We start from the raw sequence: 57,671 nt of genomic DNA, 5'->3' as shown, positions 1-57,671 counted from the left end.
GATTTTGAATGTTTAATTGGATTTCCAAAAACCGCATATTTGTCCATTTTAAAACAACCTCTTTGCAGCTAAGTGCTGCCTATAATCGATGATAAATAATATGATTAAACGACTTTTTTCTAAATCTAAGCCTAAGAAAGTAGATCAAACACCTACACCTGAAAAAACGCCTTACGAAATCATTGGCGGAGAGAAAGGTGCACGCGCTATTTCTGAACGATTCTACGACATTATGGCCTCAGATGAATACGCTAAACCGTTATATGATATGCATCCTCAACCATTAGATAGAATTCGCCAAGTCTTTTTCGAGTTTTTATCTGGTTGGTTAGGTGGGCCTTCACTATTTGAGCAAAATCATGGGCAGCCCATGTTACGTAAACGCCATATGCCATTTTTAATTGACCAGAACTTACGGGATCAATGGATGTATTGTATGAACAAAACTCTTGATATTGAAATTGACAACCCACTACTTCGAGAAGGGCTTAAAAATTCATTTGCTCAGCTAGCAAGCCACATGATTAACCAACATTAATCACAAACAATAAAAAGACGCGAAAGCGTCTTTTTTATTGTTTATATTTGCCACTCTCGGGCTATTAGCTCTTCAGGTTTACTTGAAAGCCAAGCTTGTGGTCGCAAGTAATACTGATATAAGTTTGCCTCAAGGCTGTTTTCAGCTGGTGTAAAGTTATACTCCCAGCGCGCTAGTGGTGGCATCGACATTAAAATAGACTCTGTTCGCCCGCCACTTTGCAATCCAAATAATGTGCCTCTATCCCACACTAAGTTAAACTCAACGTAACGACCACGGCGGTAGAGCTGAAAGTCACGTTGCTGTTCAGTGTACTCATCGTTTTTGCGACGTTCAATAATCGGAATATAGGCATCTAAAAAGCCATTGCCGACTGACTGCATAAATGCAAAGCTTTGCTCAAAGCCTGGTTCATTTAAATCATCGAAAAATAAACCACCCACCCCACGTGTTTCATCACGATGTTTAAGGTAAAAGTACTCATCGCACCATGTTTTGTATTTTGAATAAACATCACTACCAAACGGCACACATATATCGTGTGCAACTTGATGCCAATGCTGTACGTCTTCAAATACCGGGTAAAAAGGGGTTAAATCAAAACCTCCACCAAACCACCATATTGGCTCTTCGCCCTCTTTTTCGGCTATAAAAAAGCGTACGTTGGCATGACTTGTTGGTACGTGCGGGTTTTTGGGATGAATAACAAGTGAAACCCCACAAGCATGAAAACTACGCCCTGCAAGCTCTGGCCTATGGGCGGTTGCAGAACCTGGCATGGATGCGCCAAATACATGAGAGTAATTTACGCCCCCCTGCTCAATTACGTTACCATCAGTAGTTACTCGAGTACGGCCACCACCGCCTTCAGCTCTTTGCCAGCTATCTTCGACAAATTTAGCACTGCCATCTGCAGCTTCTAGCCCTTGGCAAATGGTATCTTGCAAAGCCATAAAGTAGGCTTTTACTTGTTCTAATAATTCGCTTTGCATATTACCCTCTAAATACTTTACCGGTCATGGCATCTTTTATTGTGCTGGGTTGTGTGTTTCCACCTAATGGCTCGTCAACATAAAAGCCAACTTGATCAGCAAATTGCTCCTTTGCTTGCTCAATGCTTATTACTGTTTCTTGGCCTGTTAAATTTGCACTGGTTGATACCAGTGGCTTTCCAAACTCTTGGCATAAGCGCTTGACTGTTGGGTGATTTGTTACCCTAACCGCAATAGTATCAAACTGCCCTGTTAACCATTTTGGTGTGCTTTTTGCCGCTGGCATAACCCACGTAATAGCAGCAGGCCAACTAGAAAATATGTCTGCACGTTTGTCCATAGGTACTTTAGCATCATCAACATACTTTAATAATTGCCCATAATTATCAGCAATTAAAATAAGGCCCTTTTCAACTGGTCGCTGCTTAATTGCCAATAATTTTTCAACAGCATGCTGATTATCGGGGTCACATCCTAAGCCGAACACAGCCTCTGTTGGATAAACAATAACTTCACCTTCATTTAAACATGTAAGTGCTGAAGGCGTATTTGAAAGTTCTGACAAGATAGTCTCCAAAAATGTTAAACGTTATTGAGTAAGCTTATGCATGCAACTTTTTTGCGGGCATTGCAGTAGTGTACCATTTGCCATGTGTCTTTCTATGACGATGGGCCAATCACATTTTGGGCATGGCTGCTCTACAGGTTTATTATTAAGCGTGTATTTACAGCTAGGGTAGCTGTCGCATGAATAAAATACTTTACCAAACTTATTACTGCGAGCAACTAAGTGGCCTTTTTTGCATTTTGGGCATGCTGGTAACGTAGCCTCTTGTTCCTTTTGCTCGTTGTCGTTTGCAATATAATGGCAATCAGGGTACCCCGTACAACCAATAAACATACCGTAACGGCCATTTTTAACCACCAGCGGTTTGCTGCATTGAGGGCAAGAGGAATCTTCAAGTACTTTTATTTCGTTACTTTCGTGTTGTACTAATGGCCTAATAAAGTCACATTGAGGGTAACTTGCACACCCCAAAAAAGGGCCTGACTTACTGTTGCGGATCACTAACTCTGAACCACACTGTGGGCATACTTCGTATTCTTTTTCTAAGGCGTGCTTATTCGCCGAGAAAAGCGAATGGTCGATTTTACTCATAGTGTTCCTAAGAGGTAAGTGAATTTTCGCCTAATATACCCAAACCACTTAAAGATACAAGCTATGCTATGCGCTTCATCTCTAGTAATTTGGGTTATATAAATAAATTCATAAGGTATTAATGCAATAACTCGGTGGGCTCATCAAAAATTAAGTCTTCCATTTGCTCATATGCTTCTTCAGAGCCGGGGACATTAAATAACACCATAAGCACTATCCACTTTAAATCATCTAAGCTAATCGCTGGCTTATCAAGTGCTGCAAGCTTATCCATAACCATTTCACGGGTAATACTGTTAATAACCCCAATTTGCTCAACAAACATTAAAAAACCACGGCACTCGACGTTTAACATATTGCATTCGCTTTCTGTAAATATACGAATAGCGCGCCCTGGGTTAGCGATTAAATAAGGAGATTCATCGCTGTGTTGTAAATCGGCTAACTGCTCTAGCCAATTTAAGGCTTTAAATATTTCTGGTTTATTAAAGCCTGCACGAACTAACTCGTCGGTTAATTCATTTTGCTCAGCAAAAATGTCAGCTTCGCTATGAATGTAATTTTCAAATAGATACATAAGAATATCGAACATGCTACCTTCCTACGCTAAGCCTAATATAACCATCTAAAATGCGTTCAATTTGATCGTCTAACTCTAAATCAAGCAACCTTGCCAGTACTTTATCTATTGGCCATTGAACACGGCGTACAATATCGTCAACAGTTGTTACCTCAAACCCAATACTGTTTAAAACTTCACAATCACTACTTTGCTGAAGCGTCTCTTCTTTACTATATAGACCGCTTTGATAAGAAAAGCTCACTTCATCTAAAATATCTGTCAAATTTTCAACAAGTTTAGCACCTTGCTTAATTAAAAAGTGGCTGGCTTGTGCAAGCGGGTTTTTAATAGAGCCTGGTACTGCAAACACCTCTTTATTTTGTTCAAGCGCATAACGCACAGTAATTAATGAGCCGCTTTTAATTTCAGCTTCAACAATTAATACACCTAAAGATAAGCCCGAAATAATCCTATTTCGACGAGGGAAATTATGTGCGTTAGCGGCGGTTCCGGGTAAAAACTCACTAATTAATAAACCACTATTGAGTACTTGTTCTGTTAATAGTTTATGGCGTTTAGGGTAGTAAATATCAACACCCGTGCCTAATACCGCGATAGTTTTACCACTCCCTGCTAAAGCACCTTTATGTGCTGCGCCATCTATTCCTCTAGCCATGCCCGATGTCACAGTAATACCAGCCTTTGTTAATTCGTAGGCAAACTCGGAGGCTATTTCAAGCCCTGTTGGGGTGGCGTTACGGCTACCAACAATGGCTATTTGTGAGCTAGAAAGTAAAGACACATCACCCTTACAAAATAGTAATAAAGGTGCGCTAGCTATGTGTTTTAGTGAATCTGGGTAACGTGTATCAAAAAAACAAATAACTTCAATATTATGCTCTGCAACAAGCCGCTCATAATGCTGTACTTTTTGCCAATCTGTATTGAGTAAATTACTGGCCTGATTAGCCGTTAACCCTAACTCGTGTAATTTAGCGTGGGGTAAGTCAAACAATGACTCAAGTGGGTGGTGTTTAGATAGGGCTAATAAGGTTTTTGTGCCTAATCCCTTACACATATAAAAGGCAAGCCAGTGAGCTAACTTGCCTGATGACTGATCCATGCTCTCTCCTAGAGCACCGACTCGCTACTTCTTAATGAATAACTGCAATATCTCCAACGCGAATTGGGTGCTGGTTTTTTGTTATTAATGCATAACTTACTTTGTCATACACTTTGAATACGATTAACTCGCCTACTTTTTCTTTAGGCATTTTCCATGTTGTATTATCTTCGTCAGCTTTATTACTAAACAACTGACTTGCATCAGATAACAGTTTTTCAAATTTACTTGAATCCTCTGGGTAACGAGGACCACGAGGGCCATCAATAACCGTAGGTGACTCACGCTCTAAATCTAAAACATGACCTGGTTCAATATTTTGCTCGCTGCCTAAGTTTAGCACTACAACATCCATCGTGCTGAATTCTCTTACTTGGCGAGGAGACGCTATAACTTGCCCTTCTACTGGCTCTAGTGGGCGGTGAATATCAAAATAGGCTGGCAGCAACTGCCCCTCCATTGCTGGCATTAAAAAATCACCTTGTTTAATTTCTCGTTTTACTGACTCAACACGTAATGACGACGGCACACCATTACTTTCATCGCCACTCCTAAACGCTCGCGCCATGCCAACGTACGATGCACGCGTTGCTAATACTTCGCTTGTGTTTAAATCTCTGTAGGGTTCACCCTCGTTGTAAATCGCATAAGCACCATGTACTTTTAAGTCACCTTTAACGTATAAAATATGGCCTAACGTTTGTGTTTTTGTGTTTTCGTTAGCACCTAACACATACGGCATATTTTTTATATCGTCGCTGTTAATCGCTTGCTCGTAACTTAAATAAGGTTTAATCATTTGCAAAGGTAAAGTGGTAATTGCATTCAACCCTTTTGGGGTAATACGTCCTTGAGGTGACAGCTTTCGGTACGCTTTATTAATAACTAAACGTGGATTTCCGTCAGCATCGTATATAAGTGCCAACGCATCACCCGGATAAATTAGGTGAGGGTTATCGATTTGCGGGTTCATTTGCCATAGTTCTGGCCACAACCATGGCTCATCTAAATAAATGCCAGATATATCCCACAACGTATCACCTTTTTTTACAACATACTGTTTTGGTGCATCTTTTTTTATTTTTAGCACATCAGCAATCGCCCCAAAAGAGGTGCTTAGTGCCAGTATGATTGCAACTAACGGAAATTTCATTGAGCTTCCTTGTATTGTTTTTTCATTATTATTGCCCAAAACCTGTTAAAGGTGAACGTGAATGGCTAAAATAAGAGCATACAATACCCTAAATTAAGCACAAGTGAAAAAGGTAACTAATGGCTAGGTTAGAAGTTTTAAGATTTCCAGATGAGCGTTTACGTACAATAGCAAAAGATGTTGCAGACGTTGACGACCAAGTTCGCCAAATTGTAAAAGACATGCTCGAAACCATGTACGACGAAAATGGCATTGGTTTAGCAGCAACACAAGTAAATATCCACCAGCGTATTGTGGTTATTGATGTCTCTGAAGAGCGTGACGAACCACTGGTATTAATTAACCCGCAAATCATTAAAAAAGATGGGTCAACGATTAGCGAAGAAGGCTGTTTGTCAGTGCCTAACTCGTACGCAAAAGTAGACCGAGCAGAAACAGTGACTGTGGCTGCACTAAACGAAAACGGTGAAGAATTTGTGTTAGACGCAGATGAGCTATTAGCTATTTGTATTCAACACGAACTAGACCACCTTCAAGGCAAGCTATTTATTGATTACTTATCTCCATTAAAGCGCCAACGTATTCGTAAAAAGCTTGAAAAAGAAGCTAAGTTTGCAGCACAGTAATCAGTACCTTAGGAAAACTCAGTGATCCAACCATTACGCATAATATTTGCCGGTACGCCGGATTTTGCCGCACGCCATTTACAAGCGCTAATAAATAGCGAACATGAAATTGTGGGCGTATATAGTCAACCAGATCGCCCAGCAGGTCGTGGTAAAAAATTAAAAGCGAGCGAAGTTAAAGCGCTAGCACTTGAAAATGACTTGCCTGTTTTTCAGCCTCAGTCATTAAAAAATGATGAGGCACTTGCAGAGCTCACCGCTTTAAACGCCGACATAATGATTGTGGTGGCCTATGGCTTAATTTTACCCAAAGCTATTTTAAATGCGCCACGCTTAGGCTGCTTAAACGTGCATGGTTCTATACTACCTCGCTGGCGTGGTGCTGCGCCTATTCAACGTGCAATTTGGGCGGGTGACGAGGAAACAGGCGTAACCATAATGCAAATGGATGAAGGCTTAGATACCGGCGACATGCTGCATATTAGCCGCTGCCCTATTAGTGACACAGAAACCAGTGCCAGTTTATATAACAAACTAGCAGAGTTAGGTCCTAGTGCATTAATCGACACCGTTAATAAGTTAGCTAATGACGACATTACCCCTGAGCCTCAAAATGATGAGCTAGCTAACTACGCTAAAAAACTCTCTAAAGAAGAAGCAAATATAGATTGGTCTATGAGCGCCGTGCAAATAGAACGTAATATTCGCTCTTTTAATCCTTGGCCAGTGTGTTTTACCCAAATGGGCGAACAAACCGTAAAAATATACCAAGCGAAAGTAGTTGATCAATCAGGTAAGCCAGGCGAAATTTTAACAAGTGATAAAAACGGTGTTGTGGTTGCCTGTGGTGAACACGCTTTAAGTATTACTCAGTTACAACCGCAGGGTAAAAAACCAATGGCAATTAGCGACTTTTTAAATGGTCGCAGTGACTGGGTTAGCCCTGGCACACTATTAGGCGAAAATAATGAATAAAGTACAAAACGTACGAGCGCTAGCCGCTGAGACTTTATATAACGTGGTTGATAAAGGCGCTTCGCTTAATCAAGAACTACCATTTGCAAGCCAAGGTTTACCACCAAAAGACAAAGCACTGTTACAGCAAATTTGTTATGGCGTATTACGCTACTTACCTAGCCTTGAAAACTACTGCCAACATTTAGTAGAAAGCCCACTAAAAGGTAAACGCAGAATTTTTCAGTTTTTACTCTACGTAGGTATTTATCAATTGCAGCACATGCGCGTTCCACCGCATGCAGCAATAAGCGAGACCGTAAATGCACTGGGTCAAATGCGTGCACTAGGGTTAAAAGGGTTAATAAATGCTATTTTACGTAGCTTTCAACGCCAGCAAGCAGAGCTTGAAGAAAAAGCAAAGCTTATTCCAGTGTGTTTATACAACCACCCCAATTGGTTTATTAAACAGGTAAAAGAAGCCTACCCAGAAAACTGGGAAGCCATACTTGAAGAAAACCAGCAACAAGCGCCAATGTGGTTACGTGTAAATCAATCACAATTTAGCACGCAAGAATACAGTGATATGCTAACGGCTAACGATATAGAACATACATTAAACCCAAACTTTATAGACGGGATTAAACTAGCCAAGCCGCGTGATGTTTTTTCACTTCCTGAGTTTGATACGGGTGCTTGTTCAGTGCAAGATGCAGCAGCGCAATTAGCTGCTCGCTTTTTAGAGCCAAAAGATGATGACGTTATTTTAGATGCCTGTGCAGCACCCGGCGGTAAAACATGCCATATATTAGAGCTTGCCGACGCCGACGTACTTGCACTTGATAGCGATGCCACTCGCCTTGAACGCGTAAAGCAAAACTTAACCCGTATAGGTTTAGGTGCCGACCTACAATGTGGTGATGCATCACAACCGCACACATGGTGGGACGATGAACAGTTCGACCGTATTTTATTAGACGTGCCTTGTTCAGCAACCGGCGTTATTCGTCGCCACCCTGATATAAAATGGCTACGCCGTGCATCCGACATTGAAGACTTAGCCGCACTACAAGGCGATATACTCAATAGCATTTGGCCTCTACTCAAGCCTGGTGGTACATTGGTATATGCAACATGTTCGGTTCTTCCAAAAGAAAACCAACAACAAGTTGCTAAATTTTTAGCTAATAACGATGACGTAGAGCATATTCCACTTCATGATAAAGACACCCTCACCACACCGGGTTTGCAGCTACTTCCGGGTGAAAGTGATGGTTTTTATTACGCTAAAATGGTTAAAAAAGCCTAGTTAAACAAGGCTTAATAACGCGTACAACAAGCCATTTTTAAATTTAAAAATGGCTTTTTATTACTACTTAATACACTGGTAAATAATGAAAATAATCATACTCGGTGCTGGACAGGTTGGCGCCACGCTAGCTGAAAACTTAGTAGGCGAACAAAACGAAATTACCGTAGTAGATATTGACGGTAACCGTATACGCGAACTGCAAGATAAATACGACCTTCAAGGTGTAATGGGCCACAGTGCTCACCCTGATGTTTTGCGCCGCGCCGGCGCAGACGATGCCGATATGATTATTGCGGTAACCAGCTCAGATGAAGTAAACATGGTGGCGTGCCAAGTGGCGTATAGTATTTTTAATACGCCCACTAAAATTGCCCGAATTCGCTCTGAGCAGTATTTAAAATACCGTGAAAAACTTTTCCAAAACGATGATTTACCAATCGACCATTACATCGCCCCAGAAGCGTTAGTTACTAAGTATATACGCCGCTTAATTGACTACCCTGGCGCATTGCAAGTATTGCAGTTTGCCGATGGTATGCTCTCGCTAGTTGCAGTAAAAGCCTATTACGGTGGTTTATTAGTAGGCTATGCCCTATCTGCATTAAAAGAGCATATACCCAATGTAGAAACTCGCGTTGCAGCTATTTACCGTCAAGGCAAAGCCATTAAACCGCTCGGTACAACCGTTATTGAAGCCGACGATGAAGTGTTCTTCATCGCAGCAACCAAACATATACGCGCCGTAATGAACGAACTGCAGAAGCTTGAGCGTTCATACAAAAAAATAATGATTGCCGGTGGCGGTAACATTGGTGCAGGCCTTGCTCGCTCTCTTGAAAAAAATCACACCGTTAAGCTAATAGAGCGCAGTAAAGAACGTGCTGAACAGCTTTCAGAAATGCTCGACAACACGGTAGTATTTTGTGGCGACGCCTCCGATCAAGAACTTCTTTCTGAAGAACATATCGAACAAGTGGATGTGTTTATTGCCGTTACCAACGACGATGAAGCCAATATTATGTCGGCCATGCTTGCCAAACGCATGGGCGCGCAAAAAACCATGGTGCTTATTCAACGTGGTGCGTATGTAGACCTAGTTCAAGGTGGCGAAATAGACATTGCCATATCGCCGCAACAGGCAACAATTTCTGCATTGTTAACCCATGTACGTCGAGGTGATATTGTTAACGTGTATTCATTGCGTAAAGGGGCTGCAGAGGCTATTGAAGCAGTTGCTCATGGCGATGAAAACACCTCCAAAGTAGTTGGCCGTGCAATTGCCGATATAAAACTACCCGCTGGAACAACTATTGGGGCCATTGTGCGTAACGACGATGTACTTATTGCCCATGACGACACCATTATTATGTCGGGCGATCACGTGATTATGTTTTTAATTGATAAAAAACATATCAACGTAGTAGAAAAGCTCTTCCAAGTAAGTGCTATATTTTTATAACGCATCAAACACAAAAAAGCCGCTGAACATGGCGGCTTTAGTGGAGTATGATTGGGTCTTATCAATGCTACTGTACTTTGGCAAATTCTTCTTTAGAAAGCTCACCATTTCCATCTGTGTCTAAATCTTTAAAAATTTTCACTAGTTGTGAGTTTACTTGAGCTTCTTCCATGCTTATAACACCGTCACTGTTGCTATCAAACGATGCAAAATCTACCGCTGCATAAGCTGCTGAAGAAGATGCTAAAACTAAAACCGCAAGTGTTGTATTTAATGTTTTCATAGTGATGTTCCTAGTAAAATGAGAAATCCTTTTCTAAGATCCCTGTCTGTGAAAAATAGCTAAACCAATACCGGTTAACTTTAAAATTTTGCAAACTCGTCTTTAGACAGCTCACCGTTACCATCTGTATCTAGCTCTGTAAACTCAGCCATTAAATCGGTGTCTATTGCCGCTTCACTTGGGCTAATTGCTCCACTGCTGTCGGTATCTAAACTGTCAAAATCTGATGCTGCAAACGCAGCTGAAGAAGACGCTAATGCAATAAGTGCTAGTGCTTTATTTAAATGTTTCATAACTTAATCCTTCATGCTTAATGTTCTATCAAAAAATGGGCTTATTACCTTTTAAAATGGTTTCACTTCCTTGTTATCCTTTTTCGTAAGCTCCTTTGCCTACTTAGGTTGTCTTTGGCAACTCAGGACTCCATTTACTGAATTTAGGCTTTTGAAAACTCTTCTTTTGATAACTCACCATTTTGGTCTGTATCGAGCTCTGAGAACATGCTCATTAATTTTGCATCAACTGATGCTTCGGCTTGGCTAATTGCACCATTACCGTCTACATCGAGTGTATTAAAGTCAGAGCCTGCAAAAGCGGCTGACGAAGAAGCGAGTGCGATAAGTGCTAATGTTTTATTAATGCGTTTCATAGTATGTATCCTTCAAGTTGTATGTGAGTGATTGGTACTTACTGTTAATCACGTTTTTCGATTAGTACAACCAGACTATTACAACTTAAATGCCAATATTTATTAGTTTATATTTTTCAGTGCCTTACGTGTTAAATACTGAACAAAGTGCAAATTTAAGCATTATTTTTGTAGCTATTTAGCAACGCTGGTTTAATTAAAAAATATAAGTTATTAAAAATCAGATATTTAGGTTTAATGTAAAAAACCACAAAGCGAAGTTATTTAAATGATCAAGGTGTAATTAGGTATTGAGCAGGAAGTTTTAAACTGAACAAGGTGTAAAAATAAAATAAAATATAAAAAATTTGAATGCTATATCTCTGTTTTTATTTAATAAAAAATAATAATTTAGAGGTTGGTAATTTATTTTCGTTCATAAAGTAAAAAGTCGCTATTTTGTTGCAAAATAGCGACATTAAAACCTAATCGGCATCGAGTTCTATCATAGCGGGGTCAATAAAGTGCTCTTTCATAAAAGCTTTCATCTCTTCTTTACTGGCTAATAACTTAATACCGCAACGCACGCCTGCATTATGATCTTTCACGCTGCACACTTCGCCTTCAAAGCCTTTGCTATTACTACCTAATACCACAGTGCATTGTGAGTCTTTGATGCTTTCTAGATCTGCGTCAGTTTTTACATCAAACATAGCCCCCGTTAGCGAAATATCTTTTATAACACCATCGAGTACCTTGTCATCACTGAGTTTAAGTTTTGCAGGCAATAGAGTTGGAATACGGGTTTGCGAACGTAAACTAAATAGCTGAACTTGCTTGGGGTAGTTTATAAAAATCAGCCTAACGGGGTGTGATGCAATAGATTTAATTTGCTGTCTAAACGCAATTATTTGTCCATCGTCACCCTCTATTAATGCTCTTACAACTACGGTGACGCCATCTCGTAAGTAATCATTTGCACCCGGTAAACGTTTGGCTGTAGGGAAGTTTAAAATAATAAACTTTTCGTCAAGCAAGCCTACCATTTCTGTTTTCACGCGCTTACTGCTAGTGGGTGTTAATATTTCTAAGTCAACTAAACTGCCAACCGGTATATTATTTAATTTATCTGCATGCGTTGCTGGCATATCCATTCCATAAACATAGTAGTAAAACGTTGTGTTTTATCCGCGCCAAAACGTAGGCGTAAATAACACAAGCAAAGTAAAAATTTCTAGTCGGCCAAATACCATTGCAATAGTCAGCAACCATTTAGCGCCGTCGGTTATTGCACCATAATGCGAGGCAACATCACCCAACCCAGGGCCTAAGTTATTTAAACACGCTGCCGTGGCCGAAAACGCCGTAATATTATCCATTCCCGTGCCCATAAGCGCCAGCATAATAATAATAAATACTAAGGCATAGGCAGAGAAGAACCCCCACACAGCTTCTACAACCTTATCGGGCAATGCTTTACGGCCAAGTTTGATTGAATAAATAGCACGAGGGTGCACTAAGCGGTTTAGCTCACGTACGCCTTGCAGGTAAAGTAAAAACACGCGCACCACCTTCATACCGCCCCCGGTAGACCCTGCACAGCCACCAATAAAGCTCGAAAATATTAATAAAATAGGTAAAAACAGCGGCCACGTTGAAAAGTTATCGGTAGCAAAACCTGCCGTTGTACTCATTGATACCGCTTGAAATAGTGCTTGGTCAAGGGTTTCATCACCATTGGCGTATATCTCGTTCGACGACAACACAGTAAAACAAATAACCACCAGCGCCAATTGAATGCATAAAAATACTTTAAACTCGGGGTCGCGAATGTAGACCTGCACGTTCCGGCTTGCCACCGCAGCGTAGTGCAAGGAGAAGTTAATAGCGGCAATGATTAAAAAGAATACACAAATAAAGTTAATAACCGGGCTGTCGAAATGGCCCATAGAAGCATCATAAGTCGAAAACCCACCAATGGCGACGGTAGAAAACGCATGACAAATGGCATCAAACCAGTCCATTCCCGCCGCCCAATACGCCAACATACAGGCAATGGTTAACGACACATAAATATACCAAAGGTGCTTTGCGGTATCGGCTATGCGAGGGGTCATTTTTGAGTCTTTTACTGGGCCGGGGATTTCAGCACGATACAACTGCATTCCACCAACACCTAGCATGGGCAGTATTGCAACAGCTAATACAATGATCCCCATACCGCCAAACCACTGTAATTGCTGGCGATAAAACAGCACTGACTTAGGTAAATATTCAATCCCCGTCAGCACCGTAGCGCCTGTGGTTGTTAAACCCGAAAAGGCTTCAAACACCGCATCAGCAAGGGATAAATTAGGTTCTTGTAAAAAGATAAGAGGTAAGGATGCGAATGCCCCCAGTACCAACCAAAACAAAACCACAATTAAAAAGCCTTCACGCGCTTTTAAATCCCCGTTTTCATGTCGGTTTGGGTAATACGCTATTAAGCCAATAATAATACTGAAAATAAACGCTAAAACAAAAGGAACACCACCACCATCTTTATAAATTAAAGACACCACAGCAGGTGGCACCATGGTAATACTAAACAGCGCAACAAGTTGCCCAAGAATTTTTATGATGGTACGAAATTGCATTTAGCTAATCGCTTTTATTATTAGTAAATTCAGGCTCAACTGCATTAGCCTGGTTAAATAGAATGAATATGCATTGTATGCAACTTGTGTAGGTTATTACTCTTTAATAGTTAACTCAACTGCGCCGTGACTTAAATCAAAAATATCTTTAATTGCTTGCTGTGCTTGGCGGCTATCAATGGTGATCACCCAATCAATATTAGCAGTAAATTGCTTTTCAATGTTGAGCACTTGGTAGTGCGTTTTAAGTAGCTGCTCAATTGCGCCTTGCATACTGTATTCACTGCTGCCAATTAGCTCAACACTTGGAACTTTAAGTACGGTGTCTAATTTGGCTAATGCATTATTTAACGACCCGCCATAAGCTCGCACTAACCCGCCAGTTCCAAGTTTAATTCCTCCAAAATACCGGGTTACCACGGCAGTAACTTCACCAAGTCCCGATCCCACCAGCACATTTAACATTGGTTTACCGGCCGTACCATTGGGTTCACCATCATCTGAAAAACCATACACGTGGCTACCACCGGGGTTACCTGCCACATGGGCCCAACAATTATGCCGAGCATCGCTGTATTTATCTTCAATACTTTTAATAAAAGCTTTAGCTGCGGCTAAATCGGGAGTATGTGCAATATGCACAATAAACGTGCTTTTTTTAACTTCTTCTTGGTGAAACACAGCGTCGGCTGGGTATTTATATTCTGACATATTTTACTTAACCAAAAAAATGGGGCCATTAGGCCCCTTCTCTTGCTAACTTATCACTTAATCTAAGTGTAAGTCGCGCGTCATATTTTCTAAACTATCATCGTGCACAATAATGTTATCTTCAATACGAATACCGCCATAAGGTTTAAACGCTTCAACCTTATCCCAGTTGATGTATTGCTTGTTGTCGGTTTGCGCTAAATCACCTAACAACGAATCAATGAAGTACAAACCAGGTTCAATAGTAAACACCTGATTTTTCTCTATCATACGTGTACAACGTAAAAATGGGTGCCCTTCTGGAGATGCTTGATGAGTACCTTTGTCGTCACTCATAAAGCCGCCCACATCGTGTACTTGTAAACCAAGGTGATGCCCTAAACCATGCGGAAAGAAAGTAGAGGTAATTTTACGCTCTACAATATCTGCAGCCGGTAAGTTAACTATATTAAAGTCGCTAAGAATTTGCGCTATGCGGTTATGACACTCAACATGTAAGTCGCCGTAAAGCATACCTGGCTTTAATCCTTTGCCTAATTCGATTTGCGTCGTCGTCATTGTATTAACTAGCTCAGCAAATTCACCCTGCTTTTTGAAGTCATAAGTACGCGTTATATCTGCGGCGTAGCCGTTAAAGTTTGCGCCAGCATCAATTAAAAATGAGTTATGCGTTTGCGGTGCGTTTGGCTCAAAATGAGTGTAATGCAAAATAGCGCAGTTTTCGTTAAGCGCCACTATATTGCCATACGGCATTTCGTTTTCGCTTTGGCGTGTAGCCATAAGGTACGCTTGTTGAATATCAAACTCACTACCACCATTAAAAAAAGTGTCGCGTGCAGCTTTATGGCCATCAACCGCTATGCGGTTAGCATTACGTAAACACTCAAGTTCATACTGCGTTTTGTATGCTCTATTAAAGTGTAAATAGTTAAGCACCGGCTCTGGGTTCATTATGCTAAAGCCAAGTGCTTGAGCTACTTCTATGTATTCGCCCATGTAAGCGTACTTTGCTTTGTCATAAGGAAGTAGCTTTTCAACCTGATCGGGTTGTAACAATAGTTCTATATCAAAATACTCAGCCCAAAAATCACGTGGTTCGTCAGGTACTTTATGCCAAAAATCAACAGGACGATAAAAAATAAGCTTAGGTTTGTCGCTACCATTAACAACAATCCAGCAATGTGGATTATCAATAACAGGTAACCAAGCTTTAAAGTGAGGATTAACTTTAAACGGGTAATACATGTCGTCTAAAAATTGGCGCTTTGCTTGGCCAGAGTGAATAACTAATCCTTCTAACCCTTCGCTTTCGCAAATTGTACGAGTACGCTGCTGCAGTGTTGCAATATGTTCGGCGTATAAAACGGCTAATTTATCCATTGTTAATCCATCTGTTAAATTTAACTTGCTTTGAGTCTACCACTTATAGCTATTACGCTCAAAAAAGGGGGATGGCCCACTGTAAGCACAATCCCCCTTATTTAAACTTATGTTTACTAACCGCCTATTTTCATTTCCAGTATGGGAGCCAGTAAATTACCCTCTCGGCCCATACGAGTATGATATACCTGCCTGTAAGCAAATACATTTTTGACATAATCGCGTGTTTCTCTATACGGAATAAGCTCTATCCATAACTCTGCTGGCATTGCATCATCAGGCACCCAACGTTTTATACGATGGTAGCCTGCGTTATAAGATGCTGTAGCGAGTATTTCGTTACCATGGTTTTTCTTTTTCAAGTAACGTAAATAACTGGTACCTAACCTAATATTTGTTTTAGGTTGATATAATCGACTATTAGACACACTGCCTTTATTTACATACTTAGCGGTACTTGGCAGCAATTGCATTAAACCTCGTGCATTAGCACTTGATCGCGCGTCAGGAGCAAATGAGCTTTCACGCCTTGCAATAGCAATACTCCAAGCTACATCTATTTTATTACGCTTGCTATAGCGCTCAAATATGTCTTGAAAAGCAAATGGAAAACGTTGTTCAACATTATCCCAGGCTTTTATTTTAGCGAGTGTGAATATCGTGCTGTCGTGCCACCCCAAATTAGTAGATAAAACAGAGGCTGCAAGCTTTTCTTCTTCATTTGAAGTGTTTGTTAAGTAATTCCATTCACGTCTCGCTGAAGTAACACGCTCTAACTCATATAATGCTTTTGAACGTTTAAAACCAGGGGCATTACTCACCTTTGCAATTAATTGCTCACTCACCACTTTTGGTTGATTATTTAGATCAACCGGCAAACCTAAACGCGCAGCGGCTAAAAAACCGTAGTAGTCTCGGTTAGTCGCAATACTTTGCCACATTTTTTTAGCTGTTTGATCGTCACCGCGTTCTGCATAACTATACGCAAGCCAATATTGCTGACCTAAACTAAGATTCTCTTTGCCTGTAAAAAACGCAGCAATACCTGCCCAATCTTGGGTTTTAAGCATGTTACCAAGCTGCCATTGCATTAATTTGTTGTCTTGGCGCTCTTTTGGCACTTTGTTTAACCAAAAACTGGCTTGCTTATGTCCGCTAGAAGCAAGTGATAAAGCAAAGGTGTAGTATAAATCTGCCTTTTCTTTATCGCTGTAGTTAAACATACGCTCTATTTTTTCCCATGCGCGCAGCGCTAGTTCTTTGTCGCGCCAAATTAGACGCTTAACACCATAAAGTGCAATTTCACCCTCTTTAGGGGATTTATTTTTATAGCGATATAACCCCGCCGCAGCGCTTGGGTCGCGGCGAACTTTTAAATATAAGTCAGCAAGGTAACGCTCATTTTTTGGTAAAAGTGTTTTTAAATAAGGTAGTAGGCTTTGCGTTCCGCCTTGCGCGGCAAGTGTAATTCGTTGCCATACAGTATCGGCATTCATATAGCCTTTTTTGCGCCAGTACGAGAATAACGAATCGCACTCCTTAGGTTGTGACTTTCCCACCGTCCATAAATCCGTCACCTGATTTAAAATGGCTTTTTCTGGGGCGCCTAAATCTAATTGATACCCCAAATATGTACAGGTGTATTCAGCGTTACTGGTGTCGCGGTAATTACGAATAAACGCCGCTTTTCTATTATTTTTTTCAAGATACTCCAGCCATACTTTACGAACGGGCCATTCAAGTGGCGTATGCTGATATATATTTAAGTAATCTTCTATTTCTGCTTGATATTTTATGCTCGGGTTTCGTTGCCAGTATGTTTTTTCTACATACGGTTTTAGTGGGTGGTTTAGGTTATTAACTACGTTTTTAAACTCGCGGTAACTTGCGTTGCGTACTTTTTTTTCAGCATCTAAAAATGCGTCGTTATCGATGCTAGCCTCGGCAGAATAAAGAGGAAAAATAAAAGCAGCTGCCGCAAAACTAAATAATTGTTTTTTCATAATGTCCTTTAATAAAAAATTAAAGTAGTGAATAAAAGCTTTTTCACCACCTTAGCACCAAACCAGCTATATTTTAACCAGTCGTTTGTAACCGAGTTAAATTTTTCGTTGCATTTTTTACTCAAAGCAAGCACACTGATTGAAATGCAAACTCATCGTACCAGTCTTAGTTCGTCAACTAGGGAGAATAAAATGTTATATAAAAGCGATTCCTTTGAAGTTAGCTTCCTAAAGGAAAACATCGCCGAGTTTAAGTTTTGTGTTGCAGGTTCTGTAAACACATTATCTCAAAAAACTCTTTCAGATTGTGCAGCAGCATTAAAAGAATTAGCTGCTAATTCTGATATCAAAGGCATGGTTTTTACCAGTGATAAAGACCACTTTATTATTGGCGCCGACATCTTCGAATTTTTACCTACATTTACTAAACCTGAAGAAGATTTAGTCGTGTGGATCAAAAACGCAACTGACGTTTTTGATGCAATTGAAGATCTTCCATTCCCAACTCTAAGCGTTGTAAACGGCTTAGCACTTGGCGGCGGATGTGAGTGGGCACTTGCTACCGATTATCGTGTTGCAAGCGAAAGCGCTAAAATGGGCCTACCAGAAGTTAAACTTGGCATAATGCCTGGTTTTGGTGGCACAGTGCGCTTACCACGTATCATTGGCGCAGATAACGCCATGATGTGGATCACTTCTGGCGCTGAAAACCGCGCAGCTGACGCCCTTAAAGTAGGTGCGTTTGACGCAGTAGTTAGTGCTGACAAACTTTTAGAGTCAAGTGTAGCAACGCTTGAGTTAGCGATTGCAGGCAAGCTAGATTGGCAAGCAAAACGCAACGCAAAACTACAGCCACTTAAATTAAACCGTGTTGAGCAAGGTATGAGCTTTGCTATGGCAGAAGGTATGGTAATGGGTAAAACCAAAGGCCACTATCCTGCTCCGGTTATGGCAGTGCGTACTATTAAAGTAGCGGCAAACTGTACTCGCGATGAAGCAATGGCAATCGAAAATGCTAACTTTGCTAAACTTGCGCGTACCAACGAAGCTGCAGCGCAAACGGGCATTTTCTTAAATGACCAATTCATCAAAGGTAAAGCACGCAAACTTGCTAAGCACAGCGATGTAGAAATTAAACAAGCTGCAGTATTAGGCGCGGGTATTATGGGCGGCGGTATTGCATATCAGTCTGCTTATAAAGGCACACCAATCATAATGAAAGACATCCAACAAGATGCGCTTGATTTAGGTATGGGTGAAGCGTCTAAATTATTAGGTGCAAAAGTTAAGCGTGGCCACATGCCAATGGAAAAAATGTTGGCAACACTAAGCAAAATTAAGCCAACACTTAACGATGCAGACCTACAAGACGCTAACATTATTGTTGAAGCCGTTGTAGAAAACCCTAAAGTTAAGCAAGCAGTATTAGCAGACCTTGAAAAGAACATGCCAGAAGGCACTGTACTTACATCAAATACGTCGACTATCTGTATTGACCTACTTGCTGAAGCACTTGATAAACCAGAAAACTTCTGTGGTATGCACTTTTTCAACCCAGTGCCAAAAATGCCATTAGTAGAAATTATCCGTGGTGCAAAAACGTCAGACAAAACAATTAACGCAGTCGTTGATTACGCCCTTAAACTTGGCAAGTCTCCTATTGTTGTAAACGATTGCCCAGGCTTTTTTGTAAACCGTGTTTTATTCCCTTACTTTGCAGGCTTTAGCAAATTAGTTGTTGAAGGCGCTAACTTTGCAAAAGTAGATAAAGTAATGGAAAACGTATTTGGCTGGCCTATGGGTCCGGCTTACCTACTTGATGTTGTAGGTATTGATACGGCTTATCATTGTACTGGCGTAATGGCTAACGGTTTCCCTGAGCGTATGGCACGTGCAGAAAAAGATCCGGTAACTGTTTTTGCTAACGAAAAACGTTTTGGTCAAAAGAACAAAGCAGGTTTTTACAAGTACGAAACAGACCGTCGTGGTCGTCTTAAAAAATCAAGCGATGCAACAGCCGTTGAGCTACTAGCGCCAATTACTGATGCACCGAAAGAATTCGATAAGCAAGAAATCATTGACCGTTGTATGATTCCAATGATCAACGAAGTACTTCTTTGTTTACAAGAAGGCATTGTTGCTTCTCCACAAGAAGCTGATATGGCACTTGTTTACGGCGTTGGTTTCCCTCCATTTAGAGGCGGCGCGTTCCGTTACTTAGATCAAACTGGTTTAGCTAACTTTGTTGCAGCAGCAGACAAATACGCTCACCTAGGTGCGATTTACCAAGTATCAGAGCAAACTCGCAAATGGGCTGAAGAAGGCCGTGTTTTCTATAAGGTGGAAGGTTAATATCATGAATAATCCAGTAATTGTAGATTGTATCCGCACACCAATGGGTCGCTCAAAAGGCGGCGTATTTAAAAACAAGCGTGCGGAAGACTTAAGCGCTCATTTAATGAAGGGCTTACTAGAACGCAACCCAGCGGTTGATCCAGCATCAATCGACGACATTTATTGGGGTTGTGTACAGCAAACATTAGAGCAAGGCTTTAACGTTGCACGTAACGCATCACTACTTGCGGGTATTCCACACTCAGTACCAGCAACCACAGTTAACCGTTTATGTGGCTCGTCAATGCAAGCATTGCACGACGCAGCACGCGCCATTATGACAGGCGCAGGCGACACTTACCTAATTGGTGGTGTTGAGCACATGGGCCACGTTCCTATGACTCACGGTAACGACTTTCACCCAGGCTTAGCAACTTCAATTGCACAAGCGTCTGGCTCTATGGGTTTAACAGCAGAATACCTTGCTACTATTCACGGCATCAGCCGTCAGCAGCAAGATGAATTTGCTTATCGCTCACATCAACGTGCACATGCTGCAACAGTTGAAGGCCGTTTCCGCCGCGAAATTTTAGCAATGGAAGGTCACGCAGCAGATGGTTCTTTAATTTTAGTTGAAGATGATGAAGTAATTCGTCCTGAAACAACAGTTGAAGGTTTATCTCAGCTTCGCCCAGTATTTAACCCAGCTTCGGGTTCTGTTACAGCGGGTACGTCTTCAGCACTTTCTGACGGCGCATCAGCCATGTTAGTAATGAGCGAAGAAAAAGCAAAAGAGCTAGGTTTACCAATTCGTGCGCGCATTAAAGCAATGGCGGTTGCCGGTTGCGATCCATCAATCATGGGTTACGGCCCAGTACCAGCAAGTAAAAAAGCACTTGCCCAAGCTGGTATCACTATTGATGACATCGACGTAGCTGAGCTTAATGAAGCCTTTGCTGCGCAATCACTACCAGTACTTAAAGACTTAGGTTTAGCTGATGTGGTTGACGAAAAAGTTAACTTGAATGGCGGCGCTATCGCACTGGGTCACCCTCTGGGTTGTTCTGGTTCGCGTATTAGCACCTCGCTAATTCACTTAATGGAAGACAAAAATGCTAAGTACGGTTTAGCGACAATGTGTATTGGTTTAGGCCAAGGTATCGCAACTGTATTTGAGCGTGTTCAAGACTAATACTCTTAACACGTAAACCATCTTGGTGAGTAAAAAGGCGCACTGACGAAAGTTAGTTCGCCTTTTTTATTTGCCAAATTTTAAGGCGCTATACTAACGCAATTTAGATTTGTGTTGTTGTGATCGGGTTTATAATTTAGCGTTGATATAAATAAACTGAAGTTTAAACTGATCCAGATCTAAGTAAAATAGTTAATATATACTTAAAATTACGCTAAACTTTGGCGCAACAAAAAATCTGACTACTCGTAAAGTCACAGATTTGAAAACTATTTACAGGCATACGTACTATGAATTTTGATAATCCCGATCACCAATTAGATGCCATTGGCCTTCGCTGCCCCGAGCCAGTAATGATGGTACGTGCTGCTATTCGTAAAATGAACGACGGTGAAACACTGTTAATAACCGCTGATGACCCATCAACCACCCGTGATATACCAAGTTTTTGTGTATTTATGGATCACACGCTGGTGGCTAAAGATGCAGAGGAAGCACCGTATAGGTATGTGGTGAAGAAAGGGTTGTAAAGTTCTCAGTTCTCAGTTCTCAGTTCTCAGTTCTCAGTTTCAAAATAGAAACCGTGCTCGTTAAATCAAGTACGGTTTTTTACTTCTCTTTACGCTAAAAACTGACAACTATAAACATTCTGCTATTTCTTAGTAATAGTCACTTTTGGCTCATCATAGTCACTAAAATCAATGCTTACTATGTATGTGCCTTTTATCGCAGGTGTGTAACTAAAGTAATTATAAATAGTATTACAGTCTGCCGTTGCAGCTTGCCCAAGTGTTAAACTTTGACCTTGTGGGAATGAGTCGCTGTAACCACAGTTAAAGCCTTCACTAAAATCGGCATCAGCAATTTTGAATTCGTACACTTTACCTGGCGTGCTAAATTTTACCTGAGCTTGATACAGTGCTGGGCCCACTAAGTTAAATTGATACTGTGGCTCTGCGTCCCATAAAGTAAAATCGCCTCGCAGGTACATGGTGCGGTCGAGTTCTTTTTGTGGCAATACATCGTTAATTGATATTTGGCTTGAACATGCACTGAGTAACCCAGCAATAGCGAGTGGTATTATTTTTTTTATTGAAATCATCAATTTTCATCCTATTCATTATACCTATTAGCTTAATTAAGTTAGGTAGGTATTAAAACTAAAAAGCCAGCGTTATGCTGGCTTTTTAAATTGCTAATGGTTGTTATTTTTGTAAAACAGAAATATCTGCAATATCCAAAAATAGACCACTTAACTGGCTTAATAGCGCAAGGCGATTTTGCTTAACAGCTTCATCGTCGGCCATAACCATTACGTTGTCAAAAAAGTTATCAACACTTTCACGAATGCCTGCCAATTGGCTAAGCGCTTCTTGGTAGTTTCCATCGGCATAAAGTGGTGCAAGCTCAGTTGCAAATTTTGCCACTTGTGATGCCAATACTTTTTCAGCGTCGTCGCTTAATAAGCTCTCATCAACATTACCTTGGCTTGTGATGTCGTTTTTAGCAAGAATGTTACTTACGCGTTTATTTGCGGCTGCAAGGGCTTCTGCTGCGTCTAAAGTACGGAAGTGGCTTACGGCTTTAACACGACGGTCAAAATCAACTGGTTTAGTTGGACGACGTGCTAGCACAGCTTGAATAACATCTACTTCAATACCTTCGTCTTGATACCATGCACGGAAACGCCCAAGCATAAATTCAAATACGTCGGTTGATACATTTAGATTAGTTAGCTTATCGCCAAACAATGTTTGTGCTTTTGCTACTAGGTCTAAAATATCAAGAGGTAACTCTTTTTCTACCATAATACGCAGTGCACCAATAGCAGCACGACGAAGTGCAAATGGGTCTTTATCACCTTTTGGTGCTTGGCCTATACCAAAAATACCCACCAGCGTATCAAACTTATCTGCAATGGCTACTGCACAACTAATTAGGTTTGTAGGTAAGTTGTCGCCTGCAAAGCGTGGCATGTATTGCTCGTTTTGTGCAAGCGCTACATCTTCTGCTTCACCGTCAAAGCGAGCGTAATGCATTCCCATTACACCTTGTACATCGGTAAATTCCATTACCATTTCGGTCATTAAGTCTGTTTTGCTTAATAGACCTGCACGTTTTGCTAAGTCTTTATCTGCGCCTAATTGCTCAGCAATATACCCTGCAAGTTCGCTAATACGCTCAGACTTGTCTTTAAGCGTACCTAACTGCTTTTGGAATAAAACGGTATCAAGCGATTCTAAACGGCTTTCTAATGTTTTCTTTTTGTCGGTCTCAAAGAAGAACTGTGCATCAGCCAAACGTGGGCGTACAACTTTTTCGTTACCAGAAATTACTACGCTTGGATCTTTACTCTCGATGTTAGATACAAACAAAAACTTATTTAAAAGCTTGCCGTTTTGATCTAATAACGGGAAGTATTTTTGATCGTCCTTCATGGTGTAAATTAGCGCTTCAGCTGGTACATCTAAAAATGCTTCTTCAAATGTTGCCGTTAAAGTAACTGGCCACTCTACTAGTGATGTTACTTCTTCTAGTAAATCTTCATCCATTGCAACAACAGCGTTAACTGCGCTTGCAGCTTCTTCTATTTGTGCACGTATTTGCGCTTTACGTTGTTCGTAATCTGCAATAACGTAAGCAGATTTAAGTACATCAAAAACCTCATCGGCATGGTTAATGCTAATTTTTTCTGGGTGATGAAAACGGTGACCTTGAAGTTGGTTACCTACTTGCTTACCAAGGATCTCACCTTCTAGCAATTCGCTACCAAATAAAATAGTGACGGTATGAACTGGGCGAATAAATTGTGTTTTATTCGCACCCCAGCGCATTGGCTTTGGTATTGGTAATTTACTTAACGCTTTTGCGATAGCATCTGCCATTAGCGTTTTAGTTTCTTGCCCTGCTACTTTAGCAATGTGCAATAACCATGCGCCTTTATCCGTTTCAAGTGTTTGTGCTTCACTTACCTCAATACCACAACCGCGTGCCCAACCCATTGCTGCTTTTGTAGGGTTACCTTCACTATCGAATGCTGCTTTAGTTGCTGGCCCGCGCTTTTCAACTTCTTTGTCCTGTTGTTTAGCTTCAAGTGCTTTTACTTGTAAACCTAAACGACGAGGCGATGCATACCAGCTTACGCCTTGATGTGCTAATTCTAGCGATTCTAACTCTTGAGTTAAATTTGCAGCAAATGCCTCGGCAAGTTTACGCAACGACTTTGGTGGCAACTCTTCAGTGCCAATTTCTACTAATAAATTTTGTGCTGTCATGCTTACTTATCCTTACACAGCGGGAAACCAAGCGCTTCGCGTGCATCGTAATAACTTTGTGCACACGCTTTTGATAACGCACGAACACGTAAAATATAACGCTGACGTTCTGTAACCGATATAGCATGGCGCGCGTCTAATAGGTTAAATGCATGCGATGCTTTCATCACTTGCTCGTAGGCAGGAAGTGGTAAATTTGCTTCTATTAACTTTTGGCTTTCAGCTTCACACTTATCAAACTGCGCAAACAAGTCTTCTACGTTTGCATGTTCAAAGTTGTAAGTAGATTGCTCTACTTCATTTTGGTGGAACACATCGCCGTAAGTTACACGCCCTAGGGGACCGTCTGCCCATACTAGGTCGTAAATGCTATCTACGCCTTGAATATACATCGCTAAACGCTCTAGGCCGTAAGTAATTTCACCTGTTACTGGTGAGCACTCTAATCCACCTACTTGTTGGAAGTAGGTAAATTGCGTTACCTCCATACCGTTTAACCAAATTTCCCACCCTAAGCCCCATGCGCCAAGCGTTGGTGATTCCCAGTTATCTTCTACAAAGCGTACTTCGTGAGTTAGGGTATCAATACCCATTGCTTCTAGTGAGCCTAAGTAAAGCTCTTGGATGTTATCTGGTGATGGTTTTAAGACTACCTGAAATTGGTAGTAATGTTGTAAGCGGTTTGGGTTTTCACCATAGCGGCCATCCGTAGGACGGCGACACGGTTGTACGTATGCGCTAGACATTGGCTCAGGGCCAATTGATTTCAAAAATGTTTGCGGGTGAAATGTCCCAGCGCCCACTTCCATATCAAGTGGTTGAATAATGACACAGCCTTGCTGTGCCCAATAATCCTGTAAAGCCAGGATCAAACCTTGGAAGGTTTTTACGTCGTATTTTTGCATATTTGGCTTTTTACTATCTAAGAAGTAGCGTGAAAATTATCCTTAGTATACCGTGTGTACACTCAGGTTTTAAGCAGTTTGTGTATTTGTAGAAAATAAAAAAGGAGCCCTTAGGCTCCTTTTTATTATCTAAATATGTTTTTACACGTCTAAGTTAACTACGCGTAGTGCGTTAGTTTCAATAAAGTCACGACGTGGCTCTACCTGATCGCCCATAAGCGTAGCAAATAACTGATCCGCGCCTACAGCATCTTCAATTGTTACTTGTAACATACGGCGTGCGCCTGGATCCATGGTAGTTTCCCAAAGTTGATCTGGGTTCATCTCACCCAATCCTTTGTAGCGTTGGATATAGATCCCGCGCTTAGATTCAGTGATCAACCATTCCAAAGCATCCACAAAGTTATCAACAGGTTTTGTTTTCTCACCGCGTTGAATATAAGCACCTTCTGTAATGATGTTTGCAATGTTAACACCAGTCACAGCAATACGTTGGTAGTCACGCGATGTGATGAAGTCGTAGCTTAGTACGTGAGACTTATCTACACCGTGTTGACGAATATTCACAACAGGATAATACAAGTTACGCTCTGCATCATACTGAGTTGCAGCGTTGAAAATAGTTGCATCTTCGTCACGGTCAACTAAATCGTCAACAAGCTCTTTTGTCCACGCAATTACTTTAGCTTCGTCTGCAAGGTCTTCTTTTGTTAATTCGCTTTGGTAGATTAAACGTTCCATTACCGTGTTAGGGTATTTACGTTTTAAGCGCTCGATTACTTTAACTGTATTTTGGTAATCGTGAACTATTTTCTCTAATGCTTCACCTTCAAGCGCAGATGCGTCTGCACTTGTGTATAAAGCTGCATTATTAAGTGCAAGCGATGTTAAGTACTCAACAAGTGCTGGGTCATCTTTAATATAGCGCTCTTGCTTACCTTTTTTCACTTTATAAAGTGGTGGCTGAGCAATATAAATATATCCGCGCTCTACAATTTCCGGCATTTGACGATAGAAGAACGTAAGCAATAAAGTACGAATATGAGAACCATCCACGTCCGCATCGGTCATGATGATAATACGGTGATAACGTAGTTTTTCAGGGTTATATTCGTCACGGCCAATACCACAACCTAATGCAGTAATTAGTGTTGCAACTTCTTGTGAAGACAGCATTTTATCAAAACGTGCTTTTTCTACGTTTAAAATTTTACCTTTAAGCGGAAGAATCGCCTGATTCTTACGGTTACGACCCTGCTTGGCTGAACCGCCAGCAGAGTCCCCTTCCACTATGTAAAGTTCTGATTGTGCAGGATCTTTTTCCTGACAATCGGCTAATTTACCCGGTAAACCTGCAAGATCCATTGCGCCTTTACGACGTGTCATTTCACGCGCTTTACGTGCCGCTTCACGCGCACGTGATGCATCTATAATTTTCCCAACAACAATTTTTGCATCTACTGGGTTTTCTAATAAAAACTCAGTGAACTTCTCAGCCATTGCTTGTTCTACCGCAGACTTAACTTCGCTAGATACTAGCTTGTCTTTTGTTTGCGAAGAGAACTTAGGATCAGGAACTTTAACACTAATTACAGCTGTCAAACCTTCACGCGCATCGTCACCGGTTGCGTTACTGGTTGTTTTTGCTTTCTTGTTAAAGCCTTCTTTTTCCATAAAGTTATTAAGTGTACGTGTTAACGCAGATCTAAAACCGGCTAAGTGAGTACCACCATCACGTTGTGGAATGTTATTTGTAAAACAGTAAATGTTTTCTTGGTATGCGTCATTCCATTGCATTGATACTTCAACGCTAATTCCGTCTTCTACACGCTCATGTGTAAAGTGGAAAACACCTTTATGAATAGGTGTTTTGTTACGGTTAATGTATTCAACAAATGCCTGAATACCACCTTCGTATTTAAAGTGGTCGCTTTTATTTTCTTCACGCTCATCATTTAAAATGATACTAACGCCCGAGTTAAGGAACGACAGTTCACGTAGGCGTTTTGCTAAAATATCGTAATGAAAATCTAAATTAGTGAATGTTTCTGCACTTGGCCAAAAACGTAGTTCTGTACCCGTTGTTTCAGAATCTCCAATAACAGCAAGTGGCGCATCTGGCACACCCATAGTGTAAAACTGCTCATGAAGTTTACCTTCTCGGCGCACGGTTAGTTTTAATTTTTCTGAAAGTGCGTTTACAACCGAAACACCCACACCATGCAAGCCGCCTGATACTTTATAAGAGTTATCATCAAACTTACCACCAGCGTGAAGTACCGTCATGATTACTTCGGCAGCCGAAACGCCTTCTTCTTCATGGATAGACACTGGGATACCACGGCCATTATCTCTAACCGATACAGAGCCATCTAAGTGAATCGTTACAAAAATATCATCACAATGACCAGCAAGGGCTTCGTCTATTGAGTTATCAACGACCTCAAACACCATGTGGTGTAAGCCTGTGCCATCATCGGTGTCCCCTATATACATCCCAGGACGCTTTCTTACTGCGTCTAATCCTTTAAGTACTTTAATACTCGACGAGTCATAATTCTCAGACATGGTTAATCCCACTTATCTTGTTATTAGGTTGCCATGTTTCACGTGGAACATTTTTAGTTCTCGTTGCATGGGTTCCACCACAGCAGAAATACTCTCAGATAAAATTGAAGAGATAAATATTTGAGAACTGCAGTGAGACAATAGTTGTCCAACTTTCTCTTTTGTATCTTCGCCTAACTCTGAGGGTAAATCATCTATTAGCAATATAGATTGCTTATCGGTCTCTGACTCAATTAAGCTATTTTGCGTTACTTTTAACGCATACAATAATAACTTTAACTGCCCGCGTGAGAACGTATTCTCTACACTGTTGCCAGCGACACTGAAACTAAAGTCGGCCTTATGTGGGCCCTTACTTGTAAATCCTTGGCGAGCATCTCGCTCAAAGTTTTGCTCTAACGCATCTACAAGAGATTCATTCTCTTTCCAGCCTGCATTAAACGTCATTTCTAAATCGCGTATAAGCGTTAATTCTGAGCACATTTTATCAAAAAATTGCTGCTTAAACCTACTTATATACGCCAATCTTAATTTATTTATTTCTTCAGCCAGTCTAACAAATTCTTTGTCCCAAAACTTAATTTGGTCAAAATAATTCTTAGGCTTAGATTTTAGTAAAGCATTACGCTGTTTTAATACTTTATTAAACGATTGCCACAAGTAAAAAAACTCATGTTCCACGTGGAACAAACCTAAGTCTAAAAACTTTCTACGCTCTTTTGGCCCACCAAAAAATAAGGAATAGCTCTCAGGCGTAATAATTTGAACAGGCATAAGCTGTGCAAGCTCAGATATTTTACGGCTCGCTTTACCCTGAATCTTTAAATTTGTTTCACCTAAACGCGTTTTGCTAATACCAATAGGAATTGATAAATCATGCACCGTCTTTCGGCCATGAATTACAAATTGCTCTTGCTGGTGTGCAATAATGCTTTTGTGCTTTGGTGTTCTAAAAGACTTGCCGTGAGAAAGGTAATAAATAGCTTCTAAAAGGCTGGTTTTTCCGCTGCCATTTTCACCATATATAATGTTTACGCCATTAACAGGTTCTAGCGTCAGCGCCTCAATATTACGAAAATATTTGAGGCTCAAATGACTTAAGCTCATTATATGTTTGTGATCTTATAAACGCATAGGCATAACAACATACATTGCTTCATCATCACCAGCACCTTCTATTAGTGCACTGCTGTTTGAGTCTGCTAACGTAAACTGTACATCTTCAGTTTTTAATGTGTTTAATACATCCAAAACATAAGAAACATTAAAACCAATTTCTAACTCATCACCTTGATAATTTACTTCAACAACCTCTTCAGCTTGTTCTTGCTCTGGGTTATTGGCAGTAATTTTTAATAAACCATTTGATAAGTTTAAGCGTACACCACGAAACTTCTCATTTGATAAAATAGATACACGCTGAAAAGCATTTCGTAACCATTCACGGTTGGCAATAATTGTTTTATCACCGCCTCGTGGAAGTACACGACGGTAATCAGGAAAACGACCATCAACTAGTTTACTGGTAAACGTAAACTCAATATCAATAATACGAATGTGGTTAGCACCGAATTGAATAGTGACTAGCTCATCGTCGGCAACCATAAGGCGCATGATTTCTTGCACACCTTTACGTGGAATAATTAATTGGCGTTGAGTATTCAGTGATTGAGTAAGTTTTTTCTGTGCAATCGCCAAGCGGTGTCCGTCGGTAGCCACCGTTTTAATATCGCTATTATCAACTTCAAACGACATACCATTTAAGTAATAACGTACATCTTGGTTTGCCATTGAAAAGTGCGTGCTTTCAAGTAATTTACGAAGCTCTAAACGCGTTAGTTGAAATTCAACTTCACCATCCCATTCTTCTAAATTGGGGAAGTCAGCCGCTGATAACGTTGTAAGTGAAAAACGACTTTTACCACTCGTTAATAACAACTGGTGGTCTTGTAAGCTTAACGTAATGTCTGAACCTTCAGGTAGACTTTTACAAATATCGAGTAACTTTTTAGCAGGTAAAGTTAATTTTGTATCGGCAATATCATCACCAACAAAAACACCAGACACTAATTCGATTTCAAGGTCGGTCCCTGTCATCGAAAGCTGTCCGTTTTCTACTACTAACAAAACGTTAGATAAAATTGGTAACGTATGCTTACGCTCAATTGCGCCCGATACTTGAACCAATGGCTTTAAAAATTGTTGTCTTGATATTGTTATTTGCATAAAAAAGTCAGCCCTAAGATGACAATGTTCTTATTAAATTTTGATAATCTTCTTTAATTTCGTGACTTTCATCACGTAACGATTTTATTTTACGACACGCATGTAAAACCGTTGTATGGTCACGACCACCAAACGCGTCTCCAATCTCAGGTAAACTGTGATTGGTTAATTCTTTAGACAGCGCCATAGCAACCTGACGTGGCCTTGCTATTGAGCGGCTTCGGCGTTTAGAAAGTAAATCCGAGACACGAATTCGATAATACTCAGCCACTGTACGCTGTATATTATCAATTGTGACGAGCTTATCTTGCAGCGCCAATAAGTCACGCAATGCTTCTTTTACAAAGTCGATAGAAATAGGACGTCCAGTGAAGTTTGCATTTGCAATTACACGGTTAAGTGCGCCTTCAAGTTCACGTACATTTGAACGTAATTTTTTTGCAATGAAAAAAGCTACTTCATGAGGTAAATTTATTTTACTCTGCTGCGCCTTTTTCATCAAAATAGCGACACGTGTTTCAAGCTCTGGTGGCTCAATAGCAATTGTTAATCCCCAACCAAAACGAGACTTAAGCCTGTCTTCTACCCCTTCAATTTCTTTAGGGTAACGGTCAGAAGTTAAAATAATTTGTTGATTACCTTCAAGCAACGCATTAAAAGTATGAAAAAACTCTTCTTGAGAACGTTCTTTATTGGCAAAAAATTGAATGTCATCAATCATTAATGCATCAACACTACGGTAATAACGTTTAAATTCTTCTATTGCATTATTTTGTAGTGCTTTAACCATATCTTGTACAAAACGCTCTGAATGCATATACACAATTTTAGCATCAGGCTTATTTGCCATAATGCCATTACCTACAGCATGGAGTAAGTGCGTTTTACCTAAGCCCGTACCACCGTATATAAATACAGGGTTAAATGCAGAGCCAGGGTTATCGGCAACTTGAGTTGCAGCCGCTTTTGCTAATTGGTTAGATTTACCCTCAACAAAACTATCAAAGGTGTAGTTTTCTTTAATGTTTGATTTATAGCCCGATTTAGGTGCGGGTTCAACAACCGGTTTTTGCTCACGCGGCTGTTGCTTTGCTGATGCTTGAATACTAGGTGCAGGCTGTGCTTCTGTAGCAGGTGCAACCTGTGTATTTAAAAGTGGTTTGCTACCTACATCAAAACGAAGTTCCGGTGCTTCGTCACCACAAATCTCGACGAGTAGTTCGTTAATGCGGTTAAGGTATTTTTCTCTCACCCAATCAAGCACAAAGCGATTAGGTGCATAAATAGTCAGAGTATCTTCGGTACTTTCTGCTTGAAGTGGTCTTACCCACATACTGAACTGCTGCGAAGGCAATTCATCTTGCAATACATATAAACAACTTTGCCAAACCGACAGATACACAGTTAAACTCCCAGAGATATAATTTTTATTCCCGCACATCAAAAATGGTTAAAAACCATGCATTTATTGCGTTTAAATAGCCAAATAAGCGGCCCAAGACCAAGTATTATGAAGGCACTTTATCCACAAGTAAAAGGCTGATTTTTATAAAATTATATATAACGACATGAAAAAAAGCTAACAACCTGATTTAATTAAATTTTTAATTATTAGCCTGATAACAGATCATAACAAAATAACACCAAGATCGCGAACCAATTTTACGATCCAATTTACTTTTCCCCCGCTTTTATTCACTTTTTATACAAGGGCTGTGGAAAACTTCTTATTTATGATGATCCTACTAGATCGCGCTTTACGATCACTAATTGCCTGCTTAATAAACACGGTGCTTAACGCGTAATTATGATTGACTTTAGGTCGTTTCATCTATAATATCTCGCGCTCGCAATGGCACCTGTGCCAGGATCGCGACCTGCATAGGATGTTTTAACTTTAACCGATCGGATGAGATTGTTATGAAAAGAACTTTTCAACCTAGCGTTTTAAAACGCAAACGTGCACACGGTTTCCGTGCTCGCATGGCAACTGTAAATGGCCGTAAAGTATTAGCACGTCGCCGCGCTAAAGGCCGCAAAGTTCTTTCTGCTTAATTTATAAGTGGAAGACTTTAGCTTTGGCAGGGAGTTACGTCTGTTAACTCCCTCGCATTACTCTCGTATATTTAACGAACCCGCTCGGGCTGCAACTCCTTACTTTACTCTATTAGCTAAACCCAATGACCAAGAAAAACCTAGGTTAGGACTTACTGTTGCTAAAAAACGTGTAAAAAAGGCATGCCAACGAAACCGTATTAAACGTCTTGCTCGCGAAAGTTTTCGTTTAAATCAACACAACATCGATAACATTGATATTGTGCTTATGGTTAAAAATGGCATTGACGAGCAGTCTAATGAAGAATTAACCAAGCAACTGGCCAAGTTATGGCGAAAAATCAACGAACGCTGTAAACCAGGTGCGCCTAAGCCTCCACCCTTTAAGAAACGCCCAAACAAATCAGCTAAATCTAATAAACAAACCCAATAGCAATAGAATTACAGGGTTAATTAATGTATCTTTAGCTCACCTTTTAATCATGCATTTAAAATTTCCAATAGAGCCTTTAAATACATGATATCTATCTCACTAAATTTAACTAGGGGCATAAACATCATGAGGTTACTCAAACCACTTGTTGCTTTACCGACATTATGTTTAGTGTTATTGATCCGCGGTTATCAAAAGTGGATTAGCCCGCTATTAGGTCCGCATTGTCGTTTTAATCCAAGCTGCTCACATTACGCAATTCAAGCAATAAAATTGCATGGATTGATAAAAGGAAGTTGGTTAGCATTAAAACGCATATTAAAATGCCATCCTTTACATTCAGGTGGTGATGACCCAGTACCTGAAAAAATAACCCATATTAACCACCAACACGAGAAATAAGAGCTGTTATGGAATCGCAACGCACGTTTTTATTCATTGGCCTAATGCTAGTGTCGTTTTTATTGTTCCAAGAATGGAATAATGATTATAACCAGCCAAAAGTCGATCCAAGTGCCACAACACAAACGCAACAAGCAAATTCAACTGAATCGGATGATTTTATACCTTCATCGTCAGACTCTGGCTTACCGGCTTCAACAACATTAGCTAAACGTTCTGTTATAGAAATAACAACAGACGTGTTTAAAGTTAAAATCGACACCAAAGGTGGTGATATTGTTGAATCGGACTTACTTCAATACGAAGAAGTGAAAGGCGAAGAAACACCTTTCATGCTGCTGGGTGAATTTGAGGGTAATCAATACTTTTCACAAAGTGGTTTGATTGGTTTAAATGGCCCAGACGCATCTGCAAACGGTCGCCCTACTTACCACAGCGAACAAACGTCTTATACCTTAACAGGTGATGAGTTACGCGTACCGTTACAGTTTACTGATAGCAACGGTGTTAGCTTTACCAAAACTTATGTATTTAAAAAAGGTCAATATGATGTTGGCTTAGAATACACAGTAAACAATACAACCAGTGCCCCTATTCAAGTGCAGCTTTACACACAGGTTAAACGCACAGTACAGGAAAAAGGCAGCTTAGTTGATCAAAACTATTTAGGTGCAGCTTACGGTACAGACGAAGAACCGTACGAAAAGTATAGCTTTTCTGACATGGCCGACAAAAACCTAAATGAAAGCACGCAAGGTGGTTACATTGCATTTATTCAACATTACTTTGTAAGTGCGTGGGTACCAAAGCAAGACCAAACCAACACCCTTTATAGCTTAATTACAAGCAGTAACGCCGCTATCATTGGTACAAAAGCAGAACCTGTTAATGTTCAAGCCGGTTCAGAGCAAACCATTACTTCTATTTACTACATGGGCCCTAAAGAGTCTGATGTATTAGAAGCGCTTCACCCTGACTTAGACCTAACTGTAGACTACGGCTGGTTATGGTTTATTTCACAGCCACTATTTGTATTACTAAAATGGCTTTACAGTATTCTTGGTAACTGGGGTTTAGCAATTATTGCTATCACTATTATTGTTAAATCATTGATGTACCCGCTAACTAAAGCGCAATATACGTCAATGGCTAAAATGCGTGCCCTTCAACCAAAAATGGCAGCTCTTAAAGAAAAATATGGTGATGACCGTCAAAAATTCGGTCAAGCTACTATGGAAATGTACAAAAAAGAGAAAGTAAACCCAATGGGTGGTTGTTTCCCTATTTTGCTACAAATGCCTATTTTCTTAGCGTTGTTTTATGTATTTTTAGAATCAACAGAACTTCGCCATGCTGAGTTTATGCTTTGGTTAACTGATTTATCAGCACAAGACCCATACTACGTATTACCAATTTTATTTGGTGCAAGTATGTTTATAACTCAAAAGCTTCAACCTATGACGGTTACCGATCCAATGCAGCAAAAAATGATGACCTTTATGCCGGTTATCTTCTCTGTATTCTTCTTATGGTTCCCATCAGGCTTAGTGCTTTACTGGTTAGTATCTAACCTTATTTCAATCGCGCAAATGCTTTATATTTATCGCGGTATGGAAAAGAAAGGAATAAAAGTAAGAGGCTAACTTAGCCCTACTTATTACAAAGGCGACTTAGGTCGCCTTTTTTATTGCCCATTTTTTATCAGAGCATTCGCGAGTGGTAATTTCATAGGTTACAATAGCGCCATAACGTACACATTGTTGGTAAATTAAATAGCATGATCAATCAAGACACAATTGCAGCACAAGCAACCGCACCTGGGCGTGGTGGTGTTGGTATTATTCGGGTTTCTGGCAGCCTTGCCAAAAGCGTTGCTGAAAAAGTTATTGGTAAAATACCAAAAGTGAGATACGCCGATTATGTACCATTTAAAAACTTAAATGGCGATCAGCTTGACCAAGGTATTGCCATTTATTTTGCCGGGCCTAACTCATTTACTGGCGAAGACGTACTTGAGTTGCAAGGTCATGGCGGCCCTGTTGTACTTGATATGCTACTTAAAGAAATTAGCAAAATCGAAGGTGTACGTTTAGCAAAACCAGGTGAGTTTTCAGAGCGTGCATTTATGAACGACAAGCTTGATTTAACCCAAGCAGAAGCAATTAGTGACCTAATTAATGCCACCAGTGAACAAGCAGCTAAAAGCGCCTTACAATCACTTCAAGGTGAGTTTTCTAAACACATAGAAACCCTAGTTGAAAAAGTAATTCATCTTCGTATGTACGTAGAAGCAGCAATCGACTTTCCAGATGAAGAAATAGACTTTTTGTCAGATGGCAAAGTATCGGGCGATCTAGACGCAATTATAAACCAATTAAACACCGTAACTGACCAAGCTAAACAGGGCAGCATAATGCGCGAAGGTATGCGTGTTGTGATTGCAGGTCGTCCTAACGCGGGTAAATCAAGCTTGCTAAATGCTCTGGCAGGCCGAGAGGCAGCAATCGTAACCGAAATAGCAGGGACTACCCGCGACGTACTGCGCGAACACATTCATATTGATGGCATGCCACTGCATATTATAGATACCGCAGGTCTTCGTGAAAGCCCTGACCGCGTAGAGCAAATAGGTATTGAGCGCGCATGGGATGAAATAAACCAAGCCGACCGCGTTTTATTTATGCTTGATGGCACCGATACTGTAGACACCGACCCACATAAAATTTGGCCAGAATTTATGGCAAAATTACCAAAAGGTATGGGGGTTACAGTGATCAGAAACAAAGCCGATTTATCGGGTGATATTGTAGGTTTAGATGAAAACCAACAATACCCGGTCATAAGTTTAAGTGCTAAAAACGCTGAAGGTATAGAGCTCGTTCGTGAACATTTAAAGGCCTGTATAGGTTTTGACGGCGCAACAGAAGGTGGCTTTATGGCTCGTCGCCGTCATTTAGACGCTTTAGAGAGCGCAGCTTATCATTTAGATACGGGTAAAACGCAGCTTGAAATGCATGTTGCAGGTGAAATTTTGGCCGAAGAGCTGCGCCTAACGCAGCAATTTTTAAACGAAATAACCGGTGAGTTTACTTCAGACGATCTACTTGGAAAAATATTTAGCTCGTTCTGTATTGGTAAATAAAAGACCTAACAATTAAATAATTAAAAATTAAGGGCGTAAAAACGCCCTTTTTTACTGCCTAAATTAAGCCTTTCTATATCAACATATGGATATTTTTTAGATAAGCTGAGTGCTATTTTAGGCTCTTATTTTCTCTAAATTAGTATCTTTAAATGCTTATTAATGGCCTACTTTACAAGATATAACCGCCTATTTAAGGTGATATATCTCCCACATACGAATAAGTTAAGCCACTATAATTAACTCTAAAACAAGCTGAAATCACTGTTTTTAATATTTTATTAGCTAAAATTGCAGCCTTAATTGGCTATATATCAAAAAATAAGGCGATCACAAGTGTGTATTGATCGCGCTATCCACCAGCTCAAACATGTAAATGCATGATCGAATATCACAAAAACTTTAAATTTAGTCAGATCAGTTATCCACAATTTCCATTTTTTGGACAAAAATCCAAAATTTTTTAGCTGAAATACACGTTATTAGCTCTATTTTTAGTAAAAAGCGGCCGTTATAAAAACTATTTTGATATTTATTTAATAAGATCATAGTTAATTGATCGTTATTTAAAATTATTTTCGATCTAAATAATCGGTTATCAACACCCTTTATATCCACACAATGATCAACATTACTTCTATATTAAACATTCATCATAATTGGACTTACAAAAGCTTAAAATCAATAACTTACAAAATTTTAGTTACATAGAACATAAAGTTAAACAGAACTTCCCCCAATCTTATTAACAGTTTGATCAGAAGGTTGCATTTGAAGGTATTATTTTACATCTATATAAATCAACAACTTAAAAAAACTTTAAACAATGATCTAAAAATTAGCCTAAAAATAGTTATCCAAACCCACACTCTTCTCTTTACTGCAGTTTGTACTCGGCTATCATAGGCAGCAATTAAAACTAATGCGATCATAACTAATCATGAGTTCAGTAAATATTATTGTGGGCAGCCAAATGGGATCGGCCGAGTATGTTGCGGAGCAATTAAGCGATGAGCTAAATAACCAAGGTATTACAACCCAACTCCATGATCAGCCAAAATTTAATGAAATAGATCAACACAATACGCTCTGGTTAATATGTACATCTACTTATGGCGCAGGTGATTATCCCGATAATCTTTTAAGCTTTGTAGAACAAATAACGCAATCAACTGATTTAAAGCATTTAAAGTTTTCGGTTATTGCATTAGGTGATACCAGCTACGACACATATAACTTAGCAGGGCGCAATATAGAAGCACTACTAAGCAAAAAAGGCGCTATAAAAGTGGCTGAACGCTTAGAGTTAAATATATTAGACGAGTCACTCCCTGAAGACACAGCCCTCGCTTGGTTAGACACTTGGGTTACCCAAACAGGTTTAAAATAAAGAGATCAAGTAAAATCTCATATAAAAGTTACTCACAATTTACTAATAATTTAATTAATAATGTGGATAAAGTTTGAATAAACTGCATTTTAAAGCATGCTTATCCATGGGATAAGATCTAACTAATCGCCCCCTGTGCATAAAGTGGCTTTTTGATCAGTGCTTATTTGTGGGATGATCCGATCATATTAACACCTTTAGATCTGATCTAATTTAATGTTTTTAAACAAGATCTAAAGCTTATCAACAGAAAACCCGATCAGTAGTAGTAATAGTATTAAAAGATCTCTTTAAAAGATCCTTTATATTATTAGAGATCACTTACTTAGATCTGAGCACAGTTTAATCATTTATCTTCTGCTCATTTCTAGGTAGAATACGCTCCCTTTTGAAGTTTACCGGTTTGATTTAAGTAGGATCCCATTAATGATTTTTCATGAAAATTTTGACGTTATCGTAGTAGGTGGTGGACATGCAGGCACTGAAGCCGCATTGGCAGCTGCCCGTATGGGGATGAATACCCTGCTACTAACTCACAATATGGATACCCTTGGTCAAATGTCTTGTAACCCAGCAATTGGTGGGATAGGCAAAGGTCATTTGGTAAAAGAAATCGACGCGCTTGGCGGTGCAATGGCACAAGCTATTGATAAAGGCGGGATCCAATTTCGTACTTTAAATTCTTCAAAGGGACCTGCGGTTCGTGCAACCCGTGCACAAGCTGATCGCGCTTTGTATAAAGCGGCTATTCAAACCACATTACAAAATCAAGAAAACTTAAAAATATTTCAGCAGTCGTGTGATGATCTTATTGTTGAAAACGATCGAGTAACCGGCGTAGTAACTCAAATGGGGTTACGTTTTAGTGCACCTAGTGTAGTACTTACCGTAGGTACATTTTTAGGTGGCCAAATACATATTGGTTTAGAAAATTACAAAGGTGGACGTGCAGGCGATCCACCATCAATAGCTTTAGCACAACGATTACGTGAACAGCCTTTTAGAGTAGATCGTTTAAAAACAGGTACTCCACCACGTATTGATGCGCGTACGGTTGATTTTAGCAAAATGCAGGAGCAACCTGGCGATGCACCTACACCTGTATTTTCATTTTTAGGTAAACAAAGTGACCACCCGCAACAAATACCGTGTTACATCACTTACACAAATGAAAAAACACATGATGTTATACGCAAAAACTTGCATCGTTCACCTATGTACTCAGGTGTGATTGAAGGCATTGGTCCACGTTACTGCCCATCTATTGAAGATAAAATTGTTCGCTTTGCAGATAAGGACAAACACCAAATATTTGTAGAGCCAGAGGGTTTAACATCTTACGAGCTTTACCCTAATGGTATTTCGACAAGTCTACCGTTTGATGTGCAATTAGAAATAGTGCAATCGATCACCGGTTTTGAAAATGCACATATTTGTCGACCAGGTTATGCTATTGAATACGATTACTTTGATCCACGTGATTTAAAACAATCACTAGAAACTAAATTTATTGAAGGCTTATTCTTTGCAGGCCAAATAAACGGAACTACTGGCTACGAAGAAGCGGGTGCACAAGGCTTAATTGCTGGTATGAACGCGGCACTTAAAGTGCAAGGTAAAGATTCGTGGACGCCACGTCGTGACGAAGCATACGTTGGTGTATTAATTGACGACTTAGCAACGCTTGGTACAAAAGAACCTTACCGTATGTTTACTAGCCGTGCTGAATACCGTTTATTGTTGCGTGAAGATAATGCCGATATTCGTCTAACTGAAAAAGGCCGTGAGCTAGGTTTAGTTAACGATGAGCGCTGGCAGGCATTTAACGAAAAAATGGAAATTATTGAAAAAGAAAAACAACGTATAAAAGACACGTGGATTCACAAAGATCATACTGTTGTTGATCAAGTAAACGCTTTATTAAAAGCTCCATTAACGCGTGAAGCAAGTTTAGAAGAATTACTACGCCGCCCAGAGATCCGTTATGATGATCTAATGGCTATTGAAGGCTTAGGATCTGAATTTACAAATAAAGCGGCTTTAGAGCAGGTTGAGATCCATACAAAATACGCAGGTTACATTGCGCGTCAGCAAGATGAGATCAATAAACAGCTTCGCCATGAAGAAACAATTTTACCAAAAGAGTTTGATTATAAAACCGTATCAGGTTTATCAAACGAGGTAGTGGCAAAACTAGAAGAGTCTCGTCCGGACACTATTGGTCAGGCTTCGCGTATTTCTGGTATCACACCAGCGGCTATTTCGTTATTATTAGTGTATCTGAAGAAGCAAGGCTTATTACGCAAATCTGCGTAACGGTAAGGGCACCTAGTGTTACAACAACAATTAACTACATTGTTAGCGCAAACTGATATTGCGCTAACAGAAAAACAACAGCAACAGCTTGTTCGTTACGTTGAACTATTGGATAAGTGGAACAAAGCGTATAACTTAACCTCAGTACGTTTACCTCAAGAAATGATGGTAAAGCATATTATGGATAGCCTTGTTGTTGCACCTCATTTACCCGGTCATCATTATATTGATGTTGGTACAGGCCCAGGGCTTCCTGGTATTGTTTTAGCTATTGCACTTCCTAATACTCAATTTGTATTACTCGACAGCTTAGGTAAGCGTGTACGCTTTTTAATGCACGTGAAGCATGAACTTGGGCTTGATAATGTTACCCCGGTACAGTCAAGAGTTGAAGAATATCAGCCAAGTGTTAAATTAGATGGCGTACTCAGTCGTGCATTTGCATCATTACAAGATATGGTTGATTGGTGTTCACACCTAATTGATCAATCTGGCCATTTTATTGCGCTTAAAGGCGTTTACCCTAGCGAAGAGTTAGAGTTATTACCCGCTGGCGTAAAGTTTGAGAAAAAAATTGCATTAGAAGTACCTGAGTTAGATGCACAACGACATTTAATTATTCTTTCTAAAGACTAGGGATCAGAGACACTGTGGCAAAAGTCATCGCATTAGCAAATCAAAAAGGGGGTGTAGGTAAAACTACGACCGCTGTTAATCTCGCTGCGTCTATGGCCGCAACGAAGCGTAAAGTGCTGTTAATTGATCTCGACCCGCAAGGTAATGCCACTATGGGCAGTGGTGTAGATAAATATGGCGACGTGCCCACTATTTACGACCTACTTATTGAAGATAAGCCCATTGAAGACGTGATCATTAAAGAAACATCTGGCGAATACCATATGATTGCAGCAAACGGAGACGTAACCGCTGCCGAAGTTAAACTAATGGAATTATTTGCCCGTGAAGTGCGTCTTCGTAATGCACTTGAAAAAATTCAGGACCAATACGAGTTTATATTTATAGACTGCCCGCCTTCATTAAACATGCTAACTGTTAACGCTATGGCCGCTGCAGATTCTATTTTAGTACCAATGCAATGTGAATATTATGCACTGGAAGGCCTAACAGCATTAATGGATACCATTACGCAATTGGCTAAATTAGTAAATCCTGAATTAAAAATTGAAGGCATATTACGCACTATGTACGATCCGCGTAACCGCCTAGCAAACGACGTTTCAGAACAATTAAAACAACATTTTGGTGATAAAGTGTATCGCACTGTGATCCCACGAAATGTTCGTCTAGCTGAGGCGCCAAGTTTTGGCGCACCTGCTATGTATTACGACAGAGCATCAAGTGGCGCAAAAGCGTATTTGGCACTTGCCGGTGAAATGCTGCGAAGAAAAGAAAAAACAGCGTCCGTTGTCGCCTAACTTTGAGGTAAAAAAATAACATGTCTGCTAAAAAACGAGGTTTAGGCCGAGGACTCGATGCACTTTTAAGTTCGTCTAAGCCTGCACCGAGCGCCAGCAAGGAACAAGACACACAAAACGTAACAGAGGTTGTCAAAAGCACAGTTAGTGCTACAGATAACCCGTTACAAACATTGCCTATTGAGTTTTTGCATTCAGGCAAGTACCAACCTCGTAAAGACATGTCTGAAGAGGCACTCGAAGAACTCGCCAGCTCTATTCGCTCACAAGGAATTATTCAACCTATTGTTGTGCGCCCTATTGCCCACAATAGCTATGAAATTATTGCCGGTGAACGTCGTTGGCGCGCAGCGCAAATTGCAAAACTAGACGCAGTTCCATGTATTATTAAAGATGTACCCGATGAAGCGGCCGTTGCTATAGCACTGATTGAAAATATTCAGCGTGAAGATTTAAATGCAATGGAAGAAGCGGTTGCGCTTAATCGTTTATTAAATGAGTTTGAATTAACACATCAGCAAGTGGCTGATGCAGTTGGTAAATCAAGAACCACCGTAACAAACTTATTACGTTTAAATAATTTAAATAGTGATGTAAAAATTCTGTTAGAACATGGTGACATAGAAATGGGCCATGCGCGTTGCTTACTAGCACTTGAAGGCGAAGCGCAGTCTGACGCAGCACGAACCGCCGTAGCAAAGGCACTAACAGTAAGAGAAACTGAAAAGCTAGTGCGTGCAATTTTAGAGCCAGCACCCGCCAAACAAGAACACCAAAAAGACCCAGATGTTAAACAGTTAGAACAACAATTAGCTGAAAACCTAGGTGCTAAAGTAGAGATAAACTACAACAAAAAAGGCAAAGGTAAATTGGTTATTTCATATACTAATTTAGACGAGCTTGACGGCATTTTGAATCGTATTAATCACGACAATACCCACCATTGATCTATTACATGTCTAAAAAGAGACATTTGTAGCAAATTTGTGTTACAAACACTCTACTCAAGTTGCAAAACTGGCAGGATACAGTATAATTTCGCCAGTTTTCACACCCTAACGATTTGAACGCCATTAAGGTTAACAAAAAGTGAATAATAAGTTAGCAAGTCCGTATAGGCTTGCCGCATTTAAACTAATTTGTCTTCAGGGTGTTGTAGCATTATTTGCTGCCGTAATTATTTTTATTGGTTTGGGAGTTGAAGCCAGTCTGTCAGCGTTAGCTGGTGGTGCAGTTGCGATACTTCCTCACTGTGTTTTTGCACTTTACGCATTCCGATTTATGGGGGCGAGTCGTGCAGAACAAGCGTATAACGCGTTAAAACGCGGTAACGCACTAAAGTTTATGCTGACAATCATATTGTTTGCGCTAGTACTAAAGCATTTTCCGGTAGTTTTGCTGCCCTTTTTTAGTATCTATGTACTGGCTTTATTCACTGGATTGTTTGCACCCGTTTTTTTTAAACATTAACTTTTGGGATATAACATGGCTGCAGAAGAAGTTACTCTATCTAGCCATATCCAGCACCACTTAACCAATGCTAAGATGTGCTCGACCGACGCCGGTCTAGCCTTCAATAAAGCATGTACGGACAGTGGTTTTTGGACATGGCATGTAGATACCCTCGCATGGTCAATCGGACTAGGTCTTATCTTTTTATGGATCTTCCGTAGTGCCGCTAAAAAATCAACATTGGGCGTACCAGGTAAATTTCAGTGTTTCATTGAAATGATAGTTGAGTTCGTTGGCGACAACGTACGTGATACTTTCCATGGTAAAAGCAAGCTGATTGCACCATTAGCATTAACGATATTCGTTTGGATATTCTTAATGAACTTAATGGATTTAATCCCAGTTGACTTCTTACCTGCATTTGCTGGTTTAGTAGGTGAGCAAGCCTTTGGCATGGACTCACACGACGTATACATGAAAATTGTACCAACAACAGATATAAACTTAACTGCAGCGCTGGCGCTAGGTGTGTTTATATTAATGATTGGTTACTCAATTAAAATTAAAGGTATCGGCGGTTTTATTAAAGAGCTAACACTTCACCCGTTTAGTTCAAACAATACAGCTATGCAGATTCTTTTAATCCCATTCAATCTATTACTAGAGCTTATCGCATTGGTTTCTAAGCCATTTTCACTGGCGCTGCGTTTGTTCGGTAACTTATATGCAGGTGAACTAATCTTCATCCTCATAGGTGCGATTGGCTTAATGCAACTACCGTTGCACTTTGTTTGGGCTGTATTCCATATCTTAGTAATCGTATTGCAAGCATTCGTATTCATGATGCTAACAATCGTATACCTAAGCATGGCAAGTTCAGATAATCACTAATTTATAACTTTTAATTTTTACTTTTAATTACAATTGAAACTTTGGAGAAAAAAATGGAACTAGTATTAGGTCTTAAGTACATCGCAGTAGCTTTACTTATCGGCTTCGGTGCAATCGGTACAGCAATCGGTTTTGGTAACATGGGCGGTAAATTCCTTGAAGCATGTGCGCGTCAACCTGAGCTTGCACCATCGCTACAAGTTAAAATGTTTATCCTTGCTGGTCTAATCGATGCTGTAGCAATGATTGGTGTTGGTATCGCGATGGTATTGTTGTTCGTACTTTAATTTTATTTTTTGAACAGCTTACTATTTAAGGAGGAGCGGTTGTGAACTTAAACGCCACTCTTATCGGTGAATTAATTGCGTTTACGGTGTTCGTACTTTTTTGTATGAAGTTCGTATGGCCACCACTAAACGGTGCAATTGAAGCTCGCCAGAAGAAAATCGAAGATGGTTTAGCTGCCTCTGATAGAGCCGAAAAAGACTTAGAACTTGCGCAACAAAAAGCTGCAGAACAGCTTAAAGATGCAAAAGCTCAAGCGGCTGATATCATTGATCAAGCTAAAAAGCGTGCCGTGCTAATTGTTGACGAAGAAACAGTTCGTGGACAAGAAGAGCGTGAAAAAATTATTGCTCAAGGGCACTCTGAAATTGAATCAGAGCGTAACCGTGTGACAGAAGAGCTACGTAAGCAAGTAGCAACACTGGCTGTGGTTGGCGCAGAGAGAATTTTAGAGCGTGAAATCAATCAAGCCGCACATAGTGACATCGTTGAAAAACTTGTCGCTGAGCTGTAATTAGGAGGGTATGAGCATGTCTGAATTGACTACTATCGCTCGCCCATACGCTAAAGCGGCTTTTGAACTTGCCGTTGAAAAAGGCGCTATTGAAAGCTGGAATGACATGTTGTTTTTCGCTGGCCACGTTGCCAGCGACGAGCAAGCATCAGCCATTTTAGCTGGATTGCCTACTGCTTCTGCACAAGCTGAGTTATTTATTAACTTATGCGCAGAGCAGCTCAACGAACAAGGTCAGAACCTAGTGAAGGTGATGGCTGAAAATGGACGTTTGATTGCACTGCCTGAGGTTGCACAGTTATTCGCTGCGTTTAAAGCAGAGTATGACAAAGAAATCGATGTAGACGTGATTTCGGCAACCCCTCTTACTGCAGCGCAGCAAGAGTCATTGGTAGCGACACTTGAAAAACGTTTCGCACGCAAAGTTAAGCTGAATTGTAGTGAAGACGCATCAGTAGTTGGCGGCCTTATTATTAAGGCAGGCGACACTGTAATCGACGGCTCTGTACGCGGAAAATTAAACCGCTTAGCCACAACACTACAATCGTAATTGGGAAAAAGAGCATGCAACTTAATTCCACTGAAATTTCAGAACTAATCAAACAACGTATTGAGAAGTTCGAAGTTGTAAGTGAAGCTCGTAACGAAGGTACAATTGTATCTGTTACTGACGGTATCATCCGCATCCACGGTCTAGCTGACTGTATGCAAGGTGAGATGATTGAGCTTCCTGGCAACCGTTATGCTATCGCACTAAACCTTGAGCGCGACTCAATTGGTGCAGTAGTAATGGGTCCATACGCTGACCTTACTGAAGGCGTAAAAGTATATACAACTGGTCGTATCTTAGAAGTTCCTGTTGGTGCTGGCTTACTTGGTCGTGTTGTAAACACGCTAGGTGCTCCTATCGACGGTAAAGGCGCTTTAGACAACGACGGGTTTGAACCTGTAGAAAAAATTGCACCAGGTGTAATCGAGCGTCAATCTGTAGATGAGCCAGTACAAACTGGTTACAAATCTATTGATGCGATGATTCCAGTTGGTCGTGGTCAGCGTGAGCTTGTAATCGGTGACCGCCAAACAGGTAAAACTGCACTAGCAATCGATGCGATCATCAACCAAAAAGACACAGGCGTTAAGTGTGTGTACGTAGCGGTTGGTCAAAAAGCATCTACTATTGCTAACGTAGTACGTAAATTAGAAGAGCACGGTGCACTTGCAAATACTATCGTAGTTGTAGCATCTGCTTCTGAGTCTGCGGCACTTCAGTACTTAGCACCGTTCTCGGGCTGTACTATGGGTGAATACTTCCGTGACCGTGGTGAGAACGCATTAATCGTATATGATGATTTATCTAAGCAAGCTGTTGCTTACCGTCAAATCTCATTGCTACTTAAGCGTCCACCAGGTCGTGAAGCATACCCAGGTGACGTATTCTACCTTCACTCGCGTCTTTTAGAGCGTGCATCGCGTGTAAACGCTGATTACGTTGAAAAGTTCACTAACGGTGAAGTGAAAGGACAAACTGGTTCATTGACGGCATTGCCAATCATTGAAACTCAAGGCGGCGACGTTTCTGCGTTCGTACCGACTAACGTTATCTCTATCACCGATGGTCAGATCTTCTTAGAAACTGACTTATTCAACTCAGGTATCCGTCCGGCAGTAAATGCTGGTATCTCGGTATCGCGTGTTGGTGGTGCTGCACAAACTAAAATCGTTAAGAAACTAGGTGGCGGTATCCGTCTAGCCCTAGCTCAGTACCGTGAATTAGCTGCATTCTCGCAGTTCGCGTCTGACCTTGACGATGCTACACGTGCTCAACTTGAGCATGGTGAGCGTGTAACAGAGCTAATGAAGCAGAAACAGTACGCGCCAATGTCTGTTGCTGAAATGTCTTTGTCGTTATTTGCAGCTGAGAAAGGTTATCTTAAAGATATCGAAATCGCTAAAATCATGGATTTCGAAGCAGCTTTACTTTCTTACGCAAGTAGCACATACGCAGAGCTTGTGGCTCAAATCAATGAAACTGGTAACTACAACGCCGAGATCGAAGCGCAACTTAAAGAACTTCTAGAGAAGTTCAAGTCTACGCAAACTTGGTAATTTAGTTATTAATGGTGCGCTTTAGTTTACTAAAGCACACCTTGATTCGGAGAGAGAGTCATGGCCAGCGGAAAAGAGATTAAAAGCAAGATCGGGAGTATTAAAAATACTCAAAAGATCACTAGCGCAATGGAAATGGTTGCTGCGTCTAAAATGAAAAAGGCGCAAGAACGAGTGGCTTCAAGCCGTCCATACGCTGACAAATTACGCAAAGTGATTGGTCGTGTTGCTCAAGCAAATCTTGATTTTACTCACCCGTTCTTAGAAGAACGTGAAGTAAAACGAGTTGGTTATATTGTTATCTCTACTGACCGTGGTCTATGTGGCGGCTTAAACTCAAATGAGTTTAAGAAAGTTGCATTAGACATAAAAGCATGGAAAGAAAAAGGTGTAGACGCAGAGTTTGCAACTTTAGGCAGCAAAGCTGCTGGTTTCTTTCAACGCTTTGGTGGTCAAGTGCTTGCTAAAAAAGCAGGCCTAGGAGATAAACCTTCAGTACAAGACGTTATTGGTCCTGTAAAAGTAATGCTTGATGCATTCTCTGAAGGTAAAATTGACCGTTTATTCCTGGTATATAACAACTTCGTTAATACCATGAAGCAAGAGCCAACAATAGATCAGTTACTCCCTTTGCCAAAAGCTGAAGAAGAAGTATCTGCCCACACATGGGACTACTTATACGAACCAAGCCCAGACGCTATTTTAGAGTCTTTGTTAGTTCGCTTTGTAGAGTCTCAGGTATACCAAGGTGTGGTTGAGAACGCTGCCTCTGAACAGGCTGCCCGTATGGTTGCGATGAAAGCCGCAACTGATAACGCTGGCGACCTTATGGATGAGTTACAGCTTGTTTACAACAAGGCCCGCCAAGCGGCAATCACACAAGAAATTAGTGAGATTGTTTCTGGTTCAGCCGCAGTTTAATGCTTCAGGCAAAGATTAACGAGAGGAATAGACATGAGTTTAGGTAAGGTCGTCCAAATTATCGGTGCCGTTGTGGATATTGAATTTTCACAAGACAACGTGCCAGCCGTATATGACGCGCTAAAAGTAACAGATGGCGATTTAGCTGGTTTGACTCTAGAAGTTCAACAGCAGCTAGGTGGCGGTGTGGTACGTACTATCGCACTAGGTACTACAGACGGTTTACGTCGTGGTGCAGCAGTATCAAACACAGGTGAAGCGATTCAAGTTCCAGTTGGTAAAGCAACACTTGGTCGTATCATGAACGTACTTGGTGAGCCAATCGATGAAGCTGGCCCAATCGGCGAAGAAGACCGTATGTCTATTCACCGTGCAGCGCCTTCATACGAAGAGCAATCAAGTTCAGTAGAACTTTTAGAAACAGGTATCAAGGTAATCGACCTTGTATGTCCGTTTGCTAAAGGTGGTAAAGTTGGTTTATTCGGTGGTGCCGGTGTTGGTAAAACCGTAAACATGATGGAACTTATCCGTAACATCGCAATCGAGCACAGCGGCTACTCAGTATTCGCAGGTGTTGGTGAGCGTACTCGTGAGGGTAACGATTTCTACCATGAAATGAACGATTCAAACGTACTTGATAAAGTATCGCTTGTATACGGTCAGATGAACGAGCCTCCAGGTAACCGTTTACGCGTAGCGTTAACAGGTCTTACTATGGCTGAAAAGTTCCGTGACGAAGGTCGCGACGTACTTTTCTTCGTAGATAACATTTACCGTTACACACTTGCGGGTACAGAAGTATCAGCACTACTTGGTCGTATGCCATCAGCGGTAGGTTACCAGCCTACACTAGCTGAAGAAATGGGTGTACTTCAAGAGCGTATCGCATCTACTAAGACGGGTTCAATCACATCAATCCAAGCGGTATACGTACCTGCGGATGATTTAACGGATCCATCTCCAGCAACAACGTTTGCTCACTTAGATGCAACAGTAGTACTTTCACGTGATATCGCATCACTTGGTATTTACCCAGCGGTAGATCCACTTGATTCATCTTCACGTCAACTTGACCCATTAGTAATTGGTCAAGAGCACTACGATACAGCGCGTGGCGTTCAAACAGTTCTTCAGCGTTACAAAGAACTTAAAGACATCATCGCAATCCTAGGTATGGACGAGCTTTCTGACGAAGATAAGCAACTTGTATCTCGTGCACGTAAAATCCAACGTTTCCTATCTCAGCCGTTCTTCGTGGCAGAGGTATTTACAGGTGCGTCAGGTAAATACGTTTCACTTAAAGACACAATTGCTGGCTTCAAAGGCATTTTAAACGGTGAGTTTGATGACCTTCCAGAGCAAGCGTTCTACATGGTTGGCTCTATCGAAGAAGCTCAAGAAAAAGCCAAAAGCATGTAATTAGGAGGGTAGTATGGCAGCTATGACTGTACATCTTGACGTAGTAAGCGCAGAGCAGAACTTGTTTTCTGGTTTGGTTGAATCGATTCAAGTATCTGGTAGTGAAGGTGAGCTTGGTGTTAATGCCGGTCACGCGCCACTACTAACTGCCCTTAAACCTGGTATGGTGCGTTTAGTTAAGCAATTTGGTGAAGAAGAACTCATCTATATTGCTGGCGGTACACTAGAAGTTCAACCGAACATAGTGACCGTACTTGCAGACACAGCCGTTCGTGGTGAAGACCTAGACGAACAAGCTGCAGAGCAAGCTAAACGTGACGCTGAAGCGCAAATGGCAAAAGGTGCATCGTCAGAGCTTGATTACAATCAAGCGGCAATGCAGCTAGCTGAAGCGGTAGCACAACTACGTGTTATTCAGCAATTACGTAAAAAGTAAGCCTATCTGGTTTATAAAAAGCCCACTTTAAAGTGGGCTTTTTTGTGCTTGATAGATGATTCTATCTAGCTTTGCTGATAATATAAACAACATTAAGTAGTTAGTTTTAATAATTAAATCCTATCAAATTATTAGCTATAAGGACGTAGTGACCTCCCAATGAAACCGTCAACTTTTTCAGAATCAATAGTAGAAATAAAGTTTGGAGCATGGCGTTTAAACCCCAAACAGCAAACTATTAATGATGGTGTAATTGAAAGGGAATTGGAGCCGCTACTGTTTAAAATTCTTAGTTACCTCATTCTTAATAAAGAGTCGATAATTACCCGTCAAGACCTAATTGACGACGTATGGTGTCAACATTATGTTGACGATAACGCCATTAACAGAGCTATTTCAGAACTGAGAAAAGCCCTTAAATCAGATAAACAACGCGGCTTAGTGGTAAAAACACATTACAGAAAAGGGTATAGCTTTTTCTTAGAACCAGAGATCATACATCATGAAAAAGGTACTTCGTCATTTAGCCAAGTTAACGCATTAAAAGAAACACCTAATAAAAAACAAAAAAAGCTAATCGCACTAATAACAATATTAGTTTTAGGTGCTTTTATTAGTATTTACATGTTTCAAAGTTTATCTAGTCTAGATAATGAGGTTGGAAATGATACGTTACTGAAGGTTGAGACAAAAAGCCCAAATATCGTAGAGAAAAAATTTAACGAAGAAACGCTCTCTTGGCTACAAGGGGTGTATAGTCGATTGATACTTTCTCCTGATAATTCGACTGTCGCACTTTCATTTATTGAAGAAGATCAATCATATTCAGCGCTTTTATTAAAAAACCTACATACAGGGCAAGAGAGAAAAATCTCAGAAGCTAACGCTAATGTTTTCTCAGCAGGTTGGTCAATTGATAGTGAGCGTGCAATTTATAGCATAGAGGGTGAGGGTAAATGTGAATTATGGGAAGTTGGCTTAGCAAGTAATGCGGCTAGTAAATTTTTATTTGAATGTAAGCCCTCAAATCTAATGAACGTTGTAAGTTTAGGTAACAACTCTTATATATATTCAAAATATGGTTACAGAAATCGCTCTGAATTATCGGCGCTTGTTAATCTTAATTTAAGCACTGGTGACGAGTTTCAAATAAGTTCACCAAACCTGAATTCGTATGGTGATAAATTTCTATACTATATTAAAAACAAAAATAAAATTATATTTGAGAGGCATCAATTTAATTCTAGTGAACTGTACATGACTGATTTAGAAGGTGGTGCACAGGTTAAGCTACACGAGGCTAAAAATAGAATATGGTTAATTAACTATCAAAAAGAAACTGATTCATTGTTATGGTATGACAATAACGAAGAGATCTTTTACCAATATTCGTTAAAAAATAACCGTATAGAAAGTAAAATAAAAGTAGATAGTGACAGCCGATACTCACTTACCTACCCTATTGATAATAAAAGTATTTTAGGGCTGATATACCCTTTTTCTCATAATATATACAAACTTGATTTGACTTCTCAAAACATCGAACTAGCATCTAAATTTGATAGCCGGTTTGCAAGTTTTGTTGGAGAAAACTTTGTATTTTTAAGTAATGATGGGGAATCAATTAAATTAAATACCGTATTCAAAGACGGGAAGGTCAAGTCAAAAAAAGTCAGCTTTAGCTATCGAGACTTTAAAATATCTCCCGACTCACAAGAAGCCTTTGGCGTTAATGAAAGTGAAATAGAAATACTCAACTATGAAAAATTATCCGTTAAAGAGGTTATTAATCCCGAAGGGAATTTTATATCAGCTAGTTATTTACTAGATAAAAACATTGGTTACATTGTGCAAGATGAGTCTGGTGCAAGTACTCGCTCTTATATTTTTAATAGGAGCAACTCTAAAAGCATATTATTACCAGTTAAAAATGCAGTGTGGTTTGGTCAGTTACGAAATAACAAACTCATTTTTTTGAATAATTTAGATATGTTGATATTTTTCGACTTATCAACTGGGGAACAAACAAAAGGCTTTAAAGTAAATCCATCGGTTTATAAACACTCTTTATCTACAAGTCAAAATAAAATTTACCACTCGACTGGTAAAGAGGTTTACGAATATGATTTTTCTGAAAGCACTGATACATCCCCTAAAGAAGTATTTAAGGTCGGAAAAGTTAAAAAATTTGTTCGTGACATAGAATTCTCTAGTTCAGATAACATTCTATCATTAGAAATTGTAGAGTTAGGAAATAATGAACTTGTGAGGTTGTCACTAGAGAAAAGCGATTAATTCGAATACGTGTAAAGTGATATACCCACTGTTAACTTTCCATTAGTTGGTAAGCATATGGCAAACAATATACTTAAAGACGATGAATTCGTTAAATGAAAACGAGCACCCTACAAGGTACTTTACTGTAATTATAATTTTCACTTATATCCTTCACCAATCCCCGCTACAATAACGCTATTCAATTAAGTGTGTTTTTCAGCCAAGATTCAGTACTAGCAAATTAGTTTACTGAGTATTTGCACAGGGCGTGACTTACGTAATCTTCTGCATAAACAGACTTGTTAACTAAAACAACGGAAAAAGGAAATTGTTTTAATGGCTCTAACTACTGTAATTCTTGCTGCGGGTAAAGGTACTCGTATGCGCTCTGCTCTACCAAAAGTGCTGCATAAAGTGGCAGGTAAACCTATGGTGCAGCATGTTATTGATAACGCAAAGGCACTGGGTGCAACCACAACTAATTTAGTTTATGGACACGGCGGCGAACTATTACAACAACAACTTGCCGATAACGATGTTAATTGGGTACTGCAAGCAGAGCAACTTGGTACTGGCCACGCAGTAGCACAAGCAAACCCTCATATTAACGATGACGATACTGTATTGGTTTTATACGGCGATGTTCCTTTAACAAAACAATCAACACTTGAGCGCTTATTAGCTGCAACACCAAAAAATGGGCTAGCGGTATTAACCGTTAACTTGGTTAATCCAAATGGCTACGGTCGTATGCTACGTGAAAATGGCAAGCTTGTAGGCATTATTGAGCAAAAAGATGCAAGTGCAGAACAGTTACTAATTAGCGAAGTAAACACCGGTATTATGGCGGTTAACGGAAAACTGTTAAAAACCTGGTTAGGCAACTTATCTAACAATAATGCGCAAGGCGAATACTACCTCACTGATATAGTGGCAATGGCGCACAGTGAAGGTGTAGAAATTACATCGGCTCAACCAGATCATGCAATGGAAGTTGAAGGCGCAAACAACCGCGTACAACTAGCAGGGTTAGAGCGTGCTTACCAAGCATGGCAAGCAGAAGAATTAATGTTAAATGGTGCCACCCTAGCCGACCCAGCCCGTATTGATGTACGTGGCAACGTTAAAACAGGCGAAGATGTATTAATTGACATAAACGTTATTTTTGAAGGTAATGTAACCCTTGGCAATAACGTACACATTGGCCCTAATTGCGTCCTTAAAAACTGTACCATTGGCGATAACGTGGTAATAAAAGCTAATACATTAATTGAAGACGCATCAGTTGCAGCTAAATGTACCCTTGGCCCATACGCTCGCCTTCGCCCAGGTGCGGTAATGGAAGAAGACTCGCACATTGGTAACTTTGTAGAGATGAAAAAAACCCGTTTAGGTAAGGGTTCTAAAGCAAACCACTTGAGTTACTTAGGCGATGCTGAAATTGGCGAAAAAGTAAATATTGGCGCAGGCACTATTACTTGTAACTACGATGGTGTTAATAAAGCAAAAACCATTATTGGCGATAACGCTTTTATTGGCTCTAACTCATCACTTGTTGCTCCTGTAAATATTGGTTCTACTGCAACTGTGGGGGCAGGCTCTGTGATCACTAGTACTGTTGAAGACGAGCAGCTGGCAATAGCACGTTCAAAGCAACGTAATTTAACCGGCTGGAAACGCCCAGTTAAAAAATAATAATGAAAGGCTACTTAGGTAGCCTTTTTTATTGCAGCTTAAGTTTAAATTGCTCTTTATAACGCCTAGAAAGGTTAAGCACTTTTCCTGTCGTTAGTTTTATTTCGCTGTCGCCGCTGGGGAGTGGTGTAATGCATTCTACTTTATCGAGTTTTACGCCATGACTTCGGTGAATCCTACAAAATCCCTGCACTTCTAGTTGTTTACTTAATTCAGTGAGCGTCACTCTTAAAGGGTAAATGGACGTGCCAATGTGTAAGTTTACATAATTGCCTGAAGATTCAAGCCAATCCACCTCGTCAATTTTTATAATAAATTCTTTACCCCGCTTTTTAACTAATAAGCGATTAATATTATCAGTATTGTGTTGCGCACCTTCATCAATAGACGAAGCCTCTCCCAACAACTGTTTAACAATATACTGATAAACTTTAATAAGGGTGATAAAGAATAAAAAGCTTATCGCATCTTTTTGGTATTCATATAAAAATTCAAACCAGCTGAGGCCAAAGTTGTAGTGAAGTTCGTTCAACCAATAAATGAGCTTCCGCCCTCCAACCATTACACTAATATGGAATACGCTGAAAATAATAGACGCTACAAAGTAAGTACACAGCGAAAGCGCAATATTATGCCAATTAAAAGGTATTTTTTTTAATAGCCATACTACAGCCGGAAATATAAGTAACGTGCTAAACGCACTGGAATATTCCCATACAAACGGCTCCCATATTAAAAAAGGAAGTGCGCCGTCTCTTTGTGCCTCCATTATTTGAGTTGTCGCATTAACCGTATTGTTTATTACAACGTAGCTAAACAGAAGTAACGCGGCATAAAAAGTTTGAAAACGTTGAAAGTGTTGAAGGTTCATTATGTGTGCTTTTATATTTATAGGCGACAGTTATCCCTGTATACCACCTTTTATCACTATTGCTTGTAATATAAGCACTTATGTATAGTTTTTGCGAGTTATTTTAAGTTAACTACCGGTATCACAAACACATTGGTTAACGTATGAGTACTCAATTAAACGCAATACAATCTGCACACTCTCGCCATTACTTTATTGATTGGTTGAGAGTAATTGCATTTGCGACTCTCATTTTTTATCACATAGGTATGTTGTATAGCCAAAATTGGGGGGTTCATTTTAAAAGTAATTATACGTCTGAACACGTAGAGTATTTTATGTTGCTGTTTTCCCCTTGGAGAATGTTGCTAATTTGGTTTATATCAGGGGTAGCACTTCGTTTTATGCTTGATAAGGTAAGTGGCTATAAATTACGTGCCTTGTTTGTTTTAAAGCGTTCTATTTTCATATTACTCCCCCTGCTGGTGGGGTTATGGTTAGTTGTGCCTTTTCAGCTTTATGCCGAAATGCATCAACAAGGCGTTATAGATATAACGTACTGGCAGTTTTATTTAGCGTTTTTAGATACCAGTCATAGCATGTTTGCTGATTACCAATCTGGAGTATGGCCGCATGTTGATGTAAATCATTTATGGTATTTACGTTCTTTATGGCAGTTCATGCTTATTGTTTTTATATACTCATTAGTAGCAAAGCTTTCTATTTTTTCTTCTTTATTAAATACGGTTAAAGTAAACCTATCATTCCCAATACTCACAGGCTTATTAGTAATAGCTATATTACTTATTAATAATTATTTAAAGGGTGATGCAGTACGTGAAGTAAGCGGCTTCATATTTTTATTTACAGGGTACCTGTTAGCTAAAAGCACTTATTTTTGGAAAAGTTTAAATCGATACCTTTGGTTATTGTATACAAGCTTTACTCTATTGTATGTGTGTATTGCTTTGGCGTATCAAAATGAACTGGATTTACCAAACTATGTGTGGACTGCAATATACAATACTCAAAGAGTAGTTGGTGTACTTACCATGCTTACCTTAGCGCAGCGTTTTTTAAATTTTAAAGCAGCTTACTTAAACACACTAAATAGCTGGGTGTTTCCCTTTTATGTATTGCATCAAAGTGTATTAATTATTTTATGTTTTGTGCTACAACCTTTTAACCTTGGTCTTATGGTTGAGTTATTTTTAATTATTGTGGGCACTTGGGGGGCGTGCGCAGCTATTACATTAGTGGTAATGCGCATTGATATCATTAGGCCCTTGCTAGGTCTTAAAATAAAAAACAACTATTCGCCAGCGCTTAAAAAAACGGGTTATGTATTGGGTATGTTGCTTATTTTACCTTTAGCCTATCAGCTGGTTTTTTAAAGTAAAAAAGCCGTATTAAAAGTGCCATAACTTTGTAATACCTCTGTGTTGATATTTACCCAATACCACACTAAGGAAAAGAAAAATGTTAAAAAAATCAATAATAGCGCTTTCACTTTTATCTATGCTGACTGGTTGCTCATTAGATGGCGATGATGGTCAAAATGGCGCACAAGGAGCTCAAGGCGAGCAAGGTACAGCAGGTGAAAATGGAATTAACGGCACCAATGCAAATTCGGCTTTAACCATTAACCTAATAGGACGAGCAGTACTCAATGCGCAAAGCCCTGAAGGTGCTGCCGAAATAGTTGCTTATCAAGCATCAAAAAAATGGATTTACGCTATTAATAGCTCGGGGGATTCTGCGGTTGTAAATATTATTCCTGCCGACACATTCGATACAGCTGCTCTAGTGCAAGACAATGAAGGCATTGTAAATACAACAAACTTAAGTACGGCAATTACACTTACCTTAAACGACAACACCCCCGGTGACGCAAACAGCATAGCAATAGATGAAAATAACCAGTTACTTGCTGTAGCAATGGCTGCTAAAAGTGTTGGAGAGGCAGGTCAAATTGCCTTTTACGACATAAGCGGCGATACACCAATATTTATTAAAAATGTAACGGCTGGTTTTTTACCCGATATGGTTACATTTAGCCATGATGGAGCAAAAGTAGTTGTTGCCAACGAAGGGGAACCTAACGGCGACTATAGTATTGATCCACAGGGTTCTATCAGCATTATCAATGTTAATGATGGTGTAATTGCCGACAATGCTACCAATATTGATTTTACAGCATACAACGATAAGCAATCTGAACTTGAAGCTCTCGGACTGGTATTTGCTAATCCAACAGGGCGCACCATAAATGGTAATTTAATCAATACCACCGTAGCAATGGACTTAGAGCCAGAATACGTCAGTATTTCTAAAGATAACAAATATGCCTACGTATCGATTCAAGAAAATAACGGACTAGCCATCGTTAATTTAGAAGATAACTCTCTTGAGTTAAAAGGGTTAGGGTTTAAAGACTGGTCTAGCTTGCAAATAGACGTATCAGATAAAGACGGCGGTGTTAATTTTAAATCATACCCTGGCTTATATGGAATGTATCAGCCAGACACAATTTCAAGCTTTAGCTGGAAAGGTGCAAACTTTATAGTGTCTGCTAATGAAGGTGATGCACGCGAATACTTTTTTGATACAACCAATGAGGAAGATTGCATAGCTAAAGGCGGCGTAGATTTCGATGAAGACGATGGATGTCTTGCTTACATAGATGAAAGCCGCGTCGAAGACCTAACGCTTGCTGCTAATTTTGATTACTTAAATAACGACGATAACGACATCGGCCGTTTAAAAGTGACAACGGTTAAAGGTGATAATAATAACGATGGTCAATACGAATCGCTTTATGCCTATGGCGCACGTTCGTTTACCATTTGGGACAGCAATGGGCTGGTGGTGTTTGATTCTGGAGACGATATAGGGCGTATTACCGCATCAGTTCATGACGAGGCGTTTAATAATAATGAAGATGAAAATAAAGGCGATACACGCTCAGACGATAAAGGCGCAGAACCCGAAGCGCTAACTATAGGTACAATTGGCAAACGCACCTTTGCATTTATTGGACTCGAGCGTATGGGGGGGATCATGATTTACGATATTACTAACCCATATGATGTGCAGTTTGAAGACTACTTTTATAACCGAGGTTTAATAGCTGGTGCAGAAATTACCGGTGATCTAGCACCAGAAGGAATGACATTCATACCACGCGAACAAAGTGCAACTGGCGAACCACTACTTATCATAGGTAATGAGATATCTGGTTCTATCGCAGTATGGGAAGTTTCAGCTAATTAACCACTCTGTAAAAAGCGGAAAATATCATGCTTTATTTTCCGCTTTTTATATTGATAGAGTATTAGCATTTAAGTAGAGATTAAAAATGCATGTTTTTTAAGCTAAAAGCGCCCTCCACCCCTTTATTTGTATACCTTTCGTACTAAAAGTATTTTTATTCAAAAAAGCATGAATTAAACGTTGACCCCCACTCGAATATCCCTATAATGCGACCCCACTGAGACGGCAGGCGCCAACGCATAGCGAGGCAAGAGTTAATCAGAGAGTTAAGTAAAACTTTACTTTTAAAGATTCTAAAAAGAAATTTGAAAACAAAGTATTGACTCGAAAAATAAAGGATGTATTATACGCATCCCTAG

At 40.1% G+C, this 57,671-nt stretch carries 54 protein-coding genes (1 of these 54 running past the window's edge); 31 read left to right on the top strand and 23 right to left on the bottom strand.

Going from position 1 to position 57,671, the window contains the following annotated elements:
* Positions 1 to 47 carry the beginning of a shikimate dehydrogenase gene (aroE, locus tag RF53_RS18480; protein ID WP_039038515.1) on the bottom strand. Its footprint begins 778 nt before the window's first position, so only the first 47 of its 825 coding nucleotides appear in the window; it begins with the start codon at positions 45 to 47; its stop codon lies beyond the left edge, outside the window.
* Positions 48 to 100: 53 nt separating this feature from the next.
* Between aroE and RF53_RS18475 the strand changes: the two genes are divergently transcribed.
* Entirely contained in the window at positions 101 to 538 is a 438-nt protein-coding gene (locus tag RF53_RS18475) for a group II truncated hemoglobin (protein ID WP_021032469.1), read from the top strand.
* Between the two features lie 41 nt (positions 539 to 579).
* Here RF53_RS18475 and hemF read toward each other — a convergent pair whose 3' ends face one another.
* From hemF to RF53_RS18445, 6 genes are all read right to left on the bottom strand, one after another.
* Complete coding sequence (gene hemF / locus RF53_RS18470; RefSeq protein ID WP_039038514.1) at positions 580 to 1,530, bottom strand: oxygen-dependent coproporphyrinogen oxidase; 951 nt, start codon at positions 1,528 to 1,530, stop codon at positions 580 to 582.
* A 1-nt stretch (position 1,531) separates the two neighbouring features.
* Positions 1,532 to 2,095: an L-threonylcarbamoyladenylate synthase gene (locus RF53_RS18465; RefSeq protein ID WP_006794007.1), complete on the bottom strand. Its 564-nt coding sequence runs from the start codon at positions 2,093 to 2,095 to the stop codon at positions 1,532 to 1,534.
* A 24-nt stretch (positions 2,096 to 2,119) separates the two neighbouring features.
* Positions 2,120 to 2,689, bottom strand: coding sequence for a DNA topoisomerase family protein (locus RF53_RS18460; protein WP_010558124.1), 570 nt, complete (start codon positions 2,687 to 2,689; stop codon positions 2,120 to 2,122).
* A 118-nt stretch (positions 2,690 to 2,807) separates the two neighbouring features.
* On the bottom strand, positions 2,808 to 3,281 hold the full coding sequence (locus tag RF53_RS18455) for a DUF494 family protein (RefSeq protein ID WP_006794005.1): 474 nt from the start codon (positions 3,279 to 3,281) through the stop codon (positions 2,808 to 2,810).
* A 1-nt stretch (position 3,282) separates the two neighbouring features.
* Positions 3,283 to 4,374 (bottom strand): DNA-processing protein DprA, encoded by a 1,092-nt coding sequence (gene dprA, locus RF53_RS18450; protein ID WP_039038513.1) that lies wholly within the window; start codon positions 4,372 to 4,374, stop codon positions 3,283 to 3,285.
* A gap of 31 nt (positions 4,375 to 4,405) precedes the next feature.
* Entirely contained in the window at positions 4,406 to 5,527 is a 1,122-nt protein-coding gene (locus tag RF53_RS18445; protein ID WP_039038512.1) for a LysM peptidoglycan-binding domain-containing protein, read from the bottom strand.
* Positions 5,528 to 5,646: 119 nt separating this feature from the next.
* Here RF53_RS18445 and def point away from each other — a divergent pair, with 119 nt between their 5' ends.
* The 4 genes from def (at position 5,647) to trkA (ending at position 9,878) form a co-directional block, all read left to right on the top strand.
* Positions 5,647 to 6,153 (top strand): peptide deformylase, encoded by a 507-nt coding sequence (def, locus tag RF53_RS18440; protein WP_006794002.1) that lies wholly within the window; start codon positions 5,647 to 5,649, stop codon positions 6,151 to 6,153.
* A 21-nt stretch (positions 6,154 to 6,174) separates the two neighbouring features.
* Positions 6,175 to 7,128, top strand: coding sequence for a methionyl-tRNA formyltransferase (gene fmt / locus RF53_RS18435; protein WP_006794001.1), 954 nt, complete (start codon positions 6,175 to 6,177; stop codon positions 7,126 to 7,128).
* The gene (gene rsmB, locus RF53_RS18430; RefSeq protein ID WP_010558121.1) at positions 7,121 to 8,416 is read left to right on the top strand and encodes a 16S rRNA (cytosine(967)-C(5))-methyltransferase RsmB; all 1,296 of its coding nucleotides are present in this window, start codon (positions 7,121 to 7,123) and stop codon (positions 8,414 to 8,416) included. The genes fmt and rsmB overlap by 8 nt, the downstream gene beginning before the upstream one ends.
* A gap of 85 nt (positions 8,417 to 8,501) precedes the next feature.
* Positions 8,502 to 9,878, top strand: a complete 1,377-nt coding sequence (gene trkA, locus RF53_RS18425) for a Trk system potassium transporter TrkA (protein ID WP_006793999.1) — start codon at positions 8,502 to 8,504, stop codon at positions 9,876 to 9,878.
* 67 nt (positions 9,879 to 9,945) lie between these two features.
* Here trkA and RF53_RS18420 read toward each other — a convergent pair whose 3' ends face one another.
* The 8 genes from RF53_RS18420 to RF53_RS18385 all read right to left on the bottom strand — a co-directional run bounded on the left by RF53_RS18420 (position 9,946) and on the right by RF53_RS18385 (position 17,519).
* Complete coding sequence (locus tag RF53_RS18420) at positions 9,946 to 10,161, bottom strand: calmodulin (protein WP_006793998.1); 216 nt, start codon at positions 10,159 to 10,161, stop codon at positions 9,946 to 9,948.
* An 80-nt stretch (positions 10,162 to 10,241) separates the two neighbouring features.
* A complete protein-coding gene (locus tag RF53_RS18415) occupies positions 10,242 to 10,454 on the bottom strand; it encodes a calmodulin (protein WP_006793997.1) in 213 nt (70 codons plus the stop codon).
* 143 nt (positions 10,455 to 10,597) lie between these two features.
* Positions 10,598 to 10,810, bottom strand: a complete 213-nt coding sequence (locus tag RF53_RS18410; RefSeq protein WP_006793996.1) for an EF-hand domain-containing protein — start codon at positions 10,808 to 10,810, stop codon at positions 10,598 to 10,600.
* Between the two features lie 464 nt (positions 10,811 to 11,274).
* Positions 11,275 to 11,937, bottom strand: a complete 663-nt coding sequence (locus RF53_RS18405) for a flagellar brake domain-containing protein (protein ID WP_039038511.1) — start codon at positions 11,935 to 11,937, stop codon at positions 11,275 to 11,277.
* 36 nt (positions 11,938 to 11,973) lie between these two features.
* Entirely contained in the window at positions 11,974 to 13,425 is a 1,452-nt protein-coding gene (locus RF53_RS18400) for a TrkH family potassium uptake protein (RefSeq protein WP_008130797.1), read from the bottom strand.
* Between the two features lie 96 nt (positions 13,426 to 13,521).
* Positions 13,522 to 14,136 carry a YigZ family protein gene (locus RF53_RS18395; RefSeq protein WP_039038510.1) on the bottom strand — a complete coding sequence of 205 codons (615 nt, stop codon included), beginning with the start codon at positions 14,134 to 14,136 and terminating at the stop codon, positions 13,522 to 13,524.
* 57 nt (positions 14,137 to 14,193) lie between these two features.
* A complete protein-coding gene (pepQ, locus tag RF53_RS18390) occupies positions 14,194 to 15,516 on the bottom strand; it encodes a Xaa-Pro dipeptidase (RefSeq protein ID WP_039038509.1) in 1,323 nt (440 codons plus the stop codon).
* 116 nt (positions 15,517 to 15,632) lie between these two features.
* On the bottom strand, positions 15,633 to 17,519 hold the full coding sequence (locus tag RF53_RS18385) for a transglycosylase SLT domain-containing protein (RefSeq protein ID WP_039038508.1): 1,887 nt from the start codon (positions 17,517 to 17,519) through the stop codon (positions 15,633 to 15,635).
* A 192-nt stretch (positions 17,520 to 17,711) separates the two neighbouring features.
* On the opposite strand from RF53_RS18385, the gene fadB reads away from it, so the two are divergent.
* From fadB to tusA, 3 genes are all read left to right on the top strand, one after another.
* A complete protein-coding gene (gene fadB, locus RF53_RS18380; protein WP_039038517.1) occupies positions 17,712 to 19,871 on the top strand; it encodes a fatty acid oxidation complex subunit alpha FadB in 2,160 nt (719 codons plus the stop codon).
* A 4-nt stretch (positions 19,872 to 19,875) separates the two neighbouring features.
* Positions 19,876 to 21,045 (top strand): acetyl-CoA C-acyltransferase FadA, encoded by a 1,170-nt coding sequence (gene fadA, locus RF53_RS18375; protein WP_008130791.1) that lies wholly within the window; start codon positions 19,876 to 19,878, stop codon positions 21,043 to 21,045.
* A 290-nt stretch (positions 21,046 to 21,335) separates the two neighbouring features.
* On the top strand, positions 21,336 to 21,575 hold the full coding sequence (gene tusA, locus RF53_RS18370; RefSeq protein WP_039038507.1) for a sulfurtransferase TusA: 240 nt from the start codon (positions 21,336 to 21,338) through the stop codon (positions 21,573 to 21,575).
* A 122-nt stretch (positions 21,576 to 21,697) separates the two neighbouring features.
* On the opposite strand, the gene RF53_RS18365 is transcribed toward tusA, so the two are convergent.
* The 7 genes from RF53_RS18365 to dnaA all read right to left on the bottom strand — a co-directional run bounded on the left by RF53_RS18365 (position 21,698) and on the right by dnaA (position 31,421).
* Positions 21,698 to 22,147 carry a hypothetical protein gene (locus RF53_RS18365; RefSeq protein ID WP_006793985.1) on the bottom strand — a complete coding sequence of 150 codons (450 nt, stop codon included), beginning with the start codon at positions 22,145 to 22,147 and terminating at the stop codon, positions 21,698 to 21,700.
* Positions 22,148 to 22,250: 103 nt separating this feature from the next.
* Positions 22,251 to 24,320 (bottom strand): glycine--tRNA ligase subunit beta, encoded by a 2,070-nt coding sequence (glyS, locus tag RF53_RS18360; protein ID WP_039038506.1) that lies wholly within the window; start codon positions 24,318 to 24,320, stop codon positions 22,251 to 22,253.
* A 2-nt stretch (positions 24,321 to 24,322) separates the two neighbouring features.
* Positions 24,323 to 25,225 (bottom strand): glycine--tRNA ligase subunit alpha, encoded by a 903-nt coding sequence (glyQ, locus tag RF53_RS18355; RefSeq protein WP_008130780.1) that lies wholly within the window; start codon positions 25,223 to 25,225, stop codon positions 24,323 to 24,325.
* A 141-nt stretch (positions 25,226 to 25,366) separates the two neighbouring features.
* Positions 25,367 to 27,793 (bottom strand): DNA topoisomerase (ATP-hydrolyzing) subunit B, encoded by a 2,427-nt coding sequence (gyrB, locus tag RF53_RS18350; RefSeq protein WP_039038505.1) that lies wholly within the window; start codon positions 27,791 to 27,793, stop codon positions 25,367 to 25,369.
* A gap of 12 nt (positions 27,794 to 27,805) precedes the next feature.
* The gene (gene recF, locus RF53_RS18345; RefSeq protein ID WP_039038504.1) at positions 27,806 to 28,900 is read right to left on the bottom strand and encodes a DNA replication/repair protein RecF; all 1,095 of its coding nucleotides are present in this window, start codon (positions 28,898 to 28,900) and stop codon (positions 27,806 to 27,808) included.
* 15 nt (positions 28,901 to 28,915) lie between these two features.
* Positions 28,916 to 30,019, bottom strand: a complete 1,104-nt coding sequence (gene dnaN, locus RF53_RS18340; protein ID WP_006793980.1) for a DNA polymerase III subunit beta — start codon at positions 30,017 to 30,019, stop codon at positions 28,916 to 28,918.
* A 13-nt stretch (positions 30,020 to 30,032) separates the two neighbouring features.
* Positions 30,033 to 31,421 (bottom strand): chromosomal replication initiator protein DnaA, encoded by a 1,389-nt coding sequence (gene dnaA / locus RF53_RS18335; RefSeq protein ID WP_006793979.1) that lies wholly within the window; start codon positions 31,419 to 31,421, stop codon positions 30,033 to 30,035.
* Positions 31,422 to 31,939: 518 nt separating this feature from the next.
* Between dnaA and rpmH the strand changes: the two genes are divergently transcribed.
* The 21 genes from rpmH (at position 31,940) to glmU (ending at position 53,189) form a co-directional block, all read left to right on the top strand.
* Positions 31,940 to 32,074: a 50S ribosomal protein L34 gene (gene rpmH / locus RF53_RS18330; RefSeq protein WP_004335215.1), complete on the top strand. Its 135-nt coding sequence runs from the start codon at positions 31,940 to 31,942 to the stop codon at positions 32,072 to 32,074.
* Positions 32,075 to 32,081: 7 nt separating this feature from the next.
* Entirely contained in the window at positions 32,082 to 32,507 is a 426-nt protein-coding gene (rnpA, locus tag RF53_RS18325) for a ribonuclease P protein component (RefSeq protein ID WP_039038503.1), read from the top strand.
* A gap of 126 nt (positions 32,508 to 32,633) precedes the next feature.
* Positions 32,634 to 32,909: a membrane protein insertion efficiency factor YidD gene (gene yidD / locus RF53_RS18320; protein ID WP_006793977.1), complete on the top strand. Its 276-nt coding sequence runs from the start codon at positions 32,634 to 32,636 to the stop codon at positions 32,907 to 32,909.
* Between the two features lie 8 nt (positions 32,910 to 32,917).
* Positions 32,918 to 34,552 (top strand): membrane protein insertase YidC, encoded by a 1,635-nt coding sequence (gene yidC, locus RF53_RS18315; RefSeq protein WP_039038502.1) that lies wholly within the window; start codon positions 32,918 to 32,920, stop codon positions 34,550 to 34,552.
* Positions 34,553 to 34,686: 134 nt separating this feature from the next.
* Positions 34,687 to 36,051 carry a tRNA uridine-5-carboxymethylaminomethyl(34) synthesis GTPase MnmE gene (gene mnmE / locus RF53_RS18310; protein ID WP_039038501.1) on the top strand — a complete coding sequence of 455 codons (1,365 nt, stop codon included), beginning with the start codon at positions 34,687 to 34,689 and terminating at the stop codon, positions 36,049 to 36,051.
* A gap of 940 nt (positions 36,052 to 36,991) precedes the next feature.
* Positions 36,992 to 37,441, top strand: coding sequence for an FMN-binding protein MioC (gene mioC / locus RF53_RS18300; protein ID WP_039038499.1), 450 nt, complete (start codon positions 36,992 to 36,994; stop codon positions 37,439 to 37,441).
* Between the two features lie 426 nt (positions 37,442 to 37,867).
* Positions 37,868 to 39,757, top strand: coding sequence for a tRNA uridine-5-carboxymethylaminomethyl(34) synthesis enzyme MnmG (gene mnmG / locus RF53_RS18295; protein ID WP_006793960.1), 1,890 nt, complete (start codon positions 37,868 to 37,870; stop codon positions 39,755 to 39,757).
* A 15-nt stretch (positions 39,758 to 39,772) separates the two neighbouring features.
* A complete protein-coding gene (gene rsmG / locus RF53_RS18290; RefSeq protein ID WP_039038498.1) occupies positions 39,773 to 40,393 on the top strand; it encodes a 16S rRNA (guanine(527)-N(7))-methyltransferase RsmG in 621 nt (206 codons plus the stop codon).
* A 14-nt stretch (positions 40,394 to 40,407) separates the two neighbouring features.
* Positions 40,408 to 41,193: a ParA family protein gene (locus RF53_RS18285; protein ID WP_006793958.1), complete on the top strand. Its 786-nt coding sequence runs from the start codon at positions 40,408 to 40,410 to the stop codon at positions 41,191 to 41,193.
* A gap of 20 nt (positions 41,194 to 41,213) precedes the next feature.
* Entirely contained in the window at positions 41,214 to 42,140 is a 927-nt protein-coding gene (locus RF53_RS18280) for a ParB/RepB/Spo0J family partition protein (RefSeq protein WP_039038497.1), read from the top strand.
* A 142-nt stretch (positions 42,141 to 42,282) separates the two neighbouring features.
* On the top strand, positions 42,283 to 42,663 hold the full coding sequence (locus RF53_RS18275) for an ATP synthase subunit I (RefSeq protein ID WP_006793956.1): 381 nt from the start codon (positions 42,283 to 42,285) through the stop codon (positions 42,661 to 42,663).
* 15 nt (positions 42,664 to 42,678) lie between these two features.
* Complete coding sequence (atpB, locus tag RF53_RS18270; protein ID WP_006793955.1) at positions 42,679 to 43,536, top strand: F0F1 ATP synthase subunit A; 858 nt, start codon at positions 42,679 to 42,681, stop codon at positions 43,534 to 43,536.
* A gap of 53 nt (positions 43,537 to 43,589) precedes the next feature.
* Positions 43,590 to 43,823: a F0F1 ATP synthase subunit C gene (gene atpE, locus RF53_RS18265; RefSeq protein ID WP_004335261.1), complete on the top strand. Its 234-nt coding sequence runs from the start codon at positions 43,590 to 43,592 to the stop codon at positions 43,821 to 43,823.
* A 41-nt stretch (positions 43,824 to 43,864) separates the two neighbouring features.
* Positions 43,865 to 44,335, top strand: coding sequence for a F0F1 ATP synthase subunit B (gene atpF, locus RF53_RS18260; protein ID WP_006793953.1), 471 nt, complete (start codon positions 43,865 to 43,867; stop codon positions 44,333 to 44,335).
* Positions 44,336 to 44,351: 16 nt separating this feature from the next.
* Positions 44,352 to 44,885 (top strand): F0F1 ATP synthase subunit delta, encoded by a 534-nt coding sequence (gene atpH, locus RF53_RS18255; protein WP_006793952.1) that lies wholly within the window; start codon positions 44,352 to 44,354, stop codon positions 44,883 to 44,885.
* 14 nt (positions 44,886 to 44,899) lie between these two features.
* The gene (gene atpA / locus RF53_RS18250) at positions 44,900 to 46,441 is read left to right on the top strand and encodes a F0F1 ATP synthase subunit alpha (protein ID WP_006793951.1); all 1,542 of its coding nucleotides are present in this window, start codon (positions 44,900 to 44,902) and stop codon (positions 46,439 to 46,441) included.
* Positions 46,442 to 46,501: 60 nt separating this feature from the next.
* Positions 46,502 to 47,362 (top strand): F0F1 ATP synthase subunit gamma, encoded by an 861-nt coding sequence (atpG, locus tag RF53_RS18245; protein WP_008130741.1) that lies wholly within the window; start codon positions 46,502 to 46,504, stop codon positions 47,360 to 47,362.
* 33 nt (positions 47,363 to 47,395) lie between these two features.
* A complete protein-coding gene (gene atpD / locus RF53_RS18240) occupies positions 47,396 to 48,781 on the top strand; it encodes a F0F1 ATP synthase subunit beta (RefSeq protein ID WP_006793949.1) in 1,386 nt (461 codons plus the stop codon).
* Between the two features lie 13 nt (positions 48,782 to 48,794).
* Positions 48,795 to 49,217 (top strand): F0F1 ATP synthase subunit epsilon, encoded by a 423-nt coding sequence (locus RF53_RS18235; protein ID WP_006793948.1) that lies wholly within the window; start codon positions 48,795 to 48,797, stop codon positions 49,215 to 49,217.
* A gap of 159 nt (positions 49,218 to 49,376) precedes the next feature.
* Complete coding sequence (locus tag RF53_RS18230) at positions 49,377 to 51,512, top strand: winged helix-turn-helix domain-containing protein (protein WP_039038496.1); 2,136 nt, start codon at positions 49,377 to 49,379, stop codon at positions 51,510 to 51,512.
* Between the two features lie 318 nt (positions 51,513 to 51,830).
* The gene (gene glmU / locus RF53_RS18225) at positions 51,831 to 53,189 is read left to right on the top strand and encodes a bifunctional UDP-N-acetylglucosamine diphosphorylase/glucosamine-1-phosphate N-acetyltransferase GlmU (RefSeq protein WP_039038495.1); all 1,359 of its coding nucleotides are present in this window, start codon (positions 51,831 to 51,833) and stop codon (positions 53,187 to 53,189) included.
* 28 nt (positions 53,190 to 53,217) lie between these two features.
* On the opposite strand, the gene RF53_RS18220 is transcribed toward glmU, so the two are convergent.
* The gene (locus RF53_RS18220; RefSeq protein ID WP_039038494.1) at positions 53,218 to 54,060 is read right to left on the bottom strand and encodes a LytR/AlgR family response regulator transcription factor; all 843 of its coding nucleotides are present in this window, start codon (positions 54,058 to 54,060) and stop codon (positions 53,218 to 53,220) included.
* Between the two features lie 143 nt (positions 54,061 to 54,203).
* On the opposite strand from RF53_RS18220, the gene RF53_RS18215 reads away from it, so the two are divergent.
* On the top strand, positions 54,204 to 55,433 hold the full coding sequence (locus tag RF53_RS18215; RefSeq protein WP_082014455.1) for an acyltransferase family protein: 1,230 nt from the start codon (positions 54,204 to 54,206) through the stop codon (positions 55,431 to 55,433).
* Between the two features lie 85 nt (positions 55,434 to 55,518).
* The gene (locus RF53_RS18210; protein ID WP_039038493.1) at positions 55,519 to 57,312 is read left to right on the top strand and encodes a choice-of-anchor I family protein; all 1,794 of its coding nucleotides are present in this window, start codon (positions 55,519 to 55,521) and stop codon (positions 57,310 to 57,312) included.
* The last annotated feature ends 359 nt before the right edge of the window (positions 57,313 to 57,671 follow it).

Origin of the sequence: Pseudoalteromonas sp. ECSMB14103, from assembly GCF_000813065.1 — a bacterium.
Lineage (GTDB): Bacteria > Pseudomonadota > Gammaproteobacteria > Enterobacterales > Alteromonadaceae > Pseudoalteromonas > Pseudoalteromonas marina.
Note: the sequence above shows the minus strand (reverse complement) of the source record. Positions and strands in the feature narration are given on the sequence as shown.

What these genes read in the sequence shown, in the direction of transcription:
- glyS (WP_039038506.1), bottom strand. Translation starts at nt 24,320, where the DNA reads ATGACAGCACAAAATTTATTAGTAGAAATTGGCACTGAAGAGTTGCCA.
- RF53_RS18460 (WP_010558124.1), bottom strand. Translation starts at nt 2,689, where the DNA reads ATGAGTAAAATCGACCATTCGCTTTTCTCGGCGAATAAGCACGCCTTA.
- hemF (WP_039038514.1), bottom strand. Translation starts at nt 1,530, where the DNA reads ATGCAAAGCGAATTATTAGAACAAGTAAAAGCCTACTTTATGGCTTTG.
- glmU (WP_039038495.1), top strand. Translation starts at nt 51,831, where the DNA reads ATGGCTCTAACTACTGTAATTCTTGCTGCGGGTAAAGGTACTCGTATG.
- dnaN (WP_006793980.1), bottom strand. Translation starts at nt 30,019, where the DNA reads ATGCAAATAACAATATCAAGACAACAATTTTTAAAGCCATTGGTTCAA.
- gyrB (WP_039038505.1), bottom strand. Translation starts at nt 27,793, where the DNA reads ATGTCTGAGAATTATGACTCGTCGAGTATTAAAGTACTTAAAGGATTA.
- RF53_RS18405 (WP_039038511.1), bottom strand. Translation starts at nt 11,937, where the DNA reads ATGCCAGCAACGCATGCAGATAAATTAAATAATATACCGGTTGGCAGT.
- recF (WP_039038504.1), bottom strand. Translation starts at nt 28,900, where the DNA reads ATGAGCTTAAGTCATTTGAGCCTCAAATATTTTCGTAATATTGAGGCG.
- tusA (WP_039038507.1), top strand. Translation starts at nt 21,336, where the DNA reads ATGAATTTTGATAATCCCGATCACCAATTAGATGCCATTGGCCTTCGC.
- atpG (WP_008130741.1), top strand. Translation starts at nt 46,502, where the DNA reads ATGGCCAGCGGAAAAGAGATTAAAAGCAAGATCGGGAGTATTAAAAAT.
- dprA (WP_039038513.1), bottom strand. Translation starts at nt 4,374, where the DNA reads ATGGATCAGTCATCAGGCAAGTTAGCTCACTGGCTTGCCTTTTATATG.
- RF53_RS18395 (WP_039038510.1), bottom strand. Translation starts at nt 14,136, where the DNA reads ATGTCAGAATATAAATACCCAGCCGACGCTGTGTTTCACCAAGAAGAA.
- fadA (WP_008130791.1), top strand. Translation starts at nt 19,876, where the DNA reads ATGAATAATCCAGTAATTGTAGATTGTATCCGCACACCAATGGGTCGC.
- RF53_RS18475 (WP_021032469.1), top strand. Translation starts at nt 101, where the DNA reads ATGATTAAACGACTTTTTTCTAAATCTAAGCCTAAGAAAGTAGATCAA.
- RF53_RS18280 (WP_039038497.1), top strand. Translation starts at nt 41,214, where the DNA reads ATGTCTGCTAAAAAACGAGGTTTAGGCCGAGGACTCGATGCACTTTTA.
- yidD (WP_006793977.1), top strand. Translation starts at nt 32,634, where the DNA reads ATGAGGTTACTCAAACCACTTGTTGCTTTACCGACATTATGTTTAGTG.
- RF53_RS18230 (WP_039038496.1), top strand. Translation starts at nt 49,377, where the DNA reads ATGAAACCGTCAACTTTTTCAGAATCAATAGTAGAAATAAAGTTTGGA.
- rsmB (WP_010558121.1), top strand. Translation starts at nt 7,121, where the DNA reads ATGAATAAAGTACAAAACGTACGAGCGCTAGCCGCTGAGACTTTATAT.
- atpD (WP_006793949.1), top strand. Translation starts at nt 47,396, where the DNA reads ATGAGTTTAGGTAAGGTCGTCCAAATTATCGGTGCCGTTGTGGATATT.
- RF53_RS18210 (WP_039038493.1), top strand. Translation starts at nt 55,519, where the DNA reads ATGTTAAAAAAATCAATAATAGCGCTTTCACTTTTATCTATGCTGACT.
- RF53_RS18445 (WP_039038512.1), bottom strand. Translation starts at nt 5,527, where the DNA reads ATGAAATTTCCGTTAGTTGCAATCATACTGGCACTAAGCACCTCTTTT.
- RF53_RS18455 (WP_006794005.1), bottom strand. Translation starts at nt 3,281, where the DNA reads ATGTTCGATATTCTTATGTATCTATTTGAAAATTACATTCATAGCGAA.
- atpE (WP_004335261.1), top strand. Translation starts at nt 43,590, where the DNA reads ATGGAACTAGTATTAGGTCTTAAGTACATCGCAGTAGCTTTACTTATC.
- RF53_RS18400 (WP_008130797.1), bottom strand. Translation starts at nt 13,425, where the DNA reads ATGCAATTTCGTACCATCATAAAAATTCTTGGGCAACTTGTTGCGCTG.
- def (WP_006794002.1), top strand. Translation starts at nt 5,647, where the DNA reads ATGGCTAGGTTAGAAGTTTTAAGATTTCCAGATGAGCGTTTACGTACA.
- atpH (WP_006793952.1), top strand. Translation starts at nt 44,352, where the DNA reads ATGTCTGAATTGACTACTATCGCTCGCCCATACGCTAAAGCGGCTTTT.
- RF53_RS18365 (WP_006793985.1), bottom strand. Translation starts at nt 22,147, where the DNA reads ATGATTTCAATAAAAAAAATAATACCACTCGCTATTGCTGGGTTACTC.
- yidC (WP_039038502.1), top strand. Translation starts at nt 32,918, where the DNA reads ATGGAATCGCAACGCACGTTTTTATTCATTGGCCTAATGCTAGTGTCG.
- RF53_RS18220 (WP_039038494.1), bottom strand. Translation starts at nt 54,060, where the DNA reads ATGAACCTTCAACACTTTCAACGTTTTCAAACTTTTTATGCCGCGTTA.
- RF53_RS18415 (WP_006793997.1), bottom strand. Translation starts at nt 10,454, where the DNA reads ATGAAACATTTAAATAAAGCACTAGCACTTATTGCATTAGCGTCTTCT.
- fadB (WP_039038517.1), top strand. Translation starts at nt 17,712, where the DNA reads ATGTTATATAAAAGCGATTCCTTTGAAGTTAGCTTCCTAAAGGAAAAC.
- RF53_RS18410 (WP_006793996.1), bottom strand. Translation starts at nt 10,810, where the DNA reads ATGAAACGCATTAATAAAACATTAGCACTTATCGCACTCGCTTCTTCG.
- pepQ (WP_039038509.1), bottom strand. Translation starts at nt 15,516, where the DNA reads ATGGATAAATTAGCCGTTTTATACGCCGAACATATTGCAACACTGCAG.
- mioC (WP_039038499.1), top strand. Translation starts at nt 36,992, where the DNA reads ATGAGTTCAGTAAATATTATTGTGGGCAGCCAAATGGGATCGGCCGAG.
- RF53_RS18385 (WP_039038508.1), bottom strand. Translation starts at nt 17,519, where the DNA reads ATGAAAAAACAATTATTTAGTTTTGCGGCAGCTGCTTTTATTTTTCCT.
- RF53_RS18235 (WP_006793948.1), top strand. Translation starts at nt 48,795, where the DNA reads ATGGCAGCTATGACTGTACATCTTGACGTAGTAAGCGCAGAGCAGAAC.
- mnmE (WP_039038501.1), top strand. Translation starts at nt 34,687, where the DNA reads ATGATCAATCAAGACACAATTGCAGCACAAGCAACCGCACCTGGGCGT.
- atpA (WP_006793951.1), top strand. Translation starts at nt 44,900, where the DNA reads ATGCAACTTAATTCCACTGAAATTTCAGAACTAATCAAACAACGTATT.
- atpB (WP_006793955.1), top strand. Translation starts at nt 42,679, where the DNA reads ATGGCTGCAGAAGAAGTTACTCTATCTAGCCATATCCAGCACCACTTA.
- glyQ (WP_008130780.1), bottom strand. Translation starts at nt 25,225, where the DNA reads ATGCAAAAATACGACGTAAAAACCTTCCAAGGTTTGATCCTGGCTTTA.
- mnmG (WP_006793960.1), top strand. Translation starts at nt 37,868, where the DNA reads ATGATTTTTCATGAAAATTTTGACGTTATCGTAGTAGGTGGTGGACAT.
- RF53_RS18420 (WP_006793998.1), bottom strand. Translation starts at nt 10,161, where the DNA reads ATGAAAACATTAAATACAACACTTGCGGTTTTAGTTTTAGCATCTTCT.
- rpmH (WP_004335215.1), top strand. Translation starts at nt 31,940, where the DNA reads ATGAAAAGAACTTTTCAACCTAGCGTTTTAAAACGCAAACGTGCACAC.
- RF53_RS18215 (WP_082014455.1), top strand. Translation starts at nt 54,204, where the DNA reads ATGAGTACTCAATTAAACGCAATACAATCTGCACACTCTCGCCATTAC.
- trkA (WP_006793999.1), top strand. Translation starts at nt 8,502, where the DNA reads ATGAAAATAATCATACTCGGTGCTGGACAGGTTGGCGCCACGCTAGCT.